Source organism: Rhizobium sp. Root1220 (assembly GCF_001426265.1).
Classification (GTDB): Bacteria; Pseudomonadota; Alphaproteobacteria; order Rhizobiales; family Rhizobiaceae; genus Rhizobium.
Map to the genome: position 1 here is coordinate 1 of NZ_LMDG01000003.1, position 57,671 is coordinate 57,671.

Consider the following 57,671-nt stretch of genomic DNA (forward strand, 5'->3'; position numbering starts at 1 on the left):
AGCTGCCATTTACCCCGACTTGCAAAACGACTAAGCGGTCACTACTTCCAAGATATCCTGCTACCGGAGATGCCATAAACATGGACCTGAACCTCGCTGCCTTCACCCCTTCGGTTTCTTTGCGAGAAGTTCTGCCCCATGCCTGCATCCATTTCCCTGGCCAATGTGTCCTGGTTCACGCCTGACGGCACGCCGCTTTTCACGAACCTCAACCTGACCTTCGGTCCTGAACGGACCGGCATGGTCGGACGCAATGGCTCCGGCAAGAGCACGCTTCTGCGCCTGATTTCCGGTGATCTGCATCCGGCCTCAGGTCAGGTGCAGATTTTTGGCACTATCGCAATGATGCAACAGGATGCGATGGAGCATCCTGACGACACCATTGCCGACCTATTAGGTGTCCGGCCCCCCCTCGATGTGCTGAGCCGGGCCGAGGCAGGRCTGGCGCAAGCCGATGAACTGGCCGATGCCGACTGGACCTTGCCCGCACGGATAGAGGCCGCGCTTTCGCGTTGCGGCCTGTCCGCCGAGCCGCATACGCCGCTGGCGACACTCTCCGGCGGACAGCGCAGTCGTGCCGCCCTTGCGGCCCTGATCCTTGCGGAGCCGGATTTCCTGCTTTTGGACGAACCAACGAACAATCTCGACCGTGAGGGGCGCAGGGCCGTGATCGACCTCCTGCGGGGCTGGTCAGGCGGGGCAATCGTCGCCAGCCATGATCGAGAGCTTCTGGAGGAGATGGATGCCATCATTGAACTGACCTCGCTCGGGATGACCCGTTACGGCGGGAACCTTTCAGATGTTGCACGCCGTGCGCGTCAAGCGAGCGAGCGAAAGGCACGGAAGGATAGTGCCGGGCATCGTAACAGCATGCCGTAGTCGATGTAGGAAGGCGCGAAAACAGTGTCGTCTCCACTACCATCAAGCCTGGTCCCGATGTACCATTGGAGGAGAGCACCTCGCCCAACAAAGGTTTGTCTGCATCCTAGCCGTATGCACTTGAATGACCCAGGAGATGCATTGCACGTAACCCCACGTTACTAAGGGCCTTCTACAGCTCTTGCCGATCATTCGCGCTTTTGGGATGCAGGGATTGCACATAAAACGCGAATTCGCCTTGAGACATTGGCAAGGGGCTTCTGTTGCTTTCTACGGTGTGTCCCATTGAAGCGAACGAGACCACCGAGCAGATAATCCCCCACCGTTGAAAAACCTGCGCCATAGAAATACCCTTCATGTGACGGTGTACGGTCAAACGCGTCGAACCTTGTATTCTTCGCCGCTCTGTTACTGAGAGTGCCCGTGTTGCCATAGTAGTGAACGAACTGAAACGGTCCAGGATCTGCTGCCCCTATAAGACCGGTCCTTCGAACGACATTTGGGTCGATCAATGGGGATATGGAACCGGCGGCGGGCACGGAGACAGCGCCTGCCGCCGACGCGGATGTGAAATGTTAGGGCACGAGTAGTAGTTTTCCGGTCGACTTACGGCTCTCCATATCGGAGTGGGCTCTCGCCGCTTCCGCTAAAGGATACTCGCCCCCGATCCGCACCTTGAGCTTTCCTTCAGCGATCCAGTCGAATAGCTGCGCCGTGTGTGCGCGAAGTAGTTCGGGAGTATGGATGTGGTCGAGGAAAACCGCATACCCAATCTTGATGCTCTTTGGCAGCGACATGATGTCGAGAGGTTGTGGTCCCCCAAGGACCGGGCCAAACCAACAAAATGTGCCCGAACGACGCAACACGTCGAGAGACCCTTGGAAGGTAGTGGGCCCGGAGCCATCATAGACCACATGCACGCCTTCGCCTTGCGTCAGGCGCAACGTCGCCTCGGCAAATCGGCCCGCGGAATCCACGATTACATGGTCAGCACCCGCTTCCCTGGCTATCGAAGTTTTTTCCTCTGATGAGACCCGCCCGATTACCTGACCACCGCGCATCTTGATTATCTGAGTCAGCAACAGTCCTACGCCACCTGCCGCAGCGTGGACGAAGGCGACATCACCAGGCTGCACCCGATAGAAGTCGGTCGCAAAGTGGCTGGCTGTGAGCCCCTGCATCATCACGGATGCAGCCACGCGTTCGTCGATCGCGTCGGGAATCAATACGAGCGACGAGGCAGGAATAACGATCCGTTCAGCATAGCTTCCGAGAGCAAAAACCCATGCGACGCGCTGGCCAGGCTTAAAGTCCTTGACGCCATCTCCTACCGCAAGGACACGCCCTGCGCCTTCAACGCCTAGAATCTTGGGGTTGGGGAGCTGGGTCAAGATATTTCCCTGGCGGACGCCGATGTCCATGAAGTTGACGCCCGCGAAGGCGACCTCCACCAATGCTTCGCCCGGTCCCGCCACCGGGTCAGGTTGCTCTTGGTACTCCAAAATTTCCGCGCTGCCCGCGGCGGGCATGACAATAGCTTTCATTGAAGTGTTCCTCTTAGTAGGGATGTGTGCCTGGGGTGAATTCTTATCGATATAGTGTCTACGTGGCAGTCCGAGTTACGCGGCGCGCGGCACCATCGCGTATCGTAGAGAGCAGCGCTGCCGCGGACGTCCGCTGTGCGGAAGACAAGCCGCAGCTTTCTCCTGCGCCGCTCTCAAAAGTGCGAGGAGGCCGAATTCGGCCAAACGCCCGAATTGGCGTTTTTCTTTCCGACTATATGGGGGCGACAGGAGATCGCCTTCAGTCTGAATCGTCTGAAATTTTGGCTCGATCGTCCATTGTAGGAATATGTAACTTGAACCCGTGAGCAAGATGACGTCGCGGGGCTTCGATTGTCTTCCGAGGCTACTTGGCTCCCCCGTCAAACGTGTACTGAACGGGAGTCAAGGCGTCGTCTCTTACGTCAGGTGAAGATCGAACGCGTAGGACGGCGAAGTGGCCATCGCCAAGAGCTATACCCATTACGCTCGAAGAACGCAGACCATCGAAGTGAACATCTGCCACGGTAACCGCTTAGTGCCTTAGCCAATCGTGCGGGGTGATGACGCTCCAATACGGCCGCTGCGCAGACCATGCCAAGTAGCCCATCTATCAGCCCTGCTGACGACGGCGCGATCGGTCATGCACATCTGACGATCAATGGAACGCGTTGCACCGGCAGGGGCGCTCCTCGCTTAGCCTGAAGATTTTCTGAGGAATATCTAAATCAAGAAGGAAGCGACAATCGTGCCACCCGACGGAGAGCTATGGTCAGCCCGGGAAATGAGGCAGGCCCCCAATGCATCAGATGGAGTCTAATGTGACACGTGAACTTTCCCTTCCTCTCTCTCGTCGGCAAGCCTTGCTTGCGGGAGCAGCAGCATCGCTTGCCATGGCTACGCCTGCCTTGGCAGCACGACGAGAAAATCTGAACGTACCGAAAGGAGCGAGCCTGATGGCCGAAGAATTTGTGACGACAAAAGACGGTGTTGAAATCTTCTTCAAGGACTGGGGTCCAAGGGAAGCGCAGGCGATCATGTTCCATCATGGCTGGCCGTTGTCGGCCGACGATTGGGACAACCAGATGCTCTATTTTCTCAGTAAGGGGTACCGCGTTGTTGCCCACGATCGTCGTGGCCACGGCCGCTCCGCGCAGGTGAGCGGAGGAGCGGATATGGACCATTACGCCGCCGACGCATCGGCAGTGGTCGAACATCTTGATCTACGAAACGCAATCCATATCGGCCACTCCACCGGCGGCGGAGAAGTCGCACGCTATGTGGCCCGATATGGCCAGCCGCAGGGACGTGTTGCGAAGGCAATTCTCGTGAGCTCTGTTCCTCCGCTTATGCTTAAAACGCCGGGCAATCCGGGAGGCACACCAATCGAAGTGTTCAACGGCTACCGGGAGGCGCTCGCCGCAAACCGCGCTCAGTTCTACATCGATGTTCCTACGGGGCCATTTTATGGCTTCAACCGGCCAGGAGCCAAAATCTCGCAGGGAATCATCAATAACTGGTGGCGGCAGGGCATGATGGGGAGCGCAAAGGCCCACTATGAGGGCATCAAGGCGTTTTCGGAGACTGACCAGACTGACGACCTGAAAGCAATGCGCATCCCCACGCTCGTCACTCAGGGCACCGACGACCAAGTTGTTCCGTATAAAGACGCAAGCTTGTTGCAGCATGAACTGATCAAGGGGAGTGTACTGAAGCTCTATGACGGTTATCCGCATGGCATGCTCACCGTCCATGCCGACGTGATTAATCCAGATCTGCTCGCCTTTATCCGCGAGTAACTCGTACCGATGTTAAAGCAGGTCGCACGGTGGGTCTGCGGACTCGTCGCGCGAACTCGGCACTCCTGCGATCTACCCGGCGCGGTCCCGTCGCTGCTGTTAAATACAACAGCGGCGGGACCGCGACTGCCTTACTGCTGCGGCGGCGCAACTGGAGCGGTAATGTGTTGCCGGCGGCGCACGGGTCTCGGTCGATCGGCAGAATGCCAATTCGGAGCCGCCCGGAGCCGTTTTTCTTAGTGGGAGCTGAAGCCGAGGAGACCAAAGTACAATTCGACCGTGCGGGCCATGTTGCCGACCGTCATTCCGACTCGTTCGAAGGATTTGAGCATTGGTAGCAGGTTTCATTTCCGCAATTGCGGTAGCTGGGAAAGAGATTTCTAGATTGAAGGCTGGTTCAATTCGTGAGCCATCGCAGAAGAAAATGCACCACCTGCGTCACTTCGTTCAACGTTCTTCTGGCCGTAACCTGCCGTCATGGCCAAGATACGGGAGATGGACGACTTCTGGAGACGTCGGGCCGAAAGCGGTCGGCATGTTCCCGAGGAACCGTCGAACGTCACGCCTATTTTTGGAAGGGCTGGGGTGCCGGAGAACGCGTTAACTTAGTCGAGCGGTCGTTCGGCCGTTTACCCTACCCGAAAATGCCCTAACTCTAATTGGCGTCACGCCGCATTCTGTTCGTGATCTAAGCCGGCTTCTGCGTCGTGTGCCAATGAGATCACGCGCATACCAGCCTCCTTTGCAGCCGCTACCAGGGCTTGTCTGGCTTGATTGGCTGGCGCAACGCCCATTATAGCATCGAGACATTTCTTCACAGCGACCACATATTCCTCGCCATCCTCATCGGGCCATTGCGACAGCAGCGCTTCAGCGGCGTCTACCAATGTTCTGATCTTGAGCGTCGTCCCGTTAAAAACCAGAAGCACGGTTTGGAAATCGCGTGAATTGTATCGAAACATAACAGGCATTCCCCCAGGGATGTAAATTAGTATCTATGCAATAACCGTTCCAAACACTCGACAAGCCATGCCAGGGGATGGGTTGGTATCCAAACACAGGGGTGAACCGTAGATATGATGAACTTCCCACCCTTATGAGCAGCTTGCCGCACTAATCATTCGTTTACCATCCGGGCAAACCACCACAGCACCAAATAAATCAATGAGCGTCCACGTCAAAGCGATCCTACCCCCGCCAGAATTAGGGGGTTGGTATGCGGGTTCGCTAGCATATCTATGCCGTGCCGACTGGCTGCGGTTGAATTGCCCGGCAGGGAACCCCCAAGGACATCAGGTCAGTCGGCTGCCAACCCAACCCAGCTGGAAATCTGGCACTCCGCGCCCGCATCGAGGCCCAGCGCACCATCGCGAGCTCCCGACGGTCTTCGTTGTTTCTGACAAGCGGGGCGAAGCGGTCTGGAAACACATCTATCGACGGTTCCATTTTGGTAGATCGTGGGTGATTGATGCGAACGACCTGATCGCTTCCTGGTTGGTCGTGATGTCGTAGGCGTTGCAATCTATTGCCTCATCAGTGGTGGTAGGGACCGTGAAGAGTTTCCTTTTCCTGTTCAAGCCTGTCGACTCGCGGGAGAGCATATCATCGTAGCCAGAGAGGAGGTCAGGTATTGTCGGACGACGGCATAGCCGCCGCGAGCGGCCTGCTCCGGGGGCGTACAAGATCGCGAAAATACTGTGCGATCTTGCCTTCGCGGCTAGCCTGTTCTGCTTCCCAGCCGAATTTCCAAGCGTCGTGACGCGCCACCCAATCGTCGCGCCCGCCATTGCGTCGCCGGTCGGCAACTGCTCCGCGCTTAGGTAGGGGTTCTCGTACGACATGAGGCAATACTCATCCAATGCTCCCAATACCCGTGGGAACGCTACTTGCCGGATCAATGATTTTCAAGGGCTGCCTAAAGTAGAAATGGCCGTTTTAATCGTTACAGCAATACATAGTCGAACGAAACACGTCGGATGAGGCTTCTATCGAATTTCGTCAAAGTGTGGGAATATCCCGGCCTCGCGTTGCCCGTCTTACAGGAGCGAGCACTCCATTGGATCGAAAGCTTGCCGCAATCCTCTCCACAGACGTTTCCGGGTATAGCCGCCTTGCCGCGCTAGACGAGGACGGCACGGTTCGCGCCCTCAATTTGTGCCACGATCGGATCAATACGCTGGTCCGCGACCACGGCGGTCGAATTTTCGGTACCGCTGGTGACGGGCTTGTTGCGGAATTCCCGAGTGTTGTCCAAGCCGTTCGTTGTGCGGTTGAAATCCAACGGCAACTTCCCGGCCTCTCGGCGAACCTCCCACAAGATCGTCGCCTGGAATTCCGAATCGGCATCAATCTCGGCGATGTGGTGGTGTCGGGCGATGACTTGCTGGGAGATGGCGTCAACGTTGCGGCGCGCTTGCAGCAAATGGCCAACCCTACGGGCATCTGCATTTCTGGGTCGGTGCGCGAGCATTTGGACGGGAAGGTGCCGTTTGCACTGACCAGTGTTGGGGAGAGAACGTTTAAAAACATGCCGCGGCCAATCTGGGTATTCGAAGTCGACTGGTCGCAAGATGCGCCTGGCGAAATCGGTGAACGGCGCGCACCCCTGGTTGGTTCACGTTTGGACAAGGATCAGCCCTCGATCGTGATTATGCCCTTCGACAACCTGAGCGGCGGAGAAGACGAATACTTCGTCGATGGTGTGGTGGAAGAGATCACCGCAGCCTTGTCTCGGGTTCGGGATTTCTTCGTGATCGCGCGGCAGACTGCGTTTACCTACAAGGGTCATTTCGTCGATGTACGAAACGTTGGTAGAGAACTCGGCGTCGCCTATGTTGTCGAAGGGACAGTACGGCGGGGTGGGGATAGGCTACGCATTTCGGTCCAATTGGTCGACGCTGGGCAGCGCACGCAGCTTTGGTCGGAGCGCTATGAGGGCGCGACCAAGGACCTATTCGAATTCCAGGACAGGATCGCGGCGCAGGTTGCGGGCGCAATCAATCCAGCGGTCCGCAATGCGGAAATCGAGCAATCCAGACGCAAGCCGCCAAGCAGTCTTCGCGCCTATGACTTTGTCATGCGTGCCTATCCCTACCTCTGGGGCCACAACAAGGAAGCCATCAGGTTGGCAATTCCGTTGCTCCAGAACGCCATCTCCGTTGACCCAGCCTACGGCCGAGCCTATGCGCTCCTAGCGTGGTGTCACGCCCAGAACGTCGGCTACACCTGGACCGACGAGCCGGGACGTGACTTGGAACTCACATTGAGCGCCATCGACGCCGCAGCTCGGTCAATTGACGACGATCCAACGGCGCTGACCGCAGTCGGCGGAGCGCTGAGCCACTGCGGCGAACAGGAGCGAGCGGCGGCCTTCCTCGAGATAGCGCTGGCACTCGATCCGAACAGTTCGTGGGCATGGGGGAGATTTGGTTGGGTTGCGAGCTACAAAGGTGAGCCTGATCGTGCCAAAGAACGCTTCGAGCGGGCGATGACGCTTAGTCCGGCGGACCCGCTCGCCTTCAATATGAGAATGGGATACGCGCTTTCGTTGGCCCTGGCAGGTTCCCTTCCTGAGGCAGTTGCCATTGCGCGCGAGGTGGTTAGCAGACATCCGGAGGTGACCTGGCCCTATCGGATGATGACGGCCTGGTCGGCCATGGCCGGTGATCGCGAAACGGCTCGCTGGGCCGCAACGAGACTGTTGGCAGCCGAACCGAACTTCACGATCGAGCGGTATATGACCCGGCCCGTGTTTCGAGATATACCGCAATGGGCAGACGAGATGGCCGAGGGCCTGCGACAAGCGGGATTGCCGGAGCGCTGATCACAGGACCATCGGCTCATCGAGTCGTTCGCCAGTTTTGCTCACGATCGTCGAGCCATAGGGTTCTCGCGAGGTGATCATGATGCGGTCGTTCGGGAGCGGCCGCGCCAGATGTTTGGCTTCCTCCCACAGCGCGTTCATCCAGACTTCAGTCTCTTCGCGTGTCTGCAGCAACACCGGCATCGCCTTCTCGTGAACCGGGCGAACGATATCATTCGGTTCGGTGGTCAGGAACGCATACAGGTCATCCGTCGTCAGGCCATCCTTCACCTTGCGGACGCTCTTCCAATGCGGCACCCAAAGTCCGGCGAAGAACATCAACGGTTTATCGGGGTTTGCCGAGAACCATGCATTGGGGGTCTTGCCACCTTCCTCCTTAGTAGCTGGGTCGGGTTCCGCGAATGATGTCACCGGCACGAGACACCTGTTCTCAACACCGAACCAGCGCTTCCAGTGCGGCAGGGCGAGGTTGCGGACGTTGGTGGTTCCGTAGTCCGGCTCCATACGGACGAGTTCGTCGATATCAACGGGCAGTCCCCTCTTGCGGAGTTTCTCGGCTCTAGCTTCGGCTGCCTTCTTCTGCACGTAGATTGGAGAGGGCAGGCCCCATCGGCAATTGGCCAGCTGCCGCTTGCCGTCGGCCGTGTTCCGTATCACTGGTGCCCATTGATCGGGATTGATCTGGTAGGCCGGCATCAGGTTGACCAAGCTTTCGACATCCTGAGCCCATTTGCTGACCCAGTCTCTGTCGTCCATGCGATAGAGGTTGCACATTCGTCGCTTATCCTCCTGTTCCGTCTCGAGCCTGTGTCATCCTCATCAGGCATTCAAGATACCAATGTGGTTACGGGCGCTCGCGTTACAGCATGAACTGTAATTGCCCTGTAGAGTCCGCCGACTTTGTCTCCAGCGACGAAAGGGTAACACCGAGAAGGCGGATGCCTTTCCGCGTTGGGAATACCGCTTCCAGAAGACCGCCAATCGTTTCCTCGATCGCTTCAGGTGATTGGAAGCCGTGGGCTAGGCTTCTTGCCCGCGTGATCTGCGCAAAGTCGGCATACTTGACCTTGAGGGTGACGGTCTTTCCGGTGATGCAATTGGCTTCACAATAGCGCCAGACCTTGGCGATCAAGGGCTTCGCCCCTTCTAGCGCGGGGCCATAGGCGTGAATGTCCTGGGCAAACGTGTCTTCCGCACCCACGGATTTGCGCACACGGTCGGGCTTGACCTGGCGTTCGTCTATTCCGCGGGCGATCCCGTAGAAGTACGGCCCGGACTTGCCGAAGTGCTGCACCAGGAAGTCTAAATCCTTCTCCTTCAGGTCGGCTCCGGTCTCGATCCCCAGACGATGCATCTTCTCGGCGGTGGCTGGACCGACGCCGTGAAATTTCTTGACCGGTAGTCCAGCGACGAATGCCGGTCCATTCCTGGGCGTGATCACCGCCTGGCCATTGGGCTTATTGAGGTCGCTCGCCATCTTGGCGAGGAACTTGTTGTATGAGATTCCGCCCGACGCATTGAGATCCGTCACAGCCTTGATCTTGGCACGGATTTCCACCGCAATCTCGGTCGCGATTTCCATGCCCTTGAGGTTTTCCGTCACGTCGAGGTAGGCCTCGTCGAGCGATAGAGGCTCGATGAGCGGCGTATACTCGGCGAAGATTTCCCTGATCTGAGCCGACACCGATAGACGTCGAAGCGCGGCTTCACGAAGATGAGGTCAGGGCATTTCCGCTTTGCCGTCACTGACGGCATCGCCGAATGGACGCCGAACTTGCGGGCCTCGTAGCTTGCGGCGGCGACGACCCCGCGTGCCTCCGACCCACCGACGGCAACCGGCTGGTCGCGAAGCTCCGGATTGTCCCGCTGCTCGACGGAAGCATAAAAGGCGTCCATGTCGATATGGATGATCTTACGCGGACGACCAGTAGGTAGGTTGTCGAGATTGTCGTTCATGTGACGTGTTCGCAGGAATTTTTTCTCATTTATAAGATATCGCGAGCCTGTGGACCAATCCTGGTTAGCGCATTGGTTTCCTTCGTGGAATGCTATCCATTGCCTCTGTGGATGGCCTGTTGGTTCAAAGTCCACCCGAAACACGCCCGTTGACTCGAAATCCAGAAAGGAACAAATGTAGAACATACTCGCTTTTGAACGAGATGGAACCCACGAATTGACGAAGGCCACAGATGGCGCATTCCAGCGCGAACCCCGTCATTACCGAGCTTCTGGAGCGTATTTCGCATCTGGAAGGTGGCCTCTCGCGTCGGAAGCCGACCTTACCGTTCGGCGTCCCGGAAATCGATGACCATCTTCCCGATGGCGGGCTGTCTTTCGGGGCCCTGCACGAAATCGCTGGCGGCGGTGCAGGCACGGTGGACGGAGCCGCTGCAGCGCTTTTTGCTGCAGGCATAGCAGCACGCACGAAGGGCAAGGTGATCTGGTGCCTGACGCGACCGGACCTGTTCCTTCCGGCGCTGGCGCAGGCTGGCCTTCATCCGGATCGGGTGATCTTCGTCGAGGCGGCGAGGGAAGAGGATGTTCTCGCATCCATGGAGGAAGCTCTTTCCTTCGGTGGGCTAGGGGCCGTCGTCGCCGAACTGGTCAGGCTTCCAATGACCGCTTCGCGACGGCTGCAGCTTGCAGCGGAAAAGACCGGTGCGATGGGGCTCGTCGTCCGACGATGGCGACGACAGACCGAAGCTAGCGATTTCGGTCAGCCGACCGCGTCGTCGACACGGTGGCGAGTAAGCGTGCTGCCTTCGGAAAAACTTCCGGTTCCAGGCGTCGGCCGAGCACGGTGGTTTCTGGAGTTGATGAGAGTGAAAGCGGGCGAGTGCGCTGAGTTTGAAATTGGAGCGTGTGATGCCGCGGGTTTTATCAATCTTTCTGCCGGATTTGCCGACCGACAGGATCAGGCGGGCCGATCCCGCCATTCCGGTTGAGCAGCCGATTGCCGTCATTGCGCGCAGCGGTTCGAAGCGCTGGGTTGTCGCTGCCGACGCGGCTGCGCGGAAGGCCGGCGTACGTGTCGGCATGCCGGCTGCCAAAGCCCAGGCGCTGTTTCGGGGACTGATGCTCGAGGACGCCGATCAGGCTGCCGACGCGACTGCATTGGAGCGGATCACGCTCTGGGCGCTGACGCATTATTCTCCGATCGTCGCCGTTGACGGGCCTGATGGGATCGTGATGGACACAGAAGGTGCCGACCACCTGCAGGGCGGCGAAGAGAGGATGGTCACTGGCATTGCCAATCGCTTCAGGGCCAAGGGTCTGACTGCAAGGCTTGCGATCGCCGACACATGGGGGGCAGCTCATGCCTGTGCCCGCGCGATCCAGCGCGACACAGTCGTTGTCCTGCCAGGCGAAACGTTGCGCGCAGTGGAGCAGCTCCCGATCCACCTGCTTAGACTCCCCGACAAGATGGTCATCGATCTTCGGACCCTGGGGTTCAAATCCATCTCCGAACTCTCAGCAACACCGCGCGCACCGCTCACTCTACGGTTCGGCCCGGAGATCGGCCGACGTCTTGACCAGACGTATGGCCGCCTCGCCGAACCCATTGATCCGATCCGAAGCTCCGAACTGATCGAAGTCTCCCGTTCGTTTGCCGAACCGATCGGAGCAGCGGAAACGATCAATAAGTACGTTGGGCGGCTTGTGGTTCAGCTAATCGCCGAACTGCAGCGGAAAGGACTTGGTGTTCGACGGACCGACCTGATCGTCGAGACGGTTGATGGTGTCAGACAGGCGATCCGCGCGGGGACCGCAAAACCCGTCCGAGACGTCGCCTGGCTGGCAAAGCTCTTTCGCGACAGGACGGAGAAGATCGAACCAGGCTTCGGCATCGAGAAGCTGTCTCTGGTCGCCATCCTCACGCAGCCGCTTGAGGAGGAGCAGCGGGCGTCGTCGCTCATCGAGGAAGACACAACCGATATCACGCCGTTGATCGACGTCTTCGGCAATCGCGGACAACGCGTCTACCGTCTTGCTCCGGTCGCCTCCGATGTTCCCGAAAGAAGCGTCCAGAGGATAGCGCCTGCCACGGTTGCGACCGAGGAGAGCTGGGTCCATCACTGGCCGCGACCGGTGCGACTTCTCCACAAACCAGATCCGATTGACGCCATTGCGCTCATGCCGGACCGGCCACCGGTCAGCATCACCTGGCGTGGCATGCGTCACAAGATCACCCGAGCCGACGGGCCCGAGCGGGTGTTCGGCGAATGGTGGAAACGCGACAGCGAGCTTGAGGCGGTCCGCGACTATTTCGCGGTCGAGGATGAACGCGGCCAGCGGTTCTGGGTGTTTCGTTCCGGCGACGGCGTCGATCCCGAGACCGGATCGCACCGCTGGTTCCTGCACGGTATATTCGCATGACTTACGCCGAGCTTCAGGTCACGACCCACTTCAGTTTCCTGCGAGGGGCATCCTCGGCCGCCGAACTGTTTGCCACTGCCAAGGAACTCGGCATCGAGGCGATCGGTGTCGTTGACCGCAATAGCCTCGCGGGGATCATCCGTGCGCTGGAGGCGTCCCGGAATACCGGTCTTCGCCTTGTCGTCGGCTGCCGGCTTGACCTCCAGGACGGCATGTCGATCCTCGTCTACCCGACGGACCGTGCCGCGTACTCACGGCTGACACGGCTGCTGACTCTTGGAAAGAGCCGCGGCGGCAAGGCGAACTGCATCCTGACGCTCGACGACGTCGCGCTCTATGCCGAAGGGCTGATCGGCATCCTCGTGCCCGACCTGCCTGATGAGACGTGCGCAATCCAGCTTCGGAAGATGGCCGAACTCTTTAAGGACAGGGCTTACGTCTCGCTATGCCTCAGGCGTCGTCCGAACGACCAGCTGCGACTGCATGAGATTTCCACCATGGCAGCCCGTTTTAAGGTGCGCACCCTCGTCACCAACGACGTGCTGTTTCATGAACCCGGCCGCCGGCAGCTTCAGGACGTCGTGACCTGCGTGCGCAACAACACGACGATAGACGACGTCGGCTTCGAACGGGAACGGCATGCCGATCGCTACCTCAAAACGCCGGAAGAAATGGAACGGCTGTTTCCACGCTATCCCGAAGCGCTTGCCCGCACGATGGAGATCGTTGATCGCTGTCGCTTCAGTCTCGAGGAGTTGACCTACCAATATCCGGAGGAAGCGATCGTTGAGGGCATGGATGCCCAGCAGTCGCTGGAACACTATGTCCGGGAATGCATTCCGATCCGCTATCCCGAAGGATTGCCGCAGAAGGTGCTGCGGGCGGTACGGCATGAACTCGACCTCATCAGATCGATGAAGTACGCACCGTATTTCCTGACGGTCTTCAGCATCGTTCGCTTCGCCCGTTCCCAGGGTATCTTGTGCCAGGGCAGGGGATCGGCGGCCAATTCGGCGGTTTGCTACATCCTCGGGATCACCTCGATCGATCCCGATACCAACGACCTGCTGTTCGAGCGCTTCATCTCTCAGGAACGCGATGAACCGCCTGACATCGACGTGGACTTCGAACACGAGCGGCGGGAGGAGGTGATCCAGTGGATTTACAGGACCTATGGCCACGACAAAGCGGCCCTTTGCGCCACGGTCACCCGCTACCGAGCCAAGGGTGCGATCCGGGATGTCGGCAAGGCGCTTGGCCTTCCTGAAGATATTATCAAGGCGTTGTCATCTGGCATGTGGTCTTGGTCCGAGGAGCTGGTCAGCGATCGCAAGATCAGGGAGCAGGGACTCAATCCGCAGGATCGGCGTCTGGCGTTGACGCTCAAGCTCGCCCAACAACTGATGGGGGCTCCCCGTCATCTTGGCCAGCATCCAGGCGGTTTCGTTCTTACCCATGAACGGCTCGACGATCTCGTTCCAATTGAACCGGCCTCGATGGCCGACCGCCAAGTCATCGAATGGGACAAGGACGACATCGAGGCGCTCAAGTTCATGAAGGTCGACGTCTTGGCGCTCGGCATGCTGACCTGCATGTCCAAGAGCTTTGCCTTGTTGAGTCAACACAAGGACATAGACATCGATCTTGCCACGATACCTCAAGAGGACCCGCCGACCTATGCGATGATCCGCAAGGCGGACACGCTCGGCACCTTCCAGATCGAATCCCGAGCCCAAATGGCGATGCTACCGCGCATGAAACCTCGGACCTTCTACGATCTCGTCATCCAGGTAGCGATCGTGCGGCCTGGTCCGATCCAAGGGGACATGGTGCATCCGTATCTCCGGAGACGGGAAGGCAAGGAAGCGGTCGAGTATCCGACGCCGGAGCTGGAGGCGGTCTTAGGCAAGACCCTCGGCGTCCCGCTCTTCCAGGAGAGCGCGATGAAGGTTGCGATGGTTTGCGCCGGCTTCACCGGCGGCGAGGCCGACCAGCTTCGCAAATCCATGGCGACCTTCAAGTTCACCGGTGGCGTCTCGCGGTTCAAGGACAAGCTGGTCTCGGGGATGATCGAGAACGGATACTCGCCGGAGTTTGCCGAGAAGACCTTCAGCCAACTCGAAGGCTTCGGTTCTTATGGCTTCCCGGAATCGCATGCGGCCTCCTTCGCGCTGATTGCTTACGCCAGTAATTTCGTGAAGTGTCATTTCCCTGACGCCTTCTGCACGGCTCTCCTGAATTCGCAGCCGATGGGCTTCTACGCACCCGCGCAGATCGTCGGCGATGCCCGCGCGCACGGCGTCGAGGTCAGGCCGGTCTGCATTAACAGGTCCCGTTGGGATTGCACGCTCGAGGAGATCGGAGAGACCGGCCGTCACGCGGTTCGTCTTGGGATGCGGATGGTCAAGGGGCTTGCGGTCGCCGATGCTGCGAGGATCGTCACCGCTCGGATGAACTCCACTTTCGAAACCGTGGATGATGTCTGGCGACGATCTCATGTCCCGACCGAAGCACTGGTGCAGCTCGCCGAGGCCGATGCGTTCCTGCCGTCGTTCAAGCTTCCGCGACGCGATGCGCTCTGGGCGATCAAGGCGCTGCGCGACGAGCCGCTTCCGCTGTTTGCGGCGGCCTCCAAACGGGAGGCGCGGGCAATTTCCGAACAGCAGGAGCCGGAGGTCGCGTTGCGCCAGATGACGCAAGGACATAACGTCGTCCAGGACTACAGTCATGTCGGCCTGACACTGCGGAGCCACCCGGTCAGTTTCCTCCGGAGCGATCTCAACGAACGCCGGATCGTGACCTGCCAGGAGGCGATGAGCGCGCGCGATGGTCGCCGGTTGATGACAGCAGGCCTGGTTCTGGTTCGTCAGAAGCCGGGATCGGCCAAGGGCGTCATGTTCATCACCATCGAGGACGAAACCGGTCCCGCGAATGTCGTCGTCTGGCCTTCTTTGTTCGAGAAACGCCGCCAGGTCGTGCTTGGATCGTCCATGATGGCGATCAACGGCCGTATCCACCGCGAAGGCGATGTAGTTCACCTCGTGGCGCAACAGCTCTTCGACCTCTCCGACGATCTCTCCGCCCTCGCAGACCGTGACGGCGATTTCAAACTTCCGACGGGCCGGGGAGACGAGTTTGCCCATGGTTCACCGGGAAGCCCGGATTCAAGGGAGAGAGCAAGCGTAAAGCCGAGGGACATTTTCGTCCCAGACCTTCACATCGACACTCTAAAGGTGAAGAGCCGTAACTTTCATTAGTCGTTCTCAGCCCGGACCCGAAGGCCCACCGCCCAATGCGGACATAGCCATCCCATTTCGTCTACCCTATAAATGCAAGCGATGGCGTTCGGATGAGAGCGCCTTTCATGTCGGCGCTAGTCTAGTTGTCTCCCCGTCATCTTGGTGGGATAGCATGAGTTGAAGGCCCCACGGCCCTTGCCCAGAATCAAATTGCGCTCCACCTTTCGGGTATGAAGAACGGTGCGACACACCTGTCCAGTTTGGCGAGCCATGCGGCCACGATCATGAGCGGCGGCGCAGCCGAGCAGCTTGGCGCGCTGTGCGTGCGCACTGGACCAGACGGCTCTCTCGACGTCCTGCTAATAACGACTCGACAGACAGGTAGATGGTCGATCCCGAAGGGATGGCCTATCAAGGGACTTGCATCTCACAAAGCCGCAGAGCGCGAAGCATGGGAGGAAGCGGGCGTGATAGGACGCGCAAAGAGGCGCGTTTTCGGTTACTACACCTACCTCAAGGCACTCGAAGACGGACGAAAACTGCCGTCGATCGTTGAGGTTCACCTAGTCGAGGTGCGCCGTATGAAAAAAACATTTCCTGAAGCCAAAGAACGGAAGCTTGCTTGGATGCGACCCTCTGATGCGGCGTTGCTCGTGGGCGAGCCTGAACTGAAGGGTCTAATACGAAGCCTCGACAGGTATCGTCCGTTCAACGCTCCCAGCCTCATCAGTTAAGAATTTGGTGCGGCTCGGCGACTGCTGATGACACTGCTGTTGAGAGAACCAAACGACAGAGACTACTGTAACATACTTCGGTGTCGCGATAGGTGTTGTCGTATTTTCCTCTTGGGGTACGCTCGATGGCACGCGACTTAATTGATCGGGATGCAAGAATTCGGACAGAGCCTGCGTGGGATGTCCTTCGAAGGGCGACGAAATGGGAGACGCTGCGGGCGACTTTTCCGGCCGAAGCGCGAGGTCTTGATTAGTCGACTACCTTCAGCACGATCCTGCCTTTCGCATGCTCAAGCTTGCCCTCGAGCATCTCATGAGCCTTGACGGCGTCATGGAACGGCAGGACCGATCCCACGTTCGTCTTGAGATCACCGTTGTCGATCATCTTCGAGATGTCGGCCAACTGGCCCGTCGATACTGCAACGCGCCTAGACCGAATACGATCTGGCCGTCACAGGGCGGCGTCCCCGCACGCCCTGTCGTTTACCATTCCTTAATTTAGCACTCACCTCTGGTTGCAGAATCATGCCGCGTAAAATAAGTATTTCTTGCGATGAGGGGGTGACTTTGTTTTCAAGAATACTAGCCATTATGCTTCTGCTGACTTTTCCAGCGGAATGGGCATTTGCGGCCTCAATGGTTCGCGTCATTGATGGCGACACGATCGATTTGGACGGTGTTCGGTACCGCCTTCACGGGATCGACGCACCCGAGGCTGGCCAAACTTGCAAGAGCCCGGACGGCAGCGAATGGGCATGTGGGCAGGCCGCGATTCACAAAATGGAAAGCCTTGTTCTGGGCCACGACGTCTCCTGCAAGCCGCGTGAAAAAGACATGTACGCCCGCTGGATCGCAAGCTGCGTTGCCGACGGTGTCGATGTCAACGGCGAAATGGTGGCGTCCGGCTTAGCTTGGGCATTCCGGAGATACTCTGTTGACTACGTCGCAGCAGAGGAGGTAGCGCATGCCAGCCACGTCGGCGTCTGGCAGGCAGATACACAGACTGCCTGGGATTTCAGGGCGAACAAGTGGAGCGGGGCGAGCGCTAGTTCGGTAGTCAGCGGTTGCCCGATCAAGGGCAACATCAACAGCAAACACGAGAAAATCTATCACGCGCCGTGGTCCAAGGATTACGCGAAGACCAAGATCGACACGCGCAAGGGTGAGCGTTGGTTTTGCTCCGAAGGAGAGGCCGTGGCGGCAGGTTGGCGACCGCCGCAATGGGGTCGATGAATTCAGCTTATGATGCATACAGGTAGCGGCAATGGCCAAGTTTGAAGCCCTCAATAATCTCTACAACAGTCTACGAGAGTCGTCTCATGACTTCCGTATTACGACCGACCCGTTTCCTCCGTTCGACGCCGACAAGCTCGCGAAATCGATGGAGATCGAACGGAAGGCCGGCGAAAATGGCAAGGCGAATGTTCCTGCACCAGCCGCTCTGGACTTCGACGACGTCGAGCGTGCGATCATCGATCGAGTGGAGAGCCAGCGAGGCGACTCGTTCCAGATTCTTGAAGACCAGCTGCACACCTACGCTACCCGACTGCGGAACCTCGATTTCGATGGGCATTTTGGGCAGATCGAGATGACCAACCATTCCAGCGTCGAGGATTTCCAAGCCGACGTTGCAGTAGGACGCGATGAACTGTTCATGCGGCGCAAAGACCTGCGGGCAACCGACGAGGAACTGGAGGACTTCCGGAAGCGGAATCGCCTAGAGAAGCGGGTCGCTCGCGTGAAAGGGAAACTGGAGACGACCCTCAAGGTCCTCTTCATTGTGTTCCTGCTCTTGCTGGAGACCGCGGTCAATGGCGTGTATCTTGCCAAAGGAAACGACAGCGGTCTTGTTGGCGGCATCGGCTACGCATTCGGCTTTGCCTTCATCAACGTGGTCGGCACGTTTCTGTTGGCGCTCTTTGGTATCCGACAGCTCAATCGGCGCTCCGTCGTCCTGAAATTTATAGGGCTTCTCAGCCTGATCTTCTGGATTGCTTTAGCCATCGCGCTAAACCTCGCCATGGCGCACTACCGCGAGATTTCTGCAACCGCTGTCGACAATATCGGCGCACTTGTTCGCCAGCGTGTTGTCAACGACCCATTAGGCCTGTCGGACATCGACTCCTTCGTTCTTTTCGCGGGTGGTTTCCTCTTCTCGGTTGCCGCGCTGCTGGACGGTCTGTTCATGACCGATCCCTACCCAGGCTATGCGGGGACATACTCCAGATATTTCTCGGCACGCATCGAATACGCCGACGAGAAGGATCATCGTATCGAACGGCTCAAGGAAATCCGAGACGAGCACAACGAGAAGATCGAGGTTATCATTCAGCGGCTTTCCAAGCGCCGTAAGGAATGCGCGGCCATCATCGACGCACGGACCCGCATGACAAAGCTATTCGCTGAACATCAGACGAGCCTGGAGGGCGTCGCGCGCATCCGCAACTTCGAGGCTATGTCGTGGAGGGGTTCGTCCAGCTTGTCTCGGCGACCATTTCCTTTGCGGCACGCAATGCCTCGTTACAGGCAGCCGCGTTCGTGGGAAACCCAAACCCCTCACGATTCGAGCTCGCAGTCCCGCAGCATAATGAAGTAATATCGCGCCACCTCCCGAGAACGTACACAGTGTTACGAGTTCGGTCGTTTGGACGGTCTTACTTGCTTGATCGACACAAGCCCATCGTTCGGGTCAGGAGGCCACCTTCCAGAACCTCCTTCACGTCGCAGCAAAGGCCCCCAAGGATGTCTGCTCACTTGAAGGAACCTTCTGGGATGCGCCGGGTTACCTAGTTGTCCAATAAAAGGAAATAACGAATTGAAAAATATTACAAAAATACTGACGGCAGGGACTATCGCGGTCGCTGTGAGCTTTGCTTCGCTTGGGACTGCGTTCGCTCTTCCCGTCACATCGCCGAAAGTTCCGCAAGCCACCTCACAAGTGGACCAAGTACAATATCGTGGGGACGGCGACATGCGGGATAACCGTGACTTCCGCCGTCATCGGAACGGCTACTACAATGGAGAGCGTGGCTACCGCGATCGACGTGCAGGCTATCGTCGCCATTCTGACGGCTTCTGGTATCCGCTAGCGGCGTTCGGTGCCGCCGCAATTATCGGTGGTGCGATAGCCAAGCAACCCCGCACCAACTACGGCGGATCGAGCCACGTAGAGTGGTGCGCCAATCGCTACCAGTCTTACCGCGCCTCAGACAACACCTACGTTCCTCGTGCTGGTGCGCGGGCGTATTGCAATTCGCCCTACAGTTGATTACGCCGCAAAGGGATGAGAGCCGCCGCGCAAATGCGGTCGGTTTCCTATCAATCGGCAATACCTGCTCGATGGAAGTGAGCGTGAATGGACATCTACATCGTCACGCTTACCATCCTTGGATTTGTTGTTCTTCTGACTGCATGGCTGCCCATGATGTTCCGTCGGCTGCCTCTGTCGCTTCCTATCGCTTGTCTCGCCATCGGTGCGCTGTTGGCCCTTTCACCGTTTCCGCTTCTGCCTCGCTTCAATCCGCTGGAAAACCGTGCGTTCACGGAGCGCATGACAGAGGTTGTTGTGATCGTCGCCTTGATGGGGGCAGGTCTGAAGCTTGATCGCCGCATCGGTTGGCGGCGATGGGGAACAACCTGGCGGCTCCTTGGAATTGCGATGCCGCTGACGATCGCGGCACTAGCGCTTCTCGGGCACTGGATACTCGGATTAGGCGTTGCTTCGGCACTCCTGCTCGGAGCCTCGCTCGCCCCAACCGATCCCGTCCTTGCTAGCGATGTCCAGGTCGGACCACCACAAAGTGGAGAAGAAGACGAGGTCCGTTTTGCCCTGACATCGGAGGCTGGCCTCAACGACGGCCTCAGCTTTCCTTTCGTGCATCTTGCCATCGCCTTGACACTCGCGACGAGCGAGGGGAGCGAGGTGTTGCGGCATTGGGCACTGATCGACGTGGGATGGAGGCTCTTTGCCGGTGTTGTAATGGGATGGGCGCTTGGCAAGTTTTTTGGACTGCTCTCGTTCCGGATGAGTGGCAGCAGCCTGGCAAGAACGAAGGATGGTTTCAGTTCTCGGCTCTCCCGCTCTGTCATTTCTCTGACGGCCATAGACGTGGCCTCCTAGCTATGGAACACGGGAATAGAGCGGCGCGCTCCCCCGCGCTTGGTCAAGAGCGGACGGGTTGCCTGGCCTACATTGTTTTCCATGTTGTCCAATGTTGCGTCGAAAAGCTCCTGTGGATAAGCGATCGCAGAATCCGCATCAGCGGGCGAGAGCTTGATCTCCTCGCATTTTGACCGCATCGCGGTGGGAATGGCTGAGAGCGCCTGCTGCGCGGCGTGCTTATCTCCGGCTTTCATAAGCAGGCTCAGAGAGGTCGCTGCGACGACCTCCAATACCGTTATCCGACCCTCGATCTCACCCATTGAAGGAACCGCGATGTTTGCGCCGCTCCCGTAACCATCGCGTTTGGCATTGTACATCGCATACTCCTCGTGACACTCGACTGATCCTGTCGGCCCCTCTCGACGAGGCGACCGCACAATGGAGCCGCGCATTTCCGCGCGGCCTGAGGACATCAAGCGGCTAGTGCATTCACCGTGGTTTCGGCGATCTCAGACAGCAGCTCGTCAGTTTCCTCTTCTTCGCCAAGGGTCTCTGCGAGCAACTCCGCCACTTCGTCGAGGCCGAGCAATTTTGCCCAAGTCACCATCGTGCCATATCGACTGATCTCGTAGTGTTCGAGAGCCTGAGCTCCAGCCAGGAGACCCGCGTCCAGCGCGTCTGTTCCTTCGAAATCCTCCATCACTTCCTTGCCTTCGGCGATGATGCCAAGGATGGCGTTGCAAGTCTTTGGCTCAGCAGGCATGCCAATCAGTTCAAAGGCTTCCTCAATTCGCTGAACGTGTTTTTCGGTTTGACCACGATGGGCCTCGAAAGCCGCTTTCAATTCCGAAGACTGCGCGGCTTCGGCCATTCTTGGGAGCGCATTCAAGATTTGCTTCTCTGCGAAATAGATGTCCTTCATTGTTTCGTAGAGGAGGTCGTTCAAGTGTTTTGACGGTGCCATGCTAGTTTTCCTTGTTTGAGTCATGGGTTTCTGGCTATGGGGTACTGCTGGACAGCGGTTGTGGGTACGATACCAGCCACGCCGCCGAACCAACCTGCAATCGCGCCCAAGACGAGGGCCAGGAAGCCAAGCAATGCCCCTCGTGACACGACGTTAGCCGTTGCCTGTGCGGCGTCGAGTGCTTGCCGCTTCGCAGCGTCCATCGAGTCCGAATAGCTGTTCTGGTACTCATCAACCTTTACTCTGGCCTGATCGACAGGGATGTTTTGTGCCTTCGCAAGAGTGTCGGCCGCCCGGGATTTTGCAGCGTCGATTGTTGACTGATCGCCGGTTGCAACTGCCCACATTGCCGACATTGCGGCATTCTGAAGAGCTTGCGGATCGCTTCCACCGCTACCCTCGCGGATTTGACGTTCCATGGTACTCAAGGGGTCCGTAGCCGCAGCGATCGAAGGAGCAGCAGTTGACGCAGCCGATGCAGCGGTCTGGCCCATGCCGCCGCCGACACTGGAGAGGCCGCTGAAGGCACCCCCAACCAGAGCGCCGACCGAGGTCGTCAACAGATAAAGGACAACAAGCGTTGTCACGCCCCAGGCTGTCACACCGTGCAGCCCGCCGGTGAATTTGTCCGGCCGCGCGGACAGCCGACTCGACACATAACCGCCGATATATGCTGCTCCTATTCCTGCGGCCGCAAACCACAGTCCGCCGATGATGGAGAACGTTGACGCGGCAGGGTTATCCGATGTTCCCGGATCGAGGACAGCATCGCCGATGCCTACGCCGAGAAGATTGAGCAGGAATTGCGTCGAAAGTGCCAGGACGACACCAGCAAAGACCGCGCCCCACGAAATCTTATAGGGGGAAACTACGATACGCGAGTTTGTCAAATAGTCGGCATCGCCAGGCAGGAGCGCGCTTGCGGGCTGGGACATTGGCAATTTCCTTTAAGAGCGCGAAAGCCGCGCGGTGCGGACGTGACCGCACTTAGATATCTGCTAACCACCGGCTGAGGCGATAGTTCCGCTGAACAGGAGACAATATTCCAGGATGATCCAGTATATGGACCGAGCTCCATACGGATTCTCAAATGGGACATCGGGTTGGTCAACTCAGTGACCCGCGGCGAGACGCCATTCTACATCTTGACGGCGCGATCCCTCTATAGCGGTCCATCAGATGAACAAGGCAATTGAAGCTCTGAACCGGACGGACTGGCGCGGATTGGTGGACGTGCGAATGCGCGAGCTTACGACTGATGAAGACATACTCGCGGAGTTCGGTATCGCCGATCCGGAACGATCCGTCGAATGAATGCAGACCCATCCATTCATGACTGCTAACATCCAGTCCTTGGAGCGTGGGCTTTGATTGCGTTGCCCTACGGCCCTCTCTTTACTCACTCGGGGATGTCTCTATCCGTCCATCTGCGATCGTCTGAACGCCAACGAGCCGGAAAGGCATTTGACCATGGCATCTGCCACCCCTGACAAATCCAGTTGGACGCACAACGAGCTTCACCGGGCAATCCTGGCAGCAGGCGTCGCTTTGTGGTCATGGAACGTCGATACCGATGACCTCATCATGGACGAGCTGGGGTATGAGCTGTGGAATGTCGATCGAAGTGAACCGCTGACATTCGAACGTCTCTCTGAAAAAATTCACCCTGCCGACAGGGACCGTGTGAGAGCTGCGTTCACGGCGACCAGGGCGCTTGTTGGCCGTTACGAGATCGACTTCCGGATTCTCGTCGGTCCTGACGTTAGGTGGATATCGGCACGCGGGCAGGGCGAGGACGAGGGCATCAAGAAACGCAAGGTGATGGGCATTTTCCTCGACGTAACCGGGCGGAAGCAGGCTGAGGAAAGCCATGAACTGCTTGCCGGCGAAATGAGCCATCGGGTCAAGAACCTGCTGGCAATAGCATCGGGGCTTACCACAATTACGTCGCGGTCCTCGACGTCGATCGAGGACATGACCAAACAGCTTACGAACCGCTTGACTGCTCTCGGCCGCGCCCACGACCTCGTTCGCCCGCTGCCGAGCGGGCAGGGTGCGGCGGCACTTCTTGGCGACATCTTTACTGTACTCCTTGCCCCCTATGACGACGAAGGCGCGTTCGCCGGCCGTATCAGGGTCGCGGTGCCGCGCCTGGGTGTCGGCGAAAACGCTGCGACAGGCCTTGCGCTGGTCATCCACGAGTTGGCGACCAACGCCTTGAAGTACGGAGCCTTGTCGACGCCGGAAGGCACCCTCGATATCTCCGGCACAATGTGCGGAGACGACATCGAAATCAGATGGACGGAAAGAGGTGGCCCCGCGGTTTCGACACCTGATGGGCCGGGAGGATACGGCAGCAAGCTTCTTCAGAGGACACTGTCAGGTCAGTTGGGTGGGACCCTGCATCACGACTGGTCGCCCGAAGGGCTGCTGGTGACGTTGCGGATCAGCGGAGATCGTCTTTCCAGATAGCCGCGCTACAGGTACACTTGAAACCCGGTGGGTCTGCCGCATCTCTACGCAATTTCGTAGAGGAAGTCGCAGACGAGGTCCGCTATAACGCTCGCCTGTGTGTCGGTCATATAGGCGGCCGTTTCGGCCGCGATAGCCTCGACGTCACCACGGTCCACCGCGATCAGATCAAGTATCCGCGCGAACTTGATGGTCAGTTCAGGGTCACCGGCGAACTCATCAATTTTTACGGCCAGCAGACTCTCGGTCGCGTCAATCAATCTCGTTTGAATGCTTTCAGGCGAAGTAGACAGCGCTCTGACTGCCTCGAACAAGTGGGGCCGCGCTTCCGGATATCAACACCCGGTATCAATGCGCCGCCTGCACCACTGCAATACTGATCACCGTTTCGGTTAGCCTCTGTCGGCAAAATCAGCGTTTGCAGCTAGGCGGTGGTCTCAATTGGTCACAGTCCTTGGTGGCGATCGGCTGCAGCTTGTTGGTGGTGCCCGTCAGCCCCCCGATTTGATTGGCGTAGTTATCGCGCGTGTCCTGGTCGACGACTGCGATCGGAGCAGCGAGAACCAGACCAGCCACATTGCCCGCCGCGCTGGCAGCCCCTGTTGTGGCTACCAAAATCTGGTCCCCAAACCCGACGTGACTGTCGGTTAATGTCTGTCCCTCGGAAATACGCTGACCGATGAGCTGGACGATCTGAGGGGATTCGGCGAACTTGCCGTGGTTCATGCTGTCACCGGATTTGATCTTGGTGAGATCGATCACCATGATCTTGTTGTCCTCCAACTCCTTCTTGTAGGGAGCTTGCTCCGGATCGATCGCACCGAGCCGCGAGACATCGCCCCATACCCGACGAGAGAAAGCCAATGCCTTGTCGTCGCGTGACACGAACAGCGTAAACTGGGGATGCTGCTTGCCCATGTCCACAATTTGCTGGCTGAACACGTCGACGTCCACATCGGGAGCCGCCAGCATGACATTTTTGAATTTTTCGGGCAGCCGACCGTTGCGAATGGCCATCTGCCTCAAGGACTCCAGCGCCAGCCAGTTTCCCATGGAATGCGCAAGGATGGAAACCTCCTTCACCTCCGGGTCCTTCGCGAGATATTGGAAAAGCGTCTCCAGGGCGTTGCGCGTATAGTTGGTGCTCTCGCGATCGTAGCCGTAGGCGAGCAAGCTGCCGCGCGACGGCCAGGTCACCAGAATGGGTGCGCTATGGACTCCGGAATCGTGAACAATCTGCGCGAAACGGTAGACGGCGTCCTCAAAGCGGTTGTTGAAGCCGTGAATGAACACGAGGACGCTACCGTCCGGGGTCTTCTTGACGCTGGCGTTCAGCCATTTCTTTGCCTCGTCGATGTTGAGGTCCTCGGCCTTCACCGTGGCGAAGTCGGTCGCCGGGTTCGACGGTAGCCTCTTCGGCCAGGCGACCTGTCCTTCCTTGCGGACTTTACTCGGTGGAATGGAGATCGTCATGTCGGCGAAGGCCGGAGTCCGCGCCCGTTCGCCGTTGAACATCTCGCCAGGAACGGTTGACCGAGTTCGCGTCGTCGCGATCAGCATGTCGACCTTCGGCGACTGCGGCGACGTATTCGCCACGGGTGTCAGGACGCCCTTCGGGTGACCTCCGCATCCGGGTAGTGCCATGATAACTGCACATACTAGAAACCAACGACACCAGCTCCTTGGAGCCGACGCCCCTGCAACGCTACTCTGACTACCCACTGATCGCCCTCTTCCAAATGACAACTAGCCCCCTGACAGTTTATAGGTCCGGTCACCGCCGTGGTCCCGTAACATCGGGTAGGCTCTGCTAATGTTCGGTTGGCCCTGTAGCAAACTGCCACATCGTCAACGGGGTTCCTGAGTGGAGGAGGAATCCGACGGAAGCACCATGGACACCACTTCGTCCACCGCGGGCAGTCCTGCCTTACGGATGTCTGTAATCATCCTGGCTCGATCAGCAGGCTGGAAATTGCGTGATTTCAGTTCGGCAACGATGTTCGGGATGAAATCGGGACGCATCTTGTTGAATAGCGCTGCCTCTCGCCGCGCGTCGTCGATCATTCCCGCGTCGACGTAGATGACCGCAGCGACCGCATGGTAGAGCGGAAACCTCTGCAGATCGGCCTCCTTGATTTCAACAAGCGCCGTTTCGTGGTCGTGGAGCATGTATGCCGCGAGCGCACGCGTTCCGTGATAGTAGTCAGCCCCTCCGGGATTGAGCGCCAACGCCCGATCGAGTAGTAAAGCTCCACGCTTCCATTGCCCACTCATGGCAACACGGGTTCCAAACTCCCCCAGCAATTCAGTGTCGCTGGGATTGGTCTCCAAAGCCTGCTCGCCGACTTTGAGGGCTTCCCGAACCTGATTGCTGAAAAACAAAGCCGTCATCAGCGCCTGCATGGCGCGGACATTGTCCGGATCGTTTTGAACGCCGCGCCGCGCCGCTCTAAGGCTGCGTTCGATCGGTGTTGCAGCCTCGGTCCGGGTATTGAACCTGAAACGCCCCTCGTCGAGATAGACGATGGAAAGCATCGCCCATGCGGTTGCAAAGGATGGATAGCGGGCCACTGTTGCCTCAAGGCAATCACGAACCTGTGCATGCCGCTCGGCACTCAATTCGGCTCGATAGCTGTAGAAGCTCAAGGTGCAGGCCCGCGTGCCGAGGCGGCTTATCGGTGGGTTGGCGGCATCCGCTTTTGCCATGACGCCATAGGGCTGCGCGACCGCGGAGGCGACCTTGTTGGCGATGTCCGACTGAATTGCGAACTCGTCGCGGGTCCGGATGTCGTCGTCGTAGGTTTGCGACCACAAAATCTCGTTGGTTTCGGTGTCGATCAGCCGCGCGGTGACCCGCACAAGATTGCCGGAAACGCGAACGCCACCCCCGAGGAAGAACTGGGCGTCCGGTTCGCTGCCGGCTTGAGGGCTCGCGCCTTCCGGACCCCGTGATTTCAGTGGCTCCCGGCTCAAGACGGTGATTTCCTTGAAGCGGGGGAAGGCGGTGAGCAACTCTTCCGTCAGCCCGGCCGTGTAGTTTTCCGCATTCGGACCATCGCCGAGATTGGCAAACGGCGCGATGAACAGGGTGGGTCCATGTGACGATGCGGGACGGAAATGAAATTGCTGGGCTAGCGCGTAGCTGCTTCCGATGACGACCGCTCCCAGTGCGAGAGCCAGCCATCTCCGTCGCACGGCAGGCGGGCGCAGGCCATAGCCCGCCGTCGCCATTGCAGCGTCTTCATCAGACCTGATCACGACGGCATCTGGAGCCGGATCACGCCAGCGGATAGACGGCGCATATCCGCCTTTAGGGATGTCTATCAGGATCGGGTCGTTCTGACCTGCAACGAGGTAGTAGCGCTCCAGTATCCGACGCAGCCGTCCGGCTTCGATGCGCACAACCGGGTCGTCCTGCGTGAACCCCGCGCTGCGTTTGAACACCTCCACGGCGATGGAATAGCCCTTGATACGGTCTGCGCGACCAGCAAGGGCCTCCTCCATTACATAGATGAGAAATGCGACGCTTCGACCCGATGGAGGGAATTCAGGACTTCTGACGATACGGTCGAGCTGAGCCCGTATTTCTTCGGGACTTGGAGCAGGACGCGGCGAGGCAGCGGCGGCTCCTGGTGGCAATTCGTTCTGCACGGCCTTGCACCTCACCCGCTCTTGAGGGACTCTCTACCACAGATTTCATTACCGCCATCAGATGTAACTTACTGCAGATCTCGACCGTCGTCCACGTAGATACTATTTACACCAGCCAAGTTCTTACGCCCTCGAAGTTCCGCCATCCAAGAAAGGGCTTCGAACATAGCGTCTCGTACCAGCAACTACCCCGTATGTTACGGTTACATACTTGCGCTTTTACGATGCCCGGTCACGATCTCGCCTCGAGAGTAGCTCCGTGTCCTACGTCAGCATTGCAGAGCCGCTGGATGATAGGTGTGGAACCGAGGGAACATCATGACAGCGCTTAAAAGAACAGTCTCGCTACTTGCAGTTATCCTGGCCACGTCGAGTATTGGCTCCGTGGCTTTCTCCCAGACCGCATTCGAAGTTCCCAAGGGGATAACGACGCCCGACAAGGTCGATACGCGGATCGGCACGCTCGAATTCAAGGACGGCGCTCCTAGCACGGAAACGGCCGCAAAGGTCCGTGACACACTTGATTTCACGCGTGGCCTGGACGCCTTCCTCAACAGCTATGGCGGCGCGTCTGCCTATGGCCTGCAACAAGGCTTCAAGAGCGTCGGTGCAGATAACAATACGGTCGTCATCTTTCCCGAGCTGATGGATTCGAAATCGCTGTTCCTCACGGCCAACGCCGACACAATCTATTACCTCTCGGTCGTCGACCTCACAAAGGGGCCGGTGGTGATCGAACAGCCACCGAAGGGTCTCGGTGCCATCAACGACATGTGGTTCCAGTGGATCATCGACATCGGTTTTCCCGGCCCCGACCGCGGTGAAGGCGGAAAGTATCTGATCCTACCGCCGGGTTATGACGGCCCGGTTCCCGATGGGGGCTTTTACGTCGCCAAGGCCAAGACCAACAGGGTGCTTTACGCGTCACGGGCCTATCTCACGGACAATGATCCGAAGCCCACCGTGAAGCTGATCAAGGACAACCTCAAGATTTACCCATATACGCCGGGAGGTCTTGGAACCAGCATTGCCACCGCGCTTGAGGGCAAGGTCAAGCTGGAAGCCAATCCCCCTATTCCTGAGACCAAGTTTGTCGAGGCGAGCGGAAAGGCGTTTAACACCATCCCACCGAACGACTATTCGTTCTTCGAGACGATCAATGAAAACGTGCAACAGGAGCCCGCCGACTCTTACAACCCCGAGCTAGCCGGACAGCTCGCCGCCATCGGCATTGTGAAGGGAAAAGAGTTCAAGCCCGACGAGCGCATGAAGAAAATTCTTACCGACGCAGTCGCCGTTGGAAATGCCGCGGGGCGGATGTTGAACTGGCGCGCCAGCGAGGTGCCGGGCTGGGCCTACTATCCCGACTCGTCCTGGGCAAGCATGCTGTGGGAAGGCGGGGCCAACTTCGAAACGCCACCGCCGATGATCAGCAAGGACGGGCTGTTTGAGCCTTTGCCGGCGACGGGCGCGCGCACCTTGGATTCCAAGACGGCGTTCTACTATGCCTATACCCTCGACTCTCCCGCCATGATCATGCGCCTTCCGCGCGTCGGCTCGCAATATCTGATGGCCTTCATGGACGGCAATGACCAGTACTTCGAAGGGGCAAAAACCTACAAAGTGACGCTGCCGAAAGGCATCCCGGCGGAGGCGTTCTGGTCATTCACAGTCTACGACAATCAGACACGATCGATGTTGGATACACCGCAGCGCTATCCACGCGCTGGCAGCCAGACCTATCCGTCTCCCGCGGCGGAGGCGTCTGCCGACGGTTCGACCACCGTCTACTTCGGTCCGAAGCAGCCGGAAGGAGTCAAACGCGGGAACTGGATACAGACCGTTCCCGACAAGGGATGGTTCACGATCCTTCGGCTCTATAGTCCGCTCGAACCCTTCTTCACGAGGGAATGGCGTCCGACAGAAGTCGATGAAGTTCACTGAAATTCAATCACGCGGTGAGCTCGCAACCGCCGTGAAAAGGACTTTGCGCTGGGACGGAACGCCTTCAAGACGGCGACATATGCAATCGGTGCGATGTCGGCATTCTGGTTCGCCGAGCGGGTGGCTGCGTTCTAAATCGGAAGCCGAATAGGTCATGAGCGCCTAATGTCAGGCGACATATACGAATGGATAAAACCGGATGGGGAACGGTCTTGAATTCGTAAAGCGCGCCTTCGAGAAGCGCGACAAAGTCATTGATGAACTCGCCGCACGCAACGAGGGGTTTCGCGACCTCTGCGACGACTTCGAAATTGCCGTCAACGAGGAAGAGCGATGGGAGCAGTCAACCGCTCAAGAACGCGACGAGCGTATCGCCGAGTACAAAGAACTGATCGAGATCATGCGGATGGAGATCGAACAGGCACTCGAGGCGGCCGCCGCAATGCCATTCAAACCGCCGCGACGATAACTGCTAAAGCATAACAATCGAACGACTACTTCAGATCAATCGCTCCAGGATAGGAACAATGATGAGAGACAGAGTTGGCATCTTTGCGTGGGCGGTATTTGCCTTCCTTGCTCTAACCTCGCTCGGTCGGGCCGACACGATCAGCTATGCCGATGCGGTGACTACCCTTGCTAAGGAGTGCGGGGCAGATATCAAGAAATTCTGCAACGGCGAGAACCTTGGAAACGGCCGCATCCAAGCGTGCCTTGAGAAGAACGCATCGAAGGTTACCCCTACGTGCACATCGACCCTCGGAAGCGTCATCACGTCGATCTCACAGCGCCAGCAGGCACAGGCGTCCGTATTCAAGGTCTGCGAACATGCCATCTCCCAGTACTGCAATGGCGTGAAGGGCGATGGCAACATCCTCTCCTGCCTTATCGAGACCAAGCGCGTCGATAACCGGGAATGCAATCAGGCAATCACCGACGCTCGATGGCGTTGAACCGTGACCAAGGACAGGGGAAACAAGATGATCTTTCATGGCCTTCGCATATCGATGGCACTGGGCCTACTTCTGGCCCCGTGCATTGCTTCCGCCCAGCAGCTCGACAACAGTCAGATCATGAGCACGCTCGGGCAAGTGAAGTCCGCAGCACCCGCAGTCGACGTCGCCCTGCTCGTAGAGGAAGCCAACGCCAATGTCGGTAAGGGGGTCGCGGCACTCCCCAACTGGAGCAAGCTGTCGGAGCTTTCGCAACTGATCGTCGAGATCGATTTCGAGAACAACTCCACCGCCATTGAGCCAAAATCCTATCGGACGGTGGGGCTGATTGCGGACGCGCTGCACCACCCGGACCTGTTCCGATACAAATTCCTGATCGTCGGGCATTCCAGCTCGACAGGCAACGCCAAGCACAATCTGGAACTCAGCCAGAAGCGCGCCGACGCCATCAATGAGGCGCTGTCAACGACGTTCGCAGTTTCACCTGATCGCCTCTTCTCGGTTGGGTCCGGTGAGGAATGGCCGATCGATCCCGGCCACCCCGAGTCTGCCGACAACAGGCGCGTTCAACTGATCAATCTAGGGCTCCTGAAATAGGGAGTAGTCATTGTCAAACTGGAGGATGAATGATGCTAAGACTCTCAGCAGTAAGCATGATCGCGGTCGCGGCGAGCCTTCTATCGATATCGCCGGCCTTCGCGCAGGACGCCATGTCGGCTCCGGCGGAAAAGACGATAGGCGCGACCAAGTCAAAAATGGTGCCATCGCTTGCCGTCCTTAATTCCGGAGGGGCGAAACTCGAGGGTGGCAAGCTCACGATGAGCGGCATCTCGGCGGTGTCGATCGTGTTTGCCGACCGCCCGGTCCGATCAGCGGGCCACGTGCTGACCTCCGAGTTCATCAAGCAATGGGGTGAGGGGACTGACAGCTTCGCCAAAGACCCACCCAACGCGACGATATCTGTACTCAGCGCCAAGGGGGATTCCGTTGCCGACGCGGTGGTCGTCCTGAAAATGCCGAAGTTAGAAGGCGGAAACCTGACCTTCGAGGTCGCCGTGCTCGAGGGCGATCTCACCGGGGCAGATGGCCCCGCGTCGCTGTTCATCGACTGGTTCGCAGCCCGCGGTCCTTATGGCGGCGTCGCCGTTGGGGGCGCTGGCTTTCGTGCTCCGGTCTTTCGTGGGGCCTATTACGGGCATCCGTACTATGGCGGAGCCGTGGCGGCCGGGGCTGTGCTGGGAGCGGCGGCCGTGGCGTCCGAATATCGTCCTTACTATGGCTATCGCCCTCCGGCATGCGGGTACTACCCGTATCCGCCCTGCTACTAAGCGAAGGCCCTCGGGCCGACGACATTCGCCGTTCGCTTCCACCGACGTGCATTGATTTCACACGGAGGATAATCCTTTGAGGAAGAAAATTGCGTTCGCGTTCACCGCACTGACCGCCTTCACCCCGGCCGCTGGGGCGGATGGGGGCTCTACATGTTGAAAGGAAAGTCTGTCTTCAACTACAACATGCTGACGCTCGCTCAGTATCGTTGGGTGGGACAGGACCCGCTAACTCCCGGAAAGCATGAGATCGTCTTCGACTACACCTATGACGGACCGGGGATCGCCAAGGGTGGCTCCGGCGAACTGAAAGTAGACGGCAAGGTTGTCGCCACCGCTAAGCAGGAAAACTCGATGGCCTTCCTGCAGGTGGCCGACGAGACCTTCGATGTCGGTGATGACCTTCGTACCGAGTTGAACCCCAACGACTATCACTTGCCGTTCCCGTTCGATGGCAAGATCGACAAGTTGTCCGTCCATCTCGGCCCGATGCAGCTTGAGGCAGCCGACCAGAAGAAGGCCAACGACGCCAAGGTCAAATCAGGGGACTAGGTACGCCTGATAGCCAACGCCAGGGTCGATCGGCGGAAATGTTTCGCCGATCGACAAATGCGCTTTACGGTGGAGACCAGCCATGCCCTTGACGTTGCTGTTCACGATAGCGGCATTGATCGAAGCCCTCACCGGGTTGGCACTCGTCATTCTTCCCAATGCGGTTGCGCAATTGTTACTGGGCGAGCCGCTATCGGGCGCTGGTCCGGCGGTCGCCCCACTCACGGGGATTGCATTGTTCGCGTGGGGTGTCATGGCGTGGGCGGGCAGGGAGGCTCCGAGACGAAGCCCGGCTCTTGTGGCCATGCTGACCTACAATGGACTAGCCACCATCTATCTGGCGATCGTCCTGATCGACGGAGAATTTGTCGGACCGTTGCTGTTGCCCGCAGTCCTTCTTCATGCCTTGACTGCTACTCATTCAGAAATGGATGTCGGCAAACGACCGAAAGCAGTGAATGGTCGCACCGCAAACCAAGGATGTAACGAGTGGAAGTCATCTCGACCCCAAAGCCCGTTCTGGAAATTTTCGTCGGCACCCTGTTCTTGATCGTTGTCATCTTCGTGCATGGGGCCGGCATTCGGATCGTCAGTCGGCGGTTCAACGAATCTTGGATGCACGTCACCAGCAGGACACCGCACTGGAGACTGAACCTCATGCTCGCGGCGACGATCGCATCGCTTGCAATCCTGCATTTTGCCGAAACGCTCATCTGGGCGGTGCCGCTCTACGAGAGGGCGATCATCCCCTCCATGCGCGACAGCTACTACTACGTTCTGGAGAGCTACACGACGCTTGGAGAAGGGAGCGTCACCCTGCCGGATCGATGGCGTCTGCTTGGGCCGATCATCGCGATGTCAGGCCTGTTCACCTTCGGTTGGACGGGAAGCGTCCTTGTCAGCATCATGACGGATTTCAGCAAATTCGATCTGTCCCGAGCGCGTCGGGAGCACGCCGAGGAGCACGGCTCGGAGCCATGAGGCGTGGCGAACAGCTATCACCTTCGATCCGCCACCTACCGTCAGCGCGTAAAGGCGGCACCAACCTTCGTGGTTTGATGTCCACGATCCAAACGGAAAGGAACGACAATGTCAAAATACCGGATTGCTCTACTGGCCTGCTCGGCGCTTCTCATTCCACTCTCTGCGAGCGCGGCCCAGCTCGAGGTCGGCAAGCTAGACTGCGACATATCCGCAGGCGTCGGGATGATCATAGAATCGAAACAGACCGTCTCGTGCACGTTCACGCCATCGCTCCCAGGACCAGCGCAGACTTACAAGGGTTCCATCGATGAGTTCGGTCTCGCGATCGGCGACGTCAAGGCGGGCAGGATGGTCTGGCTCGTTTCGAGCATCAACGGTCAGCCGCTGGCTGGATTGCAGGGAACCTATCGAGGTGTCGCAGCCGACGCTAGCCTTGGTCTTGGCGGTGGTGCGAAGGTGTTGGTCGGTGGAAGCCAGGAAAGCGTTTCATTGCAGCCGCTCTCGCTGGAAGGAGAAGAAGGCGTCAACGTTGCAGTTGGCGTAGCTGCGCTGAAGCTTCAAGCTGTCGATTAACGGCAATTCGGGATAACGCTGTAGTGCTGCGCGCCCGGTCCTGAGATCGGGCGCGATAAGCGCCTTCCTACCACCTCATATATCAAACATGCCTCGTTGCATCCTTCATCCTGGTCGCGCGTTTAAACAAAGGCCTGCCGGGGAGGACGTAACAATCATGCACAGACCCTTAATTTCAACCTCTACTTTATTGATCGCGACGCTCGCGGCCGCCGTCGGTACAGTGATTTTGAGTTCGGCCGGGCGACACTCGGCGGAGACTATGCCGGGCAACAACGGCGATAATCGAGGACGACAGGCAGATGTGCCTGAGTCGATTCCAGCCAAGGGGCTGAAGGACGTCTTCTGGCGAATTTACGAGAAGCTGTTCGCTCATCGGGTGACCCTCATTGCAGCCGGCGTCGCGTTCTATCTGCTGCTGGCGGTCTTCCCGGCACTTGGTGCTCTCGTTTCCCTCTACGGTATCGTGGCTGATCCGGCCACGATCTCGGATCATTTGCGCGACCTGTCGTCTTTTCTCCCACCAGGAGCGTTCGAGATGATCGAGGAGCAGATCAAAAGCATCGTGGAACGTCGAGACAGCACCTTGGGCATCGCGTTCTTCCTTGGGCTGGGGATCGCGTTGTGGAGCACGCACAATGCCACTTTGGCGATCTTCGATGCCATGAACGTTGCCTATGAGGAGAAGGAAAAGCGGGGCCTGATAAAGCTGAACTTAGTCGGCCTCTGTTTCACGATATGCGCGATCCTGATGGCGACGGCGATGGTCTTTTTAGTCGGGGTGATGCCGGTCATATTGAAATTTCTCTGGCTGGACTCCTTCAAGGAGCAGACTGCACTTTTGGTGCGGTGGCCGCTGCTGTTGGTTGTCGTGATTGCGGCCGCGGCGGCTGTTTACAGGTTCGGCCCTAGTCGCCAGCCTGCGAAAGTTCGGTGGATGACCTGGGGGGCAGGCTTCACCGCTACAGGGTGGTTCTCGATGTCATTTGGTTTTGCGTTCTACTTGAACCATTTCGCGAATTACAGCGCGACCTACGGGACGCTGGGCGCGTTAATCGGGTTCCTTATGTGGACGTGGTTATCCGTCGTCATCCTTATTTTGGGCGCGGCTCTGAACGCGGAATTGGAGCACCAGACTGAGATCGACACCACAACCGGCACGCCAGTCCCCATGGGTGTGCGGGGGGCCTATGTAGCGGACACGGTCGGAAAGGCAGTCGACTAGGTCATCGCCGGGTTTGCGTTCCGCTAAGCTCGAGGCGCTGCCATTATCTGAACCCTCCATGGAGCTTTCCGATAAAATTTCTGCTGACGGTTCCTTCGTGGTGGGGTACTTTCTGAGAAACGAGCAGCGCTTCGGCCTCGGCCTGCATATCGCGTCGGAGATTGCCAAACTATCTGGGGGATTGTTCACGCTGTCGTTGAGGCGGGAGCCTTTGGGTGTACGCTGATAGGCCCAAGACCATCGACGCGTTGCGAGCGACGGATACCGTTGGTCTTTCCCTGCATTGATGCCTTGGTAGGCGGAAATCCAGCTGGACGACAGGCTCGTCTCTTCGCCGGATACCGATGCTGCCGGGAACCTCATGAGGCAGTCGAAGGTGGATGAGCCCACCGGATTTACAATGGTTCAACGGCGAACGGGCATCTGGACGGCTTCATCTCGGCAGCCCTTGCATGACGAGGAGAGCAAATGTTCCGAGGCTATGCATCCTTTTGGGGCATTCGGCGTTTATCGACATCGGCAACCAAGGAGGGACATCCATGACGAGAACCAAAACAAAAGGCTTCGCCAGTCCAGCGCAGCTTCGCGAGTATCTGGCAGACATCGAGATCGAAACTGCCGAGAAGGCGATCACTGAAGCAGCCGATCACGATCCCGAAGCGAACGCTAAAGAGTTGGCTTGGCTTCGCAAAGAGGTAGCCGATCTTCGGGAACGGCTCGCCAATGTAGGCGAACAGCCGCGGGATATTGATGCACCCGCCAAGTTTGAAATCCATAACTGGCTGCAGATAGCCGTAGCAGGTGCAGCCGTGTTTATCTTGGGGAGTCTCACCCAGCAAATCCGGACTGCAGCCTCTCTAAAGAGGCGCGCCTTTTGATGAGGAGCGCTGCTACGCTAACGGTTCCGGGTTGCGTCTAATGAACGCCAACTAGCCAGATCGTCGCGACTTCAATTCCTTTTCAACCGAAAGCTTCAGCGCGTCCATGATATTGACGATGTTGCTCTTTGGGGCGTCCACATCCGTCATGGCCTTCGTCGGTCTTTTCGTTGGCTTCAGATCTTTCTTCTTTGTTGCAATCAGCCTCAGCAGGCTTTCCTCGATCGGGTCGCTCACCATGTCTGGAGACCAATCCTTCGTGCGCTTGTTTATTACCTGCTCTACTGCGCTGACTGCTGTTTCGTCTGCTCTCTTATCGATCCCCGAAAAGTATTCATCCTCGGGCCGCACTTCGTCACCAAACCGCAATGTCCACACAACGATCCCCTTATCTCGCGGTTCCAGAACGATGGCCCGTTCGCGTCTGCCCATGACCACCCGCGAAACACCCAGCACCCCTTCGGCCTTCATCGCATCGCGAATGACCGCAAACGCTTCGTCACCAATCTTGTCATTGGCTGTGAGATAGAAAGGCGTTTCCAAGTAGACCCACTCAACGCTATCGCTGGGAACGAACTTCTCGATATCCATGGTCCGGACCGTGTCGAGTTCGACCGACTCCAAGTCATCATCGGTCAGGATAACGTAGTCGTTTTCACCGCGCTCATAACCCTTGGCTTCGTCTTCATCTTTCACCAGCTTGCCAGTAACCGAGTCGACGTATCGCGACATCACGCGGTTTCCGGTTTGCTTGTTAAGTGTATGGAAGCGCACTTTCTCAGATTCGGAAGTTGCTGGTGTCATTGCCACGGGGCAGGTGACGAGTGAGAGTTTGAGGTAGCCTTTCCAATAGGGACTGCGCGGTGCCATGTGCTTTTACCTCAGCTTGCTTTCTTTGAAGATGTCTTGGTCCTTGATGCCCTCGACGAGGAGGATGTGGATTTTTTACCAGCATTAGCGTTGGCGGCTTTCGGTTTGTTGCTGTTGGTCTTCCCGATACCAGCACTGTCGCGAAGGGCCTTTAGGAGATCGTTGGGTTTGAAAACCTTGACCAGCTTCGGTTTTGGAAGGGTTCGACCCTCCGACTTCGCCTTCACAAGATCGGTGAGGGCGTTTTCATACCTGTCATCGAACTTTGCTGGGTCGAACTCTCCCTTCTTGCTCGTTATGATATGCTTCGCGAGATCGAGCATCTCGCCGTCGATCTTAACCGCAGAAACGTCTTTGAAGGCGTCGTCAGACGAGCGAACCTCGTAGTCGAAGTTCAGGGTCGTTGCGATTAGACCACGGCCATGGGCTCTGATTAGAACGGTCCGGATACGACGAAACAATACCGTGCGTGCAATCGCGACGACATTTGACTTCTTCAGGGCGTCTCGGATTGCGATAAACCCATCTTCCGCCACATCGTCTGTTGGAACCAGATAGTAGGGCTTGTCGAAATAAACCTCGTCGATTTCGCCGCAGCGGACAAACGCTTCCGCCTCGAGCATCTTATCGGCGTCGGGAATAACGGCAGCGACCTCTTCCGGATCGATCATTATGTATTCGCCGCTCTCGATCTCAAACCCCTTTACCTGATCCTCCCGCTCGACCGTCTTCTCGGTTTCACCATCGACGAATTCCCTCCGCACGCGATTGCCGGTAGCTTCGTTGATCGTGTGGAAGGTGATACGTTCGGCAGTCGATGCGGCCGTATAAAGGCCGACCCCGCAAGTGATTCCACCGACCTTGAGATGGCCTTTCCATTGCGCGCGGTGACTGGTCATGATTTCCCCTCCGGTGTGTTAAGTCGTAACTGAACTCGGGCACAAACGTTCCGCCGGAACGAAGCTTCTCTGGCGACACAACCCCGTTTGTTTGGAACCAAAGCCCAGCTTGTGGCATTCCGACTCGCGATCGAGATCGGGGTTTTCCATGCCAGACAATCTTTCCAAATACCGGGCCAAGCGCGATTTCAAAAAGACCGCCGAACCAAGTGGGGTGGCCAACGTAAAGTCATCAAACCGCCGTCGATTCGTGATCCAGAAGCACGACGCCACCCGCCTCCACTACGATCTCAGGATCGAAATGGACGGCGTCTTCAAATCCTGGGCGGTCACGAAGGGGCCATCCCTCGATCCGCAAGATAAACGTCTGGCCGTCGAGGTCGAAGATCATCCGCTTGACTACGGTGATTTCGAGGGGACAATCCCGAAGGGGCAGTACGGCGGCGGGACAGTGATGCTGTGGGATCGAGGATATTGGCAACCCGAAGGGAATAAAACGCCGGAGGAAGCCCTGGCCAAGGGGGATTTCAAGTTCACGCTCCAAGGTGAGCGGCTGCAGGGCAGTTTCGTTCTGGTCAGAATGCGCAACGATCGCGATGGCGGAAAGCGGACGAACTGGTTGCTCATCAAGCACCAAGATGATTTCTCTGTCGAAGACGACGGCGCATCGGTCCTTGAGAAAAACAACACCTCGGTGGCTTCCGGAAGAACGATGGAAGCCATCGCATCTGGAAAGGGGCGAAAGCCTAAGCCTTTCATGGTCCAGAACGGCAGTGTCGAGGCAGACGCTGTGTGGGACAGCAACGAAGGTCTTGCGGCCGAAGAGCGCCAAGCCGGAACGAACGCCCGAGAGCAATCGTCCGTTTCAAGATCGAGAACGTCCTCAACCCGTTCCGCCAAATCCCGGATGCCCGATTTCATTCCACCGCAGCTTTGTGAAAGCTTAGAGCGCCCGCCTTCATCAAAGGGCTGGATTCACGAAATCAAGTTCGATGGGTACCGAATTCAGATGCGAGTGCAGAACGGTCAGGTGACACTCAAAACTCGAAAGGGACTCGACTGGACAGCCAAATACCCGGCCATTGCGCAATCCGCATCTACGCTTCCCGACATGCTCATCGACGGCGAAATCTGCGCCCTTGACGAGAATGGCGCTCCGGATTTCGCTGCGTTGCAAGCAGCGTTGTCGGAGGGCAAGACCAACGCGCTGGTCTATTTCGCATTTGACCTCCTTTTCGAGGGTGATGAAGACCTCCGCGACCTTCCGCTGACCGACCGCAAGGATCGACTTGCGACGTTGCTTTCTGATGTCGGGCCGCTGTTACGATTCGTCGAGCACTTCGAGACTGGCGGGGACGCGGTTTTGAGATCGGCATGCCGTCTTTCGCTGGAGGGCATTGTTTCGAAGAAGAATGACGCTCCATACCGATCGGGGAGGACAGCAACCTGGGCTAAATCCAAGTGCCGGGCTGGCCACGAGGTGGTAATCGGTGGCTATGCCACAACAAATGGAAAATTTCGCTCCCTGTTGGTTGGCGTCAATCGCGGTGATCATTTTGTCTATGTGGGCCGGGTCGGTACAGGCTACGGTGCGAAGGTCGTCGATACGCTGATGCCTCGACTCAAAAACCTGGAGACCACCAAGTCTCCATTCACTGGTATCGGCGCACCAAAGAATAACCCCGAAATCCTCTGGCTCAAACCGGAACTCGTCGCCGAGATCGAATTCGCGGGCTGGACGGCTGACGGACAGGTCAGACAGGCCGCGTTCAAAGGATTGCGCGAGGACAAGCCGGCAGCGGAAGTCGAGGTGGATAGACCAGCTCCACCCTCGAAAACCGAGGTCCCTGAGCCAACCGGTGGCAAGACAATGCCAAGTCGTTCGCGCACCGGCGGGAAGGTGGAGGTCATGGGGGTCATGATCTCCAGTCCTGACAAGGCATTGTGGCCCGATGCTGGTGACGGCAAACCGGTCAGCAAGGTCGAACTGGCGCAGTACTATGAGACCGTGAGCAATTGGCTGATCGACCATATCAAAGGGCGGCCTTGCTCGATTATTCGTGCACCGGACGGGATTGGCGGCGCGCAGTTTTTCCAACGCCATGCCATGCCGGGAACGTCGAATCTGCTAGAGTTGGTCACGGTGTCCGGCGACAAGAAGCCGTACCTCCAGGTTGATCGTGCTGAAGGACTCGCTGCAATCGCACAGATTGGCGGGGTGGAATTACACCCCTGGAATTGCGCACCGGATCAGCCAGAGGTGCCTGGGCGTTTGGTTTTCGATCTCGATCCTGGCGACAATGTCGATTTTGCTGCGGTGATCGAGGGTGCACGCGAAATCCGCGATCGTTTGGAAGAATTGGGTCTCATAAGTTTCTGCAAGACAACGGGCGGGAAGGGCCTCCATGTCGTAGCCCCGCTCGCAGTGCCCAAGGGAAGGAAGCTGAGCTGGGACGAGGCCAAAGGCTTTGCCCACGACGTCTGCCAGAATATGGCTCGTGACAACCCTGAGCGGTACCTGATTAAGATGTCCAAGGCTCAGAGGGACGGGCGGATTTTCCTCGACTACCTCCGCAATGACCGGATGTCGACGGCAGTTGCGCCGCTGTCTCCTCGCGCTCGGCAGGGCGCGACAGTTTCGATGCCGCTGAGCTGGAGTCAGGTGAAGTCAGGGCTTGATCCCAAGCGTTTCACGATCCGAACAGTTCCTGAATTGCTGAAAAACAGTACAGCATGGAGGGATTATAGCAACGCTCAGCGTCCGCTGGAGCAGGCTATCAAACGTTTGCGCAAGGCGAAAAACCGGGCGGCGTGACCCAAGTCGGCACGCTGGAGACCGTCGAAGCTTCGCTCGAAAGTTCGCCATTTGTTTTGCCGGACACTACGCGAAAGCGCACTTTTCATCTTCCCGGAAAACATTGGGAACCACGGGACCTTTACACTGCGTCCTGTGGCTTGTGCTGTGACTGACGCGCCTCCGGGAGCGTCTAGTCTACAAAGTCTACCACGACGCCTGGCTTGACCATGCTAGCCAACTCCTCGACGTCCCAGTTTGTCAGCCTGACACAGCCGTGAGAGCCTGCCTTATCGATCAGGGAAGGCTCCGGTGTTCCGTGGATACCATACGTAGGTTCGGAGAGGTCAATCCACACGGTGCCAACCGGATTGTTTGGCCCGCTAGGGAGTTTCCAGCTTCTGCGTGTTATTGCCCTGCTGGAAGTTGATTTTCGGATTGTAGACGTACTTCGGATCACGTGCGACACCGTTGACCTTATGCGTGCCCTTTGGGGAAGGATTGTCCTCGCTTCCGACCGTCGCCGGATAGACCGCGAGGATCGAGCCCTCCGCGCTGAATGCTATGACCTGTCCGTTCTTTCGGTGAGCCTCAATCCGTTTTACCTTCCCGTTCCTGGGTGCACCGATCACGAATCTCCTCCCGCGGAACATAGATTTCAGGCAGCCTACTCCTCCTCCCAAGAATGTCTGATGAAGGTGACGCTCCTCCTCCGGCTGCTGTTCTCTATTAGAGAAGCGTGCCGCAACCTACGCCCGCGGAGGGAGCGACCTCCTGCAAATACAAGGTGAAGTTGGCGGCATGGAGGTTTCCGATGCCCGCAAGCTAGAGGCTCTGGAAGATGAGAACGCCAAGTTGAAGAAGCTGGGGGGTTCTGATGGCGTTTGCCTTTAACTTGTCTTGGAAATGTCGTCGGGGCTTGCACACCAGGACAGGCGCAATGGTACGTTGGTACTAATCCCCAGAGTCCGAGGTCGCAACTAACTGCGATCCTAATGGAATATCTCCAACTCTGTCGGCACTTCATAATCGGGCCAGTCACAGAACGCCAATTGCCTTCAAGGAGATTGAGGATGTTAGCAACTGGAGCGATAACCCGACCGGAACTGAAGAGCGAAGTTCTTGATAGCGAGACCTCCGCAGAGGTCCACAGCCTGCTTCTGCGGGCGCTAAATTGCTATCGCAATAACGGGGCAAACGCCGTAAGACTCGTAACGAAAGCGTCACGCATTCTCGGTGGCTGCAACATTCCCCAGGAAGAGGATTTCACGGGACAGGATTCTGCGTCTCGCGGCCTTGCAGCGTGGCAGGCGTCGAAGATCAAAGCGCACATCTCGGAGCGGTTGTCTACTTCAATTGCAGTGACTGATCTCGCCCAAATCGCAAATCTTAGCACGAGCTACTTCTGCACGCTCTTCAAGACTACGTTCGGGCGTTCGCCGCATAATTACGTCTTGGCACAGCGCGTCGAGCGCGCCAAACTTCTTATGGAGACGACAAACGCTCCATTGTCACAAATCGCTCTGAGCTGCGGATTGTCCGATCAGGCGCACCTTTCCCGCCATTTCCGCCGTTTCACCGGGTCCACTCCAAGCGGCTGGCGTCGGCGGCGAATTGGCACGCGTTTCGATTCTGCCAGCTCGGCAGCGCACGAAAGTGGTGCGATGATTTTAAATGGTAGGGACGCGTCGCTACAATCCCTAGTGTCTTAGCTTCCCAGCGTCGCAAGACTGCGCTGCTCGCGTCGAACCCGATTCCAAAAGACAGTTACAAGCAAGGAACTCTGACTATGATCAGACGTAGACGCTATCCCGTGGCTCACCCGACTTCGGCCGGACACTCCCAATTTGCATTTTTCGCGCTGCTGGGGTTGATCTGCTATACCATAGTGGTTGCTGTGACGGTGCTTCAACGTTCGCCTGAGGCGACGGTTCGGGTTTACGTTCCAATGGCCAGCATCTTTGCGCCGCAGGACAGCCAGACGTTAGGATAACCCCTTCCGGAATTGGAGCGATCCGTATTTAAGATTCGTACCGCGCAGCGTTTGAGTTCTGTCCGTTCTCATCGTGCAGGTAGGGCGCATTTCGCGCCCGCGGGCTGTCCGAACACCCTGAAATCTGGCATGTGCCAAAACGTAACTTGGCGCAGGGTGGTCTAGAGCTTTGGTAACGGGGGCTGAGCTGCGGCGTGGCGCGGTATGAGCAAAGTCGGAGCTGCCGATTGGACCATGGCCCCTATACTGACGTGTCATGCCGCCGAGCGTCAGTACCATAGTTCCACGTCGGACCACGAGCTAAAATGCCTTATTTAAACAATGGTGAGGCAAGGCCCATGACCTTCAAGTTCGAACGAGCCGGAAGCCCGGCACGGAAGGGGCGCAGTCTCTCTGTGTTTCGGTCGCTCCGTCATATCGGCTTTAAAAGCATCAGCATCCGACCCGATTGCGAACGCGTCTCCGACGGCCCATCCGTATTCCACGAGCTTGATTTTTGTGTATCGGGAAATGTCTCTGTGCAGATTTGGCGGAATCGTAAAAGGGCCGAAACCCTCATCGCGGGCAAAGGAGATTTTATCTTCATCCCTGCCGGAACAACCTACAGCCTCTATTGCACGAACGACGAGCCGACAACGTTGGTGTCCGCAACCGCGCGAGAAGGCGTAGACGTGAACGCCCTACCTCTTGATACTGGTGCTGCCCCGCCATTGCCAGCGGCAGACTACCATGCTGGCGGGCCTCAACCCGTGCCGTTCGAACAGGTCAACGAAGCGCACCACCTAGAAGACGTTGGTGACGAGGACGGGCATGTTGTCTTGTTCTTCGATCGGCGTCCGTACGACACTGCCCGAGACGGAACGATCGGCCGGGTGTTCCATAAGCAGGTAATCGCTAGGGAATTTGGCGTAAGCGAAACGGAGTTGCCGGAGCTGTCACTTAGCTTTTCGGAGCCGCTCGTCATCCGATCCATTTCCATAGCGGAGTAATCGAGTGTCGCGGGCAAAAGTGTGCTTGCCTGCCATTTAACGGAACTTGGATAAACCTACCCCGGGCCGTAAGAGCGAAGGGACCGGCAGTCTTCAGCCTAGATTTCGCGCGATCGTCTTGCCGGGGTCGTGGCCGAGAGCGGAACACCGCGAAACGTTGTGAAAGTCGGGTCGGCGAACAGAATAATACACCTCACTATCCGCCAATCAATTCGAGCGCGGACGATTGGCCGGGACCGATCCACGGGACATTCTGGTTAGCGGCGTTCTGCCAGACAGTGGCAAGACCGATCAGCCACGTAAAAACGTCGAAAAATCTCTTACCAATCCTTAGACGTCCGCACTTGCGCAAAGTTCGCGCGTGTCGCCTCTCGCACTCTGCGGACATCGCATTCCTTCAACGTCGTCAGGCAACCTTCTTAGCGATCTCTCAACACGGAAGTAAGGATCGGATGCTCTGAGCGTACGAACCTGCTGCCTTTGGAGAAGAGGCCAGCGATGCTGGTACCGCCAAGGAAGACCAAAACCCTTGAGTTGTTCGGGAGCGATCGTTTCATTGTGGCATTTGCTCCACAAGCCGCACATTCTTGTCAGGAACGGGATGCTGTCGCCCGTCGAGTTCGAGAAGCCGCAGAAATTTTAGTCCGAGGCTGGCTACGAAACTCGGACCAATTCATTGTGCAAGCAACGAAGGTCCGTGCAACCAACGTATGACTCACACTCCACCTGGGTTCAATTTTTTCGGGCTTAGCGGCGGAATACTATCGTTGTGCCTGCTCTAGACGAGAGCTGCGCCCCGCTAACCCGCACGATGCCTGATGTTCGGCTCGTGTACATCGTAGAAGGAAGCATGACATGAACCGTGTAGTGAATTTTGCCGTGGCCGCAGTCATTTCGTCGATGGCTCTCGCTGGAACAAGTTACGCCGACAGCCTTGCCATGAACGACGGTCCAGAAATCGAGCGAACGCTCGTCACTTTCGACCAGCCCTTCGACGTCAAATACTTGAACGATTATCAGAACCAAAAAACTCAGCCGGACGCTTCCGACGCCGCGCCGCCGCGGACGTCAGAAGGCGTGAAGAACCTCCAGGCTTCGATTAAAGCGAATAAGGATTTGACCAAAAAGCTCGAAGCGAAGGGTATCAGCGTCGATAACGTTGTTAACGCCCAGCAGGCGGCGGACGGCAGCATTACCTTCTTCATCAAGTAAGCAGCTCTCCGCCTGGCTCGCATTATCTCATGGGGGCCGGGCGGCGCTCATTGAGAGGAGCCATTGGGCGGCGCGGGTATATTCAGATCGCCCGCTCGTAGGTATGTGCACCAACCCCAGCTTGCGGTTGGTGTTCTTGGACAACCCGACCCCCGAAGGAGTTTCTGCCTTGACCCACCATCCCATCACCAAAATCGAACCATCTGCGCTCGCCACGCCCACCGATCTTTCTTCAAACGCCACAAGTGATGTTGCGGCAGCCCTAACGGCGCTTCTTGCAGATGTGTTCGCTCTCTATCTGAAGACCAAGAACTTCCACTGGCACATGTCCGGTCCGAATTTCCGGGACTACCACCTAATGCTTGATGAGCAGGGTGAGCAGATCTTTGCGATTACGGACGACATTGCGGAACGCGCCCGCAAGATAGGCGGTACTACGTTGCGTTCGATCGGACAGATTTCACGCTTGCAAAGGCTGCTGGATAACGACGCGGAATTCGTGACGCCGGACGATATGCTGGCGGAGTTGCGCGACGACAACGAGCAACTCGTGTCGATCCTCCGAGAGGTACATGTCCTTGCGTCCGACTACGACGACTCCGCAACGACGAGTCTGATCGAGAATTGGATCGACCAAGCCGAAAGGCGCACCTGGTTCCTGTTTGAGGCAACACGCCGGTGACGAAAAGCATCGTCGGGGCTTCTCTCAATTTAACTCATGATCAAACTCAGAGGTATGACAATGCTGAAGCTTTTGCTTTTTTATGGGTCCGCGGCGGCCATCTCAGTAGCTGCGGCCAATGTCTCGAATGCAGCCGAACACGTCGAAGTCGGGACCCTGGACTGCGACGTTGCAGCAGGAGTCGGAGTAATCATTGGCACGCAGCAGGAGGCGCGTTGCACGTTCACGCCGTCGGCATCCGGTCACGTCGAGCGATACACGGCGAGAATCAACGAATTTGGAATCGACATCGGTGAAGTCAAGGCAACTAAGTTGGCTTGGTTGGTCTATGCGCCTACCAGCCGGGACAAGGCGGCGCTTTCCGGAACATACTCTGGTGTTACGGCGGACGTTGCAGTCGGCATCGGCCTTGGTGCAAATGTTCTGATCGGCGGTCTGAATGGCACGATCTCGCTGCAGCCGATTTCGGTCAAGGCGGAGGAAGGGGTCAACATAGCGGTTGGCGTCACTTCGCTGACCCTCCAGGCGTCGAAATAGCTCTAACGCATCCTACGGGTGCGATCGAGCGCATGCGTAGGTTCTAGTCGGTTGCCGGACAGCCTGAGTAAGCGCCCGCCCCACTCCTTGGAAGCAGTCCAAAGGCACGCCTGCCATAGAAGGATAGACGCATAGTCGACGTGAGCGAGATTGATCGTGTGCAAAGCTTCCGGAAAAGGGCTGCGTGGCCCCGGTGTGAACAGTTTCACTCGAGCATCATCGGCCAATCGGTCGCGCCCTACGGCTACACGGTCGATTAGTTCGTCAGCAAACGCAGCAATACTTCCTGCAGCACGGTGCAGGCTCGATGGCGGTCGCCATGAGGCGGAGGTTCCTCGTGGAAAGCTGATTGCCCGGGCAGTCCTTCATCATGACGATCTCCGACGCGTTCTATTCACGGGCACGGTCGTCACTGCTGCTATTGTTCGATGGTTCGGACCCGCCGCGATCAGACGCGACGACGCTGCAATGGAGAGAGGAGAGTCAAATGTCGCTGCAAATAAAGCGCATCTACGAGCCACCGAGCCCCTTCGACGGCGACAGGATTTTGGTCGACCGGCTTTGGCCGCGCGGAGTGTCTAAGAAAGGCGCGCGCCTCGACTCCTGGCTGAAGGACGTGGCCCCGACTCCTGAGCTACGAGAGTGGTTCGATCACAGGCCCGACCGGTGGGAAGAGTTCGAAAAACGATATCGTGCCGAACTGGTGCACAATCCTGCGTTCGCCGATCTTTGCAGATTTGTCGCAGGACACTCCGTCACTTTGCTCTACGGAGCCAAGGACAACAAACACAACCACGCATTGGTGCTCGCGGATGCGATAGCTGCCACCCTCAAGACCTCTATACTGCATCCGTAGTTGCGTCGGACCGACTGCCTACGAACACGGCGACGGATCTATAACACCAGTCGCGGCTTTGTTGCCCCATTTGGAACCCTCCAGACGCCGTTGTCTCATTATCCCTTGCGGACGTACGAGGCCGGCGCATGACGTTTGATTATACAGGCCCAAAAAAATACCTGCGATGCCATCACGGCTTTCATGGAGCCTGCAAAGGTGCGTTTCCATCATTACACCTTCGTGTCACCCCCATGAGTCCTTGATCGAATTTCGCTCTTTGTGACTACGGCTTACCAATAGTGCAAGCAGGCGATCCAGACGGCGTCGATGACGATCCTCCGCCTGCGAAGTAAACGATCATCAACGAAGGATAAGCCGATGTCGAAGTTTTCAAAATTGACGACCGCTCTCGTGGCGTTTGCGCTCGTCCCCTCTCTGGCTCTCGCCCACACAGGTGTGGAAGCGACTAGCGGTCTCCTCCACGGCTTCGTCCACCCGATCTCGGGCATCGATCATGTGGTAGCGATGATAATGGTCGGGGTGTACGCCTACCAGTTGGGTGGGCGCGCGAAGCTGCTGCTTCCCACCACCTTCGTCCTTGCCATGGCGTTTGGAGGGCTGCTCGGTATCTCGGGCATTCGGTTGCCCTTTGTCGAAACCGGAATTGCGCTCTCCGTCGTGACCGTTGGAGCCGTCGTAGCGCTCGGCGTTAGCGCGCCGACCGCGGTGATTGCTGGCATCACTGGGATGTTCGCTGTATGCCATGGTTACGCCCATGGCGCAGAAATGCCGGGTTACGCTGCGGGCGGGACATACGCAATAGGCTTCCTGCTGGCAACTGCACTCCTACATTTAACAGGCATGGCGTTCGGCGCTTCGTCGGAAAGGATGTTGGCTGGCGGAAGCGCCGCACGTTCCTCTGGGGGCCTCGCTGCTTGCGCAGGCGTAGCGCTGCTTGCTGGTCTCATTTGAGCACAACAATTGCGAGGTTCCAAAATGCCGAAATATAGAATTGGAGACGATGTAACGTGGAATTCTGAGGCAGGCCATGTCAGTGGCACGATCATCAAAGTCCATGTGAATGACTTTGCCTTCAAAGGCTACAACCATCACGCCACGCCCGACGAGCCTCAATATGAGATCAAGAGCAGCCGTACTGATCACGTGGCCGCCCACAAGGAAAACGCGCTGTTCAGAAAGGGGTGACGGTGGGCTTCTTTACGGTCGGCCATTCGAACCGGTCTCTCGACGAGTTCATCGATATTCTGGAGGGTGCGGGCATCGATCTAGTGATCGACGTCAGAGCCTTCCCTCGCTCCCGTGAGAACCCATCGTTCAATATAGACACCTTGCCTGACAGCCTTGCCGCCGCGGGAATATCCTACGAGCATTGCCGAGATCTGGGCGGCCGCCGCGGCCGCCAGCCTGATGTTCCCAAAGAGCTCAATTCGTTTTGGCGAAATGAGAGTTTCCATAACTACGCAGACTACGCCCTGTCGGGACCCTTCCGGGATGCCTTGGGGGAGATCACAGGCGACGGCGTGTCCTCAGATATCGCCCTCATGTGCTCGGAAGCCGCGTGGTGGCGGTGCCATCGCCGCATAATATCCGATTATCTCGTTCTCGGTGGTTTCGAAGTCCAGCACCTGATGGCACCCAACCGTTCGGTAGCCGCGGTGGCCACACCTGGAGCGGTTTTTACAAGCGAAGGAAACGTAATCTATCCCGCGGAGCCGACTGGCGGCACGGCAGCCACGGGCGATCGCGATGCGGGTTGCTGCTAGATCGCCTCAAAATTCCAGACGTCCGCGCGGCGGAGCAATATTGTCCGAAGGTCGAATGCTTCTAGGCTCACGTCTAATATTAGTAAAAAGGCGCGACCAGTAGAATGAGCCAAGAAGCGCGGATCAAGATCATGGCCAGAGGCCATGCACTGAGCGCTTCCCAAAACCTTCATCCACTACTGACCGGGAGCAACGATGTGTCTCACCATTTAGATTCGCCTCTAGCACGCCAGGACATTCGCCTCGATATCACCGATCTATACGTGTTCAGGGGACAAATCGGTACGGTCTTTGCGATCAATGTCTGCCATTCTATTTTTGGTCCCATCCCGACGCCTGGATTTCACCCTGAAGGCATGTACGAGTTCAAGATTGATCTTAACGGCGACGCGGTCGAAGACATTACTTACCGCATGACCTTTGAGGATCGGGACGAGCAGGGAAAACAGCGGTTCGTTCTCCGTCGAATAATCGGAGGCGCAGCTATCAACCCAAGCGAAGTCGGCGACGTGATTGTCGAGGGCGAGACAGACAAGGAATGCAAGACATCGACAGGCACAAGGGTTTGGGCGGGCAGGGCGGGTGACCCGTTCTGGATAGACCCCGATGTACTCCACGCCGTCGGCCACGCCTTTGAAGATGGCACGACGATCAACCTAAAGCAGTGGACACCCGAAGCAGCGAAGAACCTGTTCGCAGGACAGACCGTCTTTTCGATTGTGCTCGAGGTTCCCGACGAGGAGCTGCGCGGAAATATCGGGGGCAACGATCGGCTCGGCATTTGGGCAGTCGCAACACTCGCTACCGACGCGGGCGGTTGGCGCTCGATCAACCGCATAGGCCTGCCAATGATCCACCCGTTGTTCACGCAGTTTAATGGCGACCTTGGCGACCGCTTGAACGCCGGTCGCCCTGTCGACGACTTCGCCGTCCACGGCGCAGCGGTCGTCAAAGCCATCTCGGGAGTTGTCGCCGCCTACGGAACTGCGGAGGATCCACAGGTCTATGCGGAGCGACTTGCGCACAGACTGTTTCCCAATATCCTGCCTTACACGGTAGGGACTGAGGCTAACTTCGGGTTCTCTGAGTGGAATGGTCGATCGCTCACTGACAACGTCTCGGATGTGATGTTCTCGTTTGCCGCGAACACACCAGTTGGTCTGGGCATAGGCAAGGAATCAGTCAGCTCGAAGCCCTCGAAGACGTTTCCATACGTTCCGTCCACGCCGTGATCGCAGCGAGGCTTCTAACGCGTAGCCGCCTGGCAACACCGTCTCGCGCTTTCTTGTGGCGCGGGAACGGGTCGTTCGGGACGATAGTCGCAGGCCTTCAGAAGCGTTCTGAACATTGACCTTATCCGGCTGTGCCGGGGAAAGGTTTTGCCCCTGCGTGCGTCTTCACGATCTGGAAGGTATCCAATCCGGACATAGCATTCGCGGAATTGCCGCCGAATAAGTCTTGCCCGTACGGAAATGCTGACGCCGCACGGAATTCGGAACGCAACATGCCGCGTGACAGTGACCTCTATGCGCCAATCGATTTTGCAAGCCATATACACGGCTAATGAACTACTCGGTCGTTCCAGTTTCCACTACTGTCCCTATCCCGTTTGCCCGCAGGCGGTCATTTAATGAATTCGAACCAGCGAGATAAAGTGTACTTTCGCGAGGACGTTGCATTCAGCATCTGCAGCTTCGAACGCCACGTCGTGGAGGGGTTCGTCCAGCTCAAGCATCTCGGCAACCACGTTGCCTTTGAGCATCTCACGGCTTTTCTAGCGGGCGTCAATCGAGCAGTCAGATCGATCCCGATAACAGTCACCTCTTCAACGTCTGAGGGACTCGCGATTAGAGCGCCTGAAAAGTCCTGCAATTCCTCACAGAACTGACGAAATTCATTAACAGTTGTCGGATGATCCATGCGCCATTCCGCGGCAGCTGAAAAATGCCGTTGCTGGATCACTTGTCACGAAGATGGTCATTGTGAAGCTGGTTTTCGACGGGTCGAAGAGCTTGGGACCGGTCCAGCGGTCAGCCGGCATCGGCGTATGACGTCTGCTCAGCGCCATGGTGGCTCTTACGGAGGAGAGGCAGATGACAGAAGTCCACTTTTTGGCGGCCGACCGTGCGAAGGGAGCCACCAGGTCTGCGCAATGGAGAATGAAGCGAGTAGCAGCATGGGCTCGGTCGAATTGTTTCTGCTTAAAAAGGCCAGAAGGCAAGTAGGTCGCTGGGAACCCGGACTTTCAAAGCTGTGAGTAAGAGGCACCACTGTCGGTGCACAGCCAGTAGTACGTTGAGGGTTTGGGACCCGTATAATAGCCTAAAACGCCGATACACTTTGCCTACAAGCACGACCTAGCTGGTATCTGCGCGCATCTCTTCCACACGTAGGGATAGATGCCAAATTGCCCCCCCTCATTTTATTATCTCCGCAAGTATTCCATTTACGGAGGTAGCAATGCTCGAACCCGCGAGGAGAATTGCTTGGCGCAGGGTGATATGGCCCATTTGCGTTGCGTCGATCTGCGGCATCATGGCATTGGCATGGTTCGCCGATGCACGGCGTGGTGAAGAAGCTCAGGCTACAGAGGCTGCCCCTGCGACACCAGTCGAGGTGGCGAGGCCAGTTATTGGCGACATTCCTGTTTATCTAGTCGGTCTCGGGTCAGTACAGGCTTTCAACACTATCACCGCCATGACGCGCGTCGACGGAGAACTCCAAAGCGTCCACTTCACGGAGGGACAATTCGTCAAGAGGGGTGATCTACTGGCGGTGGTGGACCCCGCGCCGTATCAAGCCGCACTCGATCAAGCGGAGGCAAAGATCCAACAGGATGAGGCGGATCTTGCTAACGCCAAGTTTCTTCTTGGCAAAGACCAAAAACTGACGACGCAGGGTATCACCACGCAGGATGCGCTGGAGACCCAGCAGAGCCTCGTGAACCAGCTGACCGCACAGTTGGCTCAGGACAAAGCGGCGAAAATGGGCGCGGAAGTCGCGCTCGGATACACGCAAATCTTGTCACCCATCGATGGACGTACGGGCATCCGCCTGGTCGACGCGGGGAATCAGGTCCACACCACCGACACAACGGGGATAGTTGTCATTACTCAGACACAGCCGATTTCCGTTATGTCCACGTTGCAAGAGGGGGATTTGGGTTCGGTTCGTGCGGCGATTGCGCATGGCACGGTGGAGGTCGTTGCTTTGAGCAGCGATCAGTCGACAACGATCGCGACCGGCACGCTCTCCCTGATTGACAATGAAATTGAACAATCCTCAGGCACGATACGGCTCAAATCCAAATTTCAGAACGCCGACAACGCGCTTTGGCCTGGCCAATTCGTGACGCTCAAGCTCCGATCTCAAACGATTCCCAACGCGCTGACCGTCCCCTCGGCCGCACTCCAACGAGGCACTGTCGGCTTCTTCGTCTACGTCGTAAAGCCGGACAACACTGTCTCGGTCAGGACTGTCACGCCCGGTCCAATCGCAGACGGAAAGACCGTGATCACTGATGGATTAGCGGCATCTGACATCGTCGTGACGGAGGGGCAATACCGATTGCAAGAGGGTACCAAGGTTTCGTTTACGCAGGCTCCGTCAAGCTTAAACGCGGTCCCGGAGGCCAAATGAGCGATGTCAATATCCGCTTGGTTCATCCAGAGACCCATCGCAAGTTCACTCTTCATGGTCGGGCTCCTCGCAGCCGGCGCGGCCGCATACCCCCTTCTGCCTGTTGCGCCCTTGCCACAGGTGGATTTTCCCACGATCCAGATTTCGACGCAGCTCCCCGGCGCAGACCCGAAAACGATCGCCTCCTCCGTTACACAGCCACTGGAACGACAGTTCGGTCAAATTCCCGGCATCACACAGATGACGTCTACCAGCACGCTCGGGAATAGTTCAATCACTTTGCAGTTCGAGCTCGCACGAGGTGTGGATAGCGCCGCACAGGATGTTCAGACCGCGATCAACGCCGCGGGTGGGCAATTGCCGACAAACCTGCCATCACCACCCACGTATCGAAAGGTCAATCCTGCAGATCCTCCAATTATGGTACTCGCCCTGACATCCGACAGTTTGCCGCTTACGCAGGTGGATGATTTCGCCGAGAATGTCCTTGCTCAGCACATCAGCCAGTTGAGCGGTGTTTCACAAGTTTTGATTTTTGGTCAGCAGAAGCCCGCAGTGCGTATTCAGATCGATACTCAAAAGATCGCAGAGCTCGAGCTGGGGCTTGAGGATGTACGCAGCGCACTGATTACACTTACCGCAGACGCACCAAAAGGTAGCATCCAAGGCGATGAGAGGACATACACAATCTATGATAACGACCAGATTCTGGAAGCCGGTCCGTGGAACGATGCCATTGTAGCGTACAAGAAGGGCGCGCCCGTACGCGTTCGAGACATTGGTCAAGCAATTAGCGCCGCTGAGAATACCCAGCTCGCTGCGTGGTCGAATGGAAAGCCCGCCATCCTCCTCCCGATTTTCAAGCTGCCAGGCGCGAACGTCATCGCCACCGTCGACCAGATTAAGGCGGAGTTGCCGAAACTCCAGGCGTTAGCCCCGACCGCGATCCATCTTGCAATCTTGAGCGACCGTACGGTCACGATCCGCGCGTCAGTCCTCGACGTTGAAAAAACTCTGATGATAACGATTGCCCTAGTGGTGGCTGTGATCTTCATCTTTCTTCGGAGCTTCTGGGCAACGGTCATCCCTAGTGCCACGGTGCCCCTGGCGCTCATGTCAACGCTTGCCCTGATGTATGTGGCTGGCTTCAGTTTGGATAACCTCTCGCTTATGGGTTTAAGTATTGCGGTCGGATTCGTTGTCGACGATGCGATCGTTATGATCGAGAATATCCAGCGACACATGGAGATGGGGAAGTCACCGTATCAGGCTGCGCTTGATGGTGCGACGGAGATCGGCTTCACCATCATATCCATTAGCATTTCACTTGTTGCAGTTTTCATTCCGCTATTGCTAATGGGCGGCATCGTTGGCGAACTTTTCCGAGAATTCGCCATCACGGTCACAATGACAATTGTGGTGTCTGCGGTTATCTCCCTGACGATCACCCCGATGATGAGTTCACGTTTTCTGAAAGCTGACACGGCGGCCACCCACGGAAAACTATACATGTTTTTCGAGCGGTGCTTCGATGGCCTGTTGTCGGGCTACAGGCGCACGCTTGACGTCGCGCTCCGTTACCACAGGGTCACGTTCGTGGTTTTCCTGACGTCGCTCGTGGCCACCGCCTACGTTTTTGTTAAAATACCAAAGGGCTTTTTTCCAACCCAGGACACAGGTCTAATCACCGGCGTCCTCGAAGCCTCTCAAGACATTTCATTCAAGAAAATGTCAGGGCTCCAGCTCGAGGCCGCTAAAATTGTCCAAAGTGATCCGGGCGTTGCAAGCATCGGAATGCAGGTAGGGGCTGGAGCCGGATCCACGGTCAACCTGAGCCGCATGTTCATCACGCTGAAACCTCTCGACGAAAGAGATGCATCCGCCACAGGGATCATCGAGAGGCTGCGTCCGAAGCTGGTCAAGCTCGAGGGCGCGCAGCTATTCCTTCAGGCCGCGCAGGACATAAATGTAGGCGGGAGAAGCTCCGTGACCCAGTTCCAGTACACCCTTCAAGACGGCAATTCGGCCGAACTAAATGCGTGGGCGGCTACGCTCCTCGCGAAATTCAAGACGCTGCCCGAGCTAGCGGATGTGGCAACCGATCAACAGAACGGAGGCACCACGGTTACCTTGCAGATCGATCGAGACCAGGCTTCCCGTTTCGGCATCGCGCCGCAGGTGATCGATAGCACGCTGGACGATGCTTTCGGCCAAAGGCAGGTCATGCAGTATTTCACTGATCTCAACAGCTATCATGTCGTCCTTGAGGTCGCTCCCATGTATCAACACTCGCCGTCAGCTATCAACGGCCTTTATATAAAGTCACCTTTGACGGGCGAGCAGGTGCCGTTGAATCTGTTGGTGAAGCAAACTACACAACCTGTTGCGCCACTTGCCGTAAATCACCAGAGCCAGTTTCCATCTGCAACGCTCTCGTTCAATCTCTCCAAGGGTACTGCACTCAGCCAGGCCGTTGCTGCCATTTTGCAGGCCGAGGGCGAAATGGACAAGCCGGCGACACTGATCGGTACGTTTCAGGGCAACGCTCAGGCCTATCAATCCTCGCTCGCGACCGAGCCCCTCTTGGTGCTTGCAGCGATCGTTGTGATCTATCTCATTCTCGGGGCCCTGTATGAGAGCTACTTTCACCCGTTGACAATATTGTCGACCCTTCCGTCGGCCGGATTGGGCGCGCTGACGATGCTTTGGCTATTTGGCTTCGACTTCACGGTGATAGCTCTGATTGGTGTTGTCTTGCTGATAGGCATCGTAAAGAAGAACGGTATCATGATCGTCGATTTTGCAATCGAGGCACAGCGCCGGTCCGGCCTATCTCCTGAAGAAGCCATCCGTCAGGCATGCCTACTCCGCTTCCGCCCGATTATCATGACCACGGCTGCGGCCCTTCTCGGTGGGGTACCACTTATGCTCGGTCATGGAACCGGTTCCGAGCTACGTCAGCCACTCGGCTACGCTATCGTCGGTGGCCTGCTCATCAGCCAGATGATGACGCTCTACACGACGCCTGTCGTCTATCTATACCTCGAAAAGCTGAGTTCGCTGTTTCGACGGCCGCACACACCTTCGCCACCAGGAACCCCCATCGAGCCTGCTTCAGACAAAATCTGGAAGTGATCGGTCGGTACTCTACAGCTGCAAGGTGATCACATTGAGCCGCACCGGGTTTGCCGGAGGCGGTTTGGTTTAAGTTATGCAGCCGTAGCTGGTTCGTCCAGCATTGCGCAATGCTGAACGACGTATCCACGTCGATCGAAGAGCTCGGAGAGGATGTAGCCGAGAGCGACCAAAATGTTGCCGCTGAGATCGTAATGTCAACGGGAGGCTTGTCGGCGATGTCCGCAAGGCGGTTGCAATCCGTCGTGTCCGATCGGAAACCATTGCGGCGTACTCTCAGACCGCCATCCGCTCTGAATCGACGCCGGTAGCGCACGCGCTCAGATCGCTTGGCGTATGCATATCATCCAATCCAGGTGCTAATGCCACAATGTCCGAAACAGATCGTAGGATGGGTTTTGAGCCGCCAAGGCGTCGGCGAATGGTGTCGACATATTCAGGAACTCGCTCGACAAGCACCGATTTTGGATCAAGGCGATTGCAAACAGCTCCAACGGTGCCTGCGCCCGCGAACGGATCGAGCACTGTTTGACGAGTCTCGCCAAGCTTTTGACGAGACGTTCCACCAACTCTTCGGGAAATTGACAGGGTGGTTGGTTTTTTCTGGATGTCGGTTTTTCATATTAGAGATATCCCACACATCGCCTGGGTGTTTCCCCAGCGGGTTTCCGCTGAGCTGATCCACCTTCGGACCCCTAAAGTGCCGTTTATTCGGATACTTTTGCGGTACCCGAATGCTATCGAGGTCGAAGTTCGGCCGTCGGTGGGCAAATCTGGTTGTGAATTGGCTCATCATTCGCCAGTGCCATCAAGACGGACGACCCATGTCCGGCTGGGTTCTCGCACCCGGCTTTGACAGGCCGCAATGTGCCTTGGACCAGTTAGGCGGCGCGTGGCCGCTCGCGAATTTCCGGAATTATGTAGCAAGTGCCACAAAACGGGTAGGCCAGCACAATAGCCTCTTCGATGAGGGCTATCCTCCCGAAGCGAGGTTGATGACCGGGTGCGATGATCTTGTCAGGATTATCGGGGCCTTGCAGTTTTGGTTCACGCCTTTGACGGAAAGAGACCAGACTGACTGCATTAAGTGCCGCCTGAGTTTGGATGATCTTAATTCGCCTTGATAATTCCGACCACTTTCGCGACGATTTCATCCACTGTCACCGTCAAGCGAGTCAATATGTCGAGCCGTTTTTGCTGGACACGGTATAAGATATCAAAGCTCCTAACGTGTGGATATCAGAACAAAACAAGAATACCGGCTGGCTTCGGAGAAGCAAAGGTCGTATCAGGGTTGTCCCGGATAAGGACCGACCATGGCATTCCGATTCCTTCACACCGCTGACATCCATCTCGACTCTCCTCTGAAATCGCTCGCGCTTCTAAATCCCGAGCTTGCAGGTCTCATTAGCTTGGCTACGCGACGTTCTTTCATCCAGACAATCGATCTGTGCTTGGAAGAGCGCGTGGACGCTCTGATTATCGCCGGCGACCTGTACGACGGCGAGCAGACGTCCATGAAGACCGCGCGTTTCCTCGCCGAGCAGCTCGGACGGTTGCACCAGGCTGGTATTCGCACCTACATCATCCGTGGCAACCACGATGCTCTCTCTAGGATCACCGCGCAGCTGATCATGCCGGATACGGTCAAGGTGTTCGGCGAGGCCGCCGAAGTCATCATGGTCGAGCGGTCCGCCCAAGATTTCGACGTCGCGATTCATGGAATGAGTTTCGCCAAACCACACGCGCCGGAGAGCCTTCTTAGGCACTTTGCCGTTCCTACTCCTGACGCGGTCAATATCGGGATAATGCACACAAGCCTCGGTGGCTCAGCTGGTCACGACCCTTACGCGCCTTGTAGCGTCGCCGAACTCAGACAGACAGGCTTTCAATATTGGGCGCTCGGACACATCCACAAGCGTTCTACCTTCGAAGAAAAGTCATGTGCCATCGTGATGCCCGGCATACCGCAAGGCCGCGATATTAACGAAGACGGCTCGAAAACGGTGTCGCTCGTCACCGTCAATGATGATCGCACGGTGGTCGTAGAAGAACGAAGGACGGCGGTCGCACAATTCGAGCGGCTTCAAATCAATGTCTCGACCGCGGTCGATTGGGAGGACGTCGTCACCGTTTCCAAACGGCAGCTAAGCGAACATGCTTCTGTCATGCCATCCCACCAGATCGTTACGCGGGTGGAGGTCACAGCATCGGGCGAGCTTGCGTGGTGTGTTCGCAGAGATATTGATCTGCTTCGAACGGAGCTCGAAAGGCAAGGCTC

The 57,671-nt window shown here is 57.4% G+C and carries 50 protein-coding genes and 5 pseudogenes (1 of these 55 running past the window's edge); 38 read left to right on the forward strand and 17 right to left on the reverse strand.

The window, feature by feature from the left end:
* Window positions 1–138: 138 nt before the first annotated feature.
* Window positions 139–858: pseudogene (locus ASC90_RS04080) on the forward strand (ATP-binding cassette domain-containing protein); the annotation flags it as partial.
* A 596-nt stretch (window positions 859–1,454) separates the two neighbouring features.
* On the opposite strand, the gene ASC90_RS04085 reads toward ASC90_RS04080, so the two are convergent.
* Window positions 1,455–2,423: a quinone oxidoreductase gene (locus ASC90_RS04085; RefSeq protein WP_056535748.1), complete on the reverse strand. Its 969-nt coding sequence runs from the start codon at window positions 2,421–2,423 to the stop codon at window positions 1,455–1,457.
* An 818-nt stretch (window positions 2,424–3,241) separates the two neighbouring features.
* Between ASC90_RS04085 and ASC90_RS04090 the strand changes: the two genes are divergently transcribed.
* Window positions 3,242–4,219, forward strand: coding sequence for an alpha/beta hydrolase (locus ASC90_RS04090; protein ID WP_156392828.1), 978 nt, complete (start codon window positions 3,242–3,244; stop codon window positions 4,217–4,219).
* A 201-nt stretch (window positions 4,220–4,420) separates the two neighbouring features.
* On the opposite strand, the pseudogene ASC90_RS30345 reads toward ASC90_RS04090, so the two are convergent.
* The 3 genes and pseudogenes from ASC90_RS30345 to ASC90_RS27615 form a co-directional block, all read right to left on the reverse strand.
* A pseudogene (locus ASC90_RS30345) lies at window positions 4,421–4,551 on the reverse strand (VOC family protein); the annotation flags it as partial.
* A gap of 333 nt (window positions 4,552–4,884) precedes the next feature.
* On the reverse strand, window positions 4,885–5,181 hold the full coding sequence (locus ASC90_RS04095; protein WP_056535754.1) for a DUF982 domain-containing protein: 297 nt from the start codon (window positions 5,179–5,181) through the stop codon (window positions 4,885–4,887).
* A gap of 661 nt (window positions 5,182–5,842) precedes the next feature.
* Window positions 5,843–6,060: pseudogene (locus ASC90_RS27615) on the reverse strand (CrpP-related protein).
* 215 nt (window positions 6,061–6,275) lie between these two features.
* Between ASC90_RS27615 and ASC90_RS04105 the strand changes: the two are divergent.
* Window positions 6,276–8,042, forward strand: coding sequence for an adenylate/guanylate cyclase domain-containing protein (locus ASC90_RS04105; RefSeq protein ID WP_056535760.1), 1,767 nt, complete (start codon window positions 6,276–6,278; stop codon window positions 8,040–8,042).
* On the opposite strand, the gene ASC90_RS04110 is transcribed toward ASC90_RS04105, so the two are convergent.
* Window positions 8,043–8,816 carry an SOS response-associated peptidase gene (locus ASC90_RS04110; RefSeq protein WP_056535764.1) on the reverse strand — a complete coding sequence of 258 codons (774 nt, stop codon included), beginning with the start codon at window positions 8,814–8,816 and terminating at the stop codon, window positions 8,043–8,045.
* Window positions 8,817–8,901: 85 nt separating this feature from the next.
* Window positions 8,902–9,998, reverse strand: a pseudogene (gene dinB, locus ASC90_RS04115) (DNA polymerase IV).
* Between the two features lie 233 nt (window positions 9,999–10,231).
* Between dinB and ASC90_RS04120 the strand changes: the two are divergent.
* The 4 genes from ASC90_RS04120 to ASC90_RS04135 all read left to right on the forward strand — a co-directional run bounded on the left by ASC90_RS04120 (window position 10,232) and on the right by ASC90_RS04135 (window position 16,392).
* Window positions 10,232–10,987: an ImuA family protein gene (locus tag ASC90_RS04120; RefSeq protein WP_056535768.1), complete on the forward strand. Its 756-nt coding sequence runs from the start codon at window positions 10,232–10,234 to the stop codon at window positions 10,985–10,987.
* Entirely contained in the window at window positions 10,908–12,419 is a 1,512-nt protein-coding gene (locus ASC90_RS04125; protein ID WP_056535771.1) for a DNA polymerase Y family protein, read from the forward strand. The genes ASC90_RS04120 and ASC90_RS04125 overlap by 80 nt, the downstream gene beginning before the upstream one ends.
* A complete protein-coding gene (locus tag ASC90_RS04130) occupies window positions 12,416–15,676 on the forward strand; it encodes an error-prone DNA polymerase (RefSeq protein ID WP_056535773.1) in 3,261 nt (1,086 codons plus the stop codon). Before ASC90_RS04125 ends, ASC90_RS04130 begins: the two co-directional genes overlap by 4 nt.
* 266 nt (window positions 15,677–15,942) lie before the next feature.
* Entirely contained in the window at window positions 15,943–16,392 is a 450-nt protein-coding gene (locus ASC90_RS04135) for an NUDIX hydrolase (protein WP_244480295.1), read from the forward strand.
* Between the two features lie 250 nt (window positions 16,393–16,642).
* Here ASC90_RS04135 and ASC90_RS27620 read toward each other — a convergent pair whose 3' ends face one another.
* Window positions 16,643–16,795: a zinc-binding dehydrogenase gene (locus ASC90_RS27620; RefSeq protein ID WP_082519791.1), complete on the reverse strand. Its 153-nt coding sequence runs from the start codon at window positions 16,793–16,795 to the stop codon at window positions 16,643–16,645.
* Window positions 16,796–17,028: 233 nt separating this feature from the next.
* Here ASC90_RS27620 and ASC90_RS04140 point away from each other — a divergent pair, with 233 nt between their 5' ends.
* From ASC90_RS04140 to ASC90_RS04150, 4 genes are all read left to right on the forward strand, one after another.
* Window positions 17,029–17,625 (forward strand): thermonuclease family protein, encoded by a 597-nt coding sequence (locus tag ASC90_RS04140; protein WP_244480299.1) that lies wholly within the window; start codon window positions 17,029–17,031, stop codon window positions 17,623–17,625.
* A gap of 31 nt (window positions 17,626–17,656) precedes the next feature.
* Window positions 17,657–18,988, forward strand: a complete 1,332-nt coding sequence (locus ASC90_RS04145; RefSeq protein ID WP_056535781.1) for a hypothetical protein — start codon at window positions 17,657–17,659, stop codon at window positions 18,986–18,988.
* Between the two features lie 342 nt (window positions 18,989–19,330).
* The gene (locus ASC90_RS27625) at window positions 19,331–19,660 is read left to right on the forward strand and encodes a BA14K family protein (protein WP_244480300.1); all 330 of its coding nucleotides are present in this window, start codon (window positions 19,331–19,333) and stop codon (window positions 19,658–19,660) included.
* A gap of 87 nt (window positions 19,661–19,747) precedes the next feature.
* Window positions 19,748–20,512 carry a cation:proton antiporter gene (locus ASC90_RS04150; protein WP_056535785.1) on the forward strand — a complete coding sequence of 255 codons (765 nt, stop codon included), beginning with the start codon at window positions 19,748–19,750 and terminating at the stop codon, window positions 20,510–20,512.
* Here the strand turns inward: ASC90_RS04150 and ASC90_RS04155 are convergent.
* From ASC90_RS04155 to ASC90_RS04165, 3 genes are all read right to left on the reverse strand, one after another.
* Window positions 20,509–20,871, reverse strand: coding sequence for a hypothetical protein (locus tag ASC90_RS04155; protein WP_056535788.1), 363 nt, complete (start codon window positions 20,869–20,871; stop codon window positions 20,509–20,511). The two genes, ASC90_RS04150 and ASC90_RS04155, sit on opposite strands and share 4 nt — an antisense overlap.
* A gap of 95 nt (window positions 20,872–20,966) precedes the next feature.
* Complete coding sequence (locus tag ASC90_RS04160; protein WP_056535791.1) at window positions 20,967–21,458, reverse strand: ferritin-like domain-containing protein; 492 nt, start codon at window positions 21,456–21,458, stop codon at window positions 20,967–20,969.
* Window positions 21,459–21,478: 20 nt separating this feature from the next.
* Entirely contained in the window at window positions 21,479–22,393 is a 915-nt protein-coding gene (locus ASC90_RS04165; RefSeq protein WP_056535795.1) for a hypothetical protein, read from the reverse strand.
* Window positions 22,394–22,637: 244 nt separating this feature from the next.
* Here ASC90_RS04165 and ASC90_RS30210 point away from each other — a divergent pair, with 244 nt between their 5' ends.
* Both ASC90_RS30210 and ASC90_RS04170 read left to right on the forward strand, forming a co-directional pair.
* Window positions 22,638–22,772, forward strand: coding sequence for a hypothetical protein (locus tag ASC90_RS30210; protein WP_280138303.1), 135 nt, complete (start codon window positions 22,638–22,640; stop codon window positions 22,770–22,772).
* Between the two features lie 156 nt (window positions 22,773–22,928).
* Window positions 22,929–23,930 (forward strand): sensor histidine kinase, encoded by a 1,002-nt coding sequence (locus ASC90_RS04170; protein WP_082519792.1) that lies wholly within the window; start codon window positions 22,929–22,931, stop codon window positions 23,928–23,930.
* Window positions 23,931–23,974: 44 nt separating this feature from the next.
* On the opposite strand, the gene ASC90_RS04175 is transcribed toward ASC90_RS04170, so the two are convergent.
* From ASC90_RS04175 to ASC90_RS04185, 3 genes are all read right to left on the reverse strand, one after another.
* On the reverse strand, window positions 23,975–24,244 hold the full coding sequence (locus tag ASC90_RS04175) for a hypothetical protein (RefSeq protein ID WP_056535801.1): 270 nt from the start codon (window positions 24,242–24,244) through the stop codon (window positions 23,975–23,977).
* 97 nt (window positions 24,245–24,341) lie between these two features.
* Window positions 24,342–25,574 (reverse strand): alpha/beta hydrolase, encoded by a 1,233-nt coding sequence (locus tag ASC90_RS04180; protein ID WP_056535804.1) that lies wholly within the window; start codon window positions 25,572–25,574, stop codon window positions 24,342–24,344.
* 204 nt (window positions 25,575–25,778) lie between these two features.
* Entirely contained in the window at window positions 25,779–27,581 is a 1,803-nt protein-coding gene (locus tag ASC90_RS04185; protein WP_056535807.1) for a hypothetical protein, read from the reverse strand.
* A 318-nt stretch (window positions 27,582–27,899) separates the two neighbouring features.
* Here ASC90_RS04185 and ASC90_RS04190 point away from each other — a divergent pair, with 318 nt between their 5' ends.
* The 11 genes from ASC90_RS04190 (at window position 27,900) to ASC90_RS28630 (ending at window position 36,018) form a co-directional block, all read left to right on the forward strand.
* Window positions 27,900–29,525: a DUF1254 domain-containing protein gene (locus ASC90_RS04190; RefSeq protein WP_056535810.1), complete on the forward strand. Its 1,626-nt coding sequence runs from the start codon at window positions 27,900–27,902 to the stop codon at window positions 29,523–29,525.
* 199 nt (window positions 29,526–29,724) lie between these two features.
* Window positions 29,725–29,994 carry a hypothetical protein gene (locus tag ASC90_RS04195; RefSeq protein ID WP_056535813.1) on the forward strand — a complete coding sequence of 90 codons (270 nt, stop codon included), beginning with the start codon at window positions 29,725–29,727 and terminating at the stop codon, window positions 29,992–29,994.
* Window positions 29,995–30,052: 58 nt separating this feature from the next.
* Entirely contained in the window at window positions 30,053–30,478 is a 426-nt protein-coding gene (locus ASC90_RS04200) for a cysteine rich repeat-containing protein (RefSeq protein WP_056535816.1), read from the forward strand.
* Window positions 30,479–30,505: 27 nt separating this feature from the next.
* Window positions 30,506–31,075, forward strand: a complete 570-nt coding sequence (locus ASC90_RS04205; RefSeq protein WP_056535819.1) for an OmpA family protein — start codon at window positions 30,506–30,508, stop codon at window positions 31,073–31,075.
* Between the two features lie 32 nt (window positions 31,076–31,107).
* A complete protein-coding gene (locus tag ASC90_RS04210) occupies window positions 31,108–31,806 on the forward strand; it encodes a hypothetical protein (RefSeq protein WP_056536166.1) in 699 nt (232 codons plus the stop codon).
* A 153-nt stretch (window positions 31,807–31,959) separates the two neighbouring features.
* Window positions 31,960–32,358, forward strand: a complete 399-nt coding sequence (locus ASC90_RS04215; RefSeq protein WP_056535822.1) for a hypothetical protein — start codon at window positions 31,960–31,962, stop codon at window positions 32,356–32,358.
* 82 nt (window positions 32,359–32,440) lie between these two features.
* Entirely contained in the window at window positions 32,441–32,908 is a 468-nt protein-coding gene (locus tag ASC90_RS27630) for a hypothetical protein (protein ID WP_200950837.1), read from the forward strand.
* Window positions 32,848–33,339: an ion channel gene (locus ASC90_RS04220; protein WP_056535824.1), complete on the forward strand. Its 492-nt coding sequence runs from the start codon at window positions 32,848–32,850 to the stop codon at window positions 33,337–33,339. The genes ASC90_RS27630 and ASC90_RS04220 overlap by 61 nt, the downstream gene beginning before the upstream one ends.
* 108 nt (window positions 33,340–33,447) lie before the next feature.
* Window positions 33,448–33,915 carry a DUF992 domain-containing protein gene (locus ASC90_RS04225; RefSeq protein WP_056535826.1) on the forward strand — a complete coding sequence of 156 codons (468 nt, stop codon included), beginning with the start codon at window positions 33,448–33,450 and terminating at the stop codon, window positions 33,913–33,915.
* A 157-nt stretch (window positions 33,916–34,072) separates the two neighbouring features.
* Window positions 34,073–35,140 carry a YihY/virulence factor BrkB family protein gene (locus ASC90_RS04230; RefSeq protein ID WP_056535829.1) on the forward strand — a complete coding sequence of 356 codons (1,068 nt, stop codon included), beginning with the start codon at window positions 34,073–34,075 and terminating at the stop codon, window positions 35,138–35,140.
* A gap of 539 nt (window positions 35,141–35,679) precedes the next feature.
* Window positions 35,680–36,018 (forward strand): hypothetical protein, encoded by a 339-nt coding sequence (locus tag ASC90_RS28630; protein ID WP_156392829.1) that lies wholly within the window; start codon window positions 35,680–35,682, stop codon window positions 36,016–36,018.
* Between the two features lie 51 nt (window positions 36,019–36,069).
* Here ASC90_RS28630 and ASC90_RS04240 read toward each other — a convergent pair whose 3' ends face one another.
* Together ASC90_RS04240 and ASC90_RS04245 are read right to left on the reverse strand one after the other, a co-directional pair.
* Window positions 36,070–36,888, reverse strand: coding sequence for a Ku protein (locus ASC90_RS04240; protein WP_056535836.1), 819 nt, complete (start codon window positions 36,886–36,888; stop codon window positions 36,070–36,072).
* Between the two features lie 11 nt (window positions 36,889–36,899).
* Entirely contained in the window at window positions 36,900–37,787 is an 888-nt protein-coding gene (locus tag ASC90_RS04245) for a Ku protein (RefSeq protein WP_200950838.1), read from the reverse strand.
* A gap of 148 nt (window positions 37,788–37,935) precedes the next feature.
* On the opposite strand from ASC90_RS04245, the gene ligD reads away from it, so the two are divergent.
* Window positions 37,936–40,602, forward strand: a complete 2,667-nt coding sequence (gene ligD / locus ASC90_RS04250; RefSeq protein ID WP_056535843.1) for a DNA ligase D — start codon at window positions 37,936–37,938, stop codon at window positions 40,600–40,602.
* Between the two features lie 172 nt (window positions 40,603–40,774).
* Here ligD and ASC90_RS04255 read toward each other — a convergent pair.
* Window positions 40,775–41,207 (reverse strand): annotated as a pseudogene (locus ASC90_RS04255) (L,D-transpeptidase); the annotation flags it as partial.
* Window positions 41,208–41,654: 447 nt separating this feature from the next.
* Here ASC90_RS04255 and ASC90_RS04260 point away from each other — a divergent pair.
* The 12 genes from ASC90_RS04260 (at window position 41,655) to ASC90_RS04315 (ending at window position 55,390) form a co-directional block, all read left to right on the forward strand.
* Window positions 41,655–42,293: an AraC family transcriptional regulator gene (locus ASC90_RS04260; RefSeq protein ID WP_056535846.1), complete on the forward strand. Its 639-nt coding sequence runs from the start codon at window positions 41,655–41,657 to the stop codon at window positions 42,291–42,293.
* A 619-nt stretch (window positions 42,294–42,912) separates the two neighbouring features.
* Window positions 42,913–43,563, forward strand: coding sequence for a hypothetical protein (locus ASC90_RS04265; RefSeq protein ID WP_056535849.1), 651 nt, complete (start codon window positions 42,913–42,915; stop codon window positions 43,561–43,563).
* Between the two features lie 855 nt (window positions 43,564–44,418).
* The gene (locus ASC90_RS04270; RefSeq protein WP_056535852.1) at window positions 44,419–44,775 is read left to right on the forward strand and encodes a hypothetical protein; all 357 of its coding nucleotides are present in this window, start codon (window positions 44,419–44,421) and stop codon (window positions 44,773–44,775) included.
* Window positions 44,776–44,944: 169 nt separating this feature from the next.
* Window positions 44,945–45,457, forward strand: coding sequence for a DNA starvation/stationary phase protection protein (locus tag ASC90_RS04275; protein WP_056535855.1), 513 nt, complete (start codon window positions 44,945–44,947; stop codon window positions 45,455–45,457).
* 60 nt (window positions 45,458–45,517) lie between these two features.
* A complete protein-coding gene (locus ASC90_RS04280; RefSeq protein ID WP_056536168.1) occupies window positions 45,518–45,994 on the forward strand; it encodes a DUF992 domain-containing protein in 477 nt (158 codons plus the stop codon).
* A 487-nt stretch (window positions 45,995–46,481) separates the two neighbouring features.
* A complete protein-coding gene (locus ASC90_RS04285) occupies window positions 46,482–46,850 on the forward strand; it encodes a DUF488 family protein (RefSeq protein WP_056536171.1) in 369 nt (122 codons plus the stop codon).
* Between the two features lie 360 nt (window positions 46,851–47,210).
* Window positions 47,211–47,804: a HupE/UreJ family protein gene (locus ASC90_RS04290; RefSeq protein ID WP_056535858.1), complete on the forward strand. Its 594-nt coding sequence runs from the start codon at window positions 47,211–47,213 to the stop codon at window positions 47,802–47,804.
* A 24-nt stretch (window positions 47,805–47,828) separates the two neighbouring features.
* The gene (locus ASC90_RS04295; protein WP_056535861.1) at window positions 47,829–48,038 is read left to right on the forward strand and encodes a DUF2945 domain-containing protein; all 210 of its coding nucleotides are present in this window, start codon (window positions 47,829–47,831) and stop codon (window positions 48,036–48,038) included.
* Between the two features lie 2 nt (window positions 48,039–48,040).
* The gene (locus ASC90_RS04300; RefSeq protein WP_244480296.1) at window positions 48,041–48,616 is read left to right on the forward strand and encodes a DUF488 domain-containing protein; all 576 of its coding nucleotides are present in this window, start codon (window positions 48,041–48,043) and stop codon (window positions 48,614–48,616) included.
* 197 nt (window positions 48,617–48,813) lie between these two features.
* Window positions 48,814–49,848 carry a DUF4331 family protein gene (locus ASC90_RS04305; protein ID WP_056536174.1) on the forward strand — a complete coding sequence of 345 codons (1,035 nt, stop codon included), beginning with the start codon at window positions 48,814–48,816 and terminating at the stop codon, window positions 49,846–49,848.
* Between the two features lie 1,228 nt (window positions 49,849–51,076).
* Window positions 51,077–52,255 carry an efflux RND transporter periplasmic adaptor subunit gene (locus ASC90_RS04310; RefSeq protein WP_056535867.1) on the forward strand — a complete coding sequence of 393 codons (1,179 nt, stop codon included), beginning with the start codon at window positions 51,077–51,079 and terminating at the stop codon, window positions 52,253–52,255.
* 3 nt (window positions 52,256–52,258) lie between these two features.
* Window positions 52,259–55,390 (forward strand): efflux RND transporter permease subunit, encoded by a 3,132-nt coding sequence (locus tag ASC90_RS04315; RefSeq protein WP_056535871.1) that lies wholly within the window; start codon window positions 52,259–52,261, stop codon window positions 55,388–55,390.
* Between the two features lie 276 nt (window positions 55,391–55,666).
* On the opposite strand, the gene ASC90_RS29590 is transcribed toward ASC90_RS04315, so the two are convergent.
* On the reverse strand, window positions 55,667–55,915 hold the full coding sequence (locus ASC90_RS29590; RefSeq protein ID WP_244480297.1) for a site-specific DNA-methyltransferase: 249 nt from the start codon (window positions 55,913–55,915) through the stop codon (window positions 55,667–55,669).
* 791 nt (window positions 55,916–56,706) lie between these two features.
* Between ASC90_RS29590 and ASC90_RS04330 the strand changes: the two genes are divergently transcribed.
* On the forward strand, window positions 56,707–57,671 hold the 5' portion of the coding sequence (locus ASC90_RS04330; RefSeq protein ID WP_056535878.1) for a DNA repair exonuclease. It continues 301 nt past the right edge of the window; only the first 965 of its 1,266 coding nucleotides appear in the window; the start codon lies at window positions 56,707–56,709; its stop codon lies off the right edge, out of view.

Coding starts and splice junctions, on each gene's coding strand:
- ASC90_RS04215 (WP_056535822.1), top strand. CDS start 31,960: ATGTTGAAAGGAAAGTCTGTCTTCAACTACAACATGCTGACGCTCGCT.
- ASC90_RS04140 (WP_244480299.1), top strand. CDS start 17,029: ATGGTTCGCGTCATTGATGGCGACACGATCGATTTGGACGGTGTTCGG.
- ASC90_RS04290 (WP_056535858.1), top strand. CDS start 47,211: ATGTCGAAGTTTTCAAAATTGACGACCGCTCTCGTGGCGTTTGCGCTC.
- ASC90_RS04240 (WP_056535836.1), bottom strand. CDS start 36,888: ATGGCACCGCGCAGTCCCTATTGGAAAGGCTACCTCAAACTCTCACTC.
- ASC90_RS04145 (WP_056535781.1), top strand. CDS start 17,657: ATGGCCAAGTTTGAAGCCCTCAATAATCTCTACAACAGTCTACGAGAG.
- ASC90_RS04165 (WP_056535795.1), bottom strand. CDS start 22,393: ATGTCCCAGCCCGCAAGCGCGCTCCTGCCTGGCGATGCCGACTATTTG.
- ASC90_RS04310 (WP_056535867.1), top strand. CDS start 51,077: ATGCTCGAACCCGCGAGGAGAATTGCTTGGCGCAGGGTGATATGGCCC.
- ASC90_RS04265 (WP_056535849.1), top strand. CDS start 42,913: ATGACCTTCAAGTTCGAACGAGCCGGAAGCCCGGCACGGAAGGGGCGC.
- ASC90_RS27630 (WP_200950837.1), top strand. CDS start 32,441: ATGCCCTTGACGTTGCTGTTCACGATAGCGGCATTGATCGAAGCCCTC.
- ASC90_RS04210 (WP_056536166.1), top strand. CDS start 31,108: ATGCTAAGACTCTCAGCAGTAAGCATGATCGCGGTCGCGGCGAGCCTT.
- ASC90_RS04085 (WP_056535748.1), bottom strand. CDS start 2,423: ATGAAAGCTATTGTCATGCCCGCCGCGGGCAGCGCGGAAATTTTGGAG.
- ASC90_RS04295 (WP_056535861.1), top strand. CDS start 47,829: ATGCCGAAATATAGAATTGGAGACGATGTAACGTGGAATTCTGAGGCA.
- ASC90_RS04125 (WP_056535771.1), top strand. CDS start 10,908: ATGCCGCGGGTTTTATCAATCTTTCTGCCGGATTTGCCGACCGACAGG.
- ASC90_RS04230 (WP_056535829.1), top strand. CDS start 34,073: ATGCACAGACCCTTAATTTCAACCTCTACTTTATTGATCGCGACGCTC.
- ASC90_RS04110 (WP_056535764.1), bottom strand. CDS start 8,816: ATGTGCAACCTCTATCGCATGGACGACAGAGACTGGGTCAGCAAATGG.
- ASC90_RS04180 (WP_056535804.1), bottom strand. CDS start 25,574: ATGGCACTACCCGGATGCGGAGGTCACCCGAAGGGCGTCCTGACACCC.
- ASC90_RS04205 (WP_056535819.1), top strand. CDS start 30,506: ATGATCTTTCATGGCCTTCGCATATCGATGGCACTGGGCCTACTTCTG.
- ligD (WP_056535843.1), top strand. CDS start 37,936: ATGCCAGACAATCTTTCCAAATACCGGGCCAAGCGCGATTTCAAAAAG.
- ASC90_RS04280 (WP_056536168.1), top strand. CDS start 45,518: ATGCTGAAGCTTTTGCTTTTTTATGGGTCCGCGGCGGCCATCTCAGTA.
- ASC90_RS04315 (WP_056535871.1), top strand. CDS start 52,259: ATGTCAATATCCGCTTGGTTCATCCAGAGACCCATCGCAAGTTCACTC.
- ASC90_RS30210 (WP_280138303.1), top strand. CDS start 22,638: ATGAACAAGGCAATTGAAGCTCTGAACCGGACGGACTGGCGCGGATTG.
- ASC90_RS04150 (WP_056535785.1), top strand. CDS start 19,748: ATGGACATCTACATCGTCACGCTTACCATCCTTGGATTTGTTGTTCTT.
- ASC90_RS04120 (WP_056535768.1), top strand. CDS start 10,232: ATGGCGCATTCCAGCGCGAACCCCGTCATTACCGAGCTTCTGGAGCGT.
- ASC90_RS04260 (WP_056535846.1), top strand. CDS start 41,655: ATGTTAGCAACTGGAGCGATAACCCGACCGGAACTGAAGAGCGAAGTT.
- ASC90_RS04190 (WP_056535810.1), top strand. CDS start 27,900: ATGACAGCGCTTAAAAGAACAGTCTCGCTACTTGCAGTTATCCTGGCC.
- ASC90_RS04095 (WP_056535754.1), bottom strand. CDS start 5,181: ATGTTTCGATACAATTCACGCGATTTCCAAACCGTGCTTCTGGTTTTT.
- ASC90_RS04160 (WP_056535791.1), bottom strand. CDS start 21,458: ATGGCACCGTCAAAACACTTGAACGACCTCCTCTACGAAACAATGAAG.
- ASC90_RS04170 (WP_082519792.1), top strand. CDS start 22,929: ATGGCATCTGCCACCCCTGACAAATCCAGTTGGACGCACAACGAGCTT.
- ASC90_RS04195 (WP_056535813.1), top strand. CDS start 29,725: ATGGGGAACGGTCTTGAATTCGTAAAGCGCGCCTTCGAGAAGCGCGAC.
- ASC90_RS04245 (WP_200950838.1), bottom strand. CDS start 37,787: ATGACCAGTCACCGCGCGCAATGGAAAGGCCATCTCAAGGTCGGTGGA.
- ASC90_RS28630 (WP_156392829.1), top strand. CDS start 35,680: ATGACGAGAACCAAAACAAAAGGCTTCGCCAGTCCAGCGCAGCTTCGC.
- ASC90_RS04135 (WP_244480295.1), top strand. CDS start 15,943: ATGAGCGGCGGCGCAGCCGAGCAGCTTGGCGCGCTGTGCGTGCGCACT.
- ASC90_RS04270 (WP_056535852.1), top strand. CDS start 44,419: ATGAACCGTGTAGTGAATTTTGCCGTGGCCGCAGTCATTTCGTCGATG.
- ASC90_RS04285 (WP_056536171.1), top strand. CDS start 46,482: ATGTCGCTGCAAATAAAGCGCATCTACGAGCCACCGAGCCCCTTCGAC.
- ASC90_RS04200 (WP_056535816.1), top strand. CDS start 30,053: ATGATGAGAGACAGAGTTGGCATCTTTGCGTGGGCGGTATTTGCCTTC.
- ASC90_RS04225 (WP_056535826.1), top strand. CDS start 33,448: ATGTCAAAATACCGGATTGCTCTACTGGCCTGCTCGGCGCTTCTCATT.
- ASC90_RS04155 (WP_056535788.1), bottom strand. CDS start 20,871: ATGTACAATGCCAAACGCGATGGTTACGGGAGCGGCGCAAACATCGCG.
- ASC90_RS04130 (WP_056535773.1), top strand. CDS start 12,416: ATGACTTACGCCGAGCTTCAGGTCACGACCCACTTCAGTTTCCTGCGA.